Origin of the sequence: Daejeonella sp., assembly GCF_044348475.1 — a bacterium.
In the GTDB taxonomy this organism is placed as follows: Bacteria; Bacteroidota; Bacteroidia; order Sphingobacteriales; family Sphingobacteriaceae; genus Daejeonella.
Window position 1 is genome coordinate 1 of sequence record NZ_JBIKSU010000007.1, and the last position, 57,671, is coordinate 57,671.

Here is a 57,671-nt window from a genome sequence, read left to right on the forward strand (position 1 = left end):
TACTCAGCGCCCCACAAACTAGATCGATCATGCCGTCCATATTGGCAGCTATGCGGTGAATGGCTCCAATAAAAGCACCCTTTCCTCCACCTATCATCCCCATTCTTAGTTTTCTATTCATTTGTATCTAATAAAATGTGTTAAGCTCTGTATCATTTTCTATATCAGCTATTGGGATAAAAATATCTTTTCAAATACTTTAAACATGAAAAGAAGCCATCCTAATAACAGGCTCAATATAATAATTGAGTCCCGAAATTTAAATTCAATCCTATTTTTTTTTATTTCTTTATTGAAAATTTATAAATACTGCGGGTATTGTACAATATTCCCGGATTTAATACTGTACTCGGAAAATTAGGCTGATTCGGCGAATCCGGAAAATGTTGTGTTTCTAAACAGAACGCAGTTCTGAAATCGTCTTTTGATCCACCTTTGAATGTGTTTTTACTCTGCATGAAATTTCCACTGTAAAATTGAAGTCCAGGTTCTATCGTGAATACCTCCATAATGATCCCCGATTTATCGCCTTCAACGCTAGCTGCATGGAGCATTTGATTGCCATTTTGGTTATTTAAAACATAATTATGGTCATATCCCTTACCGTTCTTTAATTGTTCATGCTCATCTGTGATTCTTTTACCGATTGCTGAAAATTTCCTGAAGTCAAATGGAGTTTTGGTAACAGATTCATGCTTTCCTATTGGGATCAATGTTGAATCAACAGGAGTGTATAAATTTGAATTGATCTGAAGCTGGTGATTTAGAATTGTTCCTGAGCCTTCACCATTTAAATTAAAAAATGCATGATTTGTTAGATTCACAACAGTCTTTCTATCTGTCGTGGCTTCATAGCTAATTTTTAATTCATTCGAATCTGTTAGATTATAAATAACTTTTACCTTAAGATTGCCCGGATAGCCTTCCTCCATATCTTTTGACAAATAACTGAACGCGATTGATTGTTCATTTATTTGGTTGGTATCCCATACAACATCCTGAAATCCTTTCTTACCACCATGTAGCGAATTCACTCCATTGTTTATTGAAAGTGAATAGCTAGTTCCATCCAGAATGAATTTTCCTTTTGCAATTCGATTGCCATATCGTCCAATTGTTGATCCAAAATAGGGCTCAGTTGATTTTATGTATTGATCAACACTTGAAAATCCAACCACTACATCTGTTTGAACTCCATGTTGGTTGGGCACTTTCAGACTTATTATTCTTGCCCCATAATTGGTAAAGGCAGCTTCAACTCCATTTTTATTTTTTAGAATATACAGATCCGTATTTTTTCCATCAATGCTTTTTTGAAATTCTTTTTGAGATAAAACAGCTGATTTTGATATACTATCAATGCTAACTTGCGGGTTTTTTGTAGAGCTAGTAGTGCATGAAATCAGCATGCCCAGGCAAAGCATTGGCACAAGTAATTTGAAATGAAGTTTCATTACCTTATCTGGCTTTAATGTATGAGCAGTTGATCTGGTTTTAAGCGCCAAAGCAAAGCATTGATTTTAAAGTAATTTTGCTGGGATTAATTTTATGGTTCGCAGCAATGGCCTTTGTTTTATATTTTTTGGTTCAGAACTGATATAAACATACAGATTGTGTAATTTTTTGTCCATTACCTCCTTAACTGAAATTGAAGTGTTTTTCTGTAAATTTAAGCTTCCATTATCTGCATAATCACCTTTCCCGATCAATAAACCTTTTTCTGAATCCAGTCGAATTTCAATTGTATAATTTCCGGTTTGACCCTTTGAAATATTTTCAAGTTCAATATGGCTAATTCCAGATAGATCTATCTGATTTACTGAAAACCAACCATTGTTTTCTGGATAAATCAGGAATCCACTGGTTGTTGAGTCTTTTAATGCAATTCTTGTTCTTTCAGTAAGTTCACGGGCACTATATATATTGCTTCGTAAATTAACAGTAGAGGAGCTTGAAAGTGGTTTTAAACCAATTGCTCCTTGGTCGGTATAACTAGCATATAAACTAAAAATAGTATTTTCACTATCACTATTTGAGGGTGCAGGAATAATTTTCCCCTGAATTGGAAGTGTTGCTTTAGCTACCGTTTTGTTTTCTAATGATAAAACCCATTGGGCAATTTTTTTGGAATCCGAATCACTCATGGTTGGGTGGGCCGACATCGCTACTTCTCCCCAAACTCCAGCACCACCTTTAATGATCTTTGCAGCCAAATAGCTTACCGCATTTGCATCTTTCTGATATTTTGCAGAAACCTGAGTAAAGGATGGACCTATTGATTTTTTATCAACTTGATGACATGCCTGGCAATCTGATTTGAGCATTAGGGCTTGTCCTGCCTGAGTCTCGGAATAAGCCTGATGTCCAAGCGTTGAACCCGCAAGGTCTGTGCCTTTAATATAGTTATTTGCTATATAAACAGTGCTTTTATTAACTACAGCACCTTGGTCACTCACCATTACCTGATAATCAACTGGCCTTCCTGTAAAGTAGAAGCTACGATTCCCTTTCAACAGGATATCTACTTTAGGCCCTGAATTGCCTGCTGTAACTTCAATTGAACTGCTATTTGAGCTTGCCATCTGTTTATCAGTCAACTTAACGCTAATAGGATATTCACCAGCTTTTGTATACGTGTATTCAATGGATGGTTGTTTAGTAGTTTTCTTAATTCCATTGCCCAGATCCCAAACATAACTTAGTTCATCTCCATCCGGATCAACTGCGTCAACTTTAGCCACTAGTTTATAAGGCAGCAATCCACTGGTGTTTTTAATAATTAGCTTATTGATTTTTGGTGGTCGGTTACCGGCAATATAATCTATCCTGGAAATTCCAGCATCCGAATTTTTAGTGAACCATCCTTTACCATATTCCAATACATAGATTCGGCCATCAGGACCTATCTCCATATCAACCGGAGCCGCAAAAGATGTAGAAGGCATGAAATCTTCCATGCTATCATAATCGCCATTTGCTTTCATAGTAATAGGCTTGATCCAATTTCTGATCCACTCGTAAAAAAACAGTTTGTTATTGTAATAATCAGGATATCTGGTTTCTACAGGATATTGTTCATTATGATAAACCGGCCCTGCCATGGCAGTTCTTCCGCCAGTTCCAAGTTTTGGAAATTCTTGTGAAATAGCATATGGATACCAAATAAATGCTGGCTGTACTGCTGGAAGGTTTTTTAAGCCTGTATTGTTTGGAGAATTATTAATAGGTTTTTCTGGGTCAAAAGCTATACCAGCTGTCCCGGTTTTATAGTCATATGCTCTATAAGGGTAGTTTTTACCGACAAAGTATGGCCAGCCAAAAAAACCAGCATTTCTGGCCTGATTTAACTCATCATAGCCTCTTGTTCCGCGTTCCGGACTATCAGCACCTGCATCGGGCCCTACCTCTCCCCAGTAAAGATACCCGGTTTTGCTGTCAATAGATATACGATAAGGATTACGGTTGCCCATTACATAGATTTCAGGCCTTGTATTAGGTGTATTGGGTGGGAATAAATTACCTTGAGGTATTTCGTAGCTGCCATCATCCATGACCCTGATTCTCATGATTTTTCCACGAAGGTCATTGGTATTACCTGATGATCTGCCTGCATCATATTGCTCAAGTCCAGGTCTGTTGTCCATTGGACCATACCCTTTATTTACAAATTGCTGATTCGGAACATTAAATGGTGTTGTATTATCTCCTGTAGAGACATACAATAATCCATCAGGGCCGAAAGCAATAGACCCTCCTGTATGGCAACATATTTCTCGTTGAGAGGCTACATCTAAAATGACTTTTTCTGAAGAAATATCTATCTTATCATTAATGAACTTGAATCGTGAAAGGCGATTTACAGAGGGTCCTACCGGACTGTAAAAAATGTATACATAATTATTTACCTTGAAATTCGGATCTGCTGCAAGACCCAAAACTCCTTCTTCGACATTTGAGCCGTTAGTTGTAGTTATAAAATAGGTTTTTAATTCTCCAGCCTGACTAATACTTTTTGTACTTGCTTTATAAAGCATTATCTCTCCTCTACGTTGAACTAGAAGAATATCTAGATTAGGAAGAATTGCCATTTCTGTTGGTTCAAATAATGTTCCAACAGTAAGAACAGTTTTAACCAAGCGATTTTCTTCAGGTACTTTTGGTGTTGTAGCTTTTGAATAATTCAGAGGAATATTATTACCAATCGCATATTTAATGCCACCCAGAATGTGCTTCAGATATTGAGGGTCGGTATAAGATTCATTGGTATGCCCTAATCCTGTATAAAATGCTCTGCCGCCATCAAATTCATGAAACCAGGATATTGGATGATTTTCGCCATTTTTTCCACCCTGGTAACTTTTCTCATCTAAAGAAAGAAGTACTTTTACATTCGTGTTTAATTCTTTATAGTTATACCATTCATCTTTACGAATCCATTTTTCAGGAAGGTGCTTTGAAGCAATATGGGTTTTGTCAAGCACGTTTAATGTTGCTTCCTGAATTTGTGGATGACTCAGGAAATATCCGCCTGCCAATTTACCATACCATGGCCAGTCATATTCGGTATCTGCTGCAGCATGAATTCCTGCATAACCGCCTCCTGCTTGTATAAATCGCTCAAAACTTATCTGCTGAGGACTATTTAATACATTGCCAGTGGTGTTTAGGAAAATTACAGCAGCGTATTTTTTCAGTGAATCTTCAGTGAAGTAATTTTCATCCTCGGTGGTATCAACTAGGAACCCATTTTCTTTTCCTAGTTTTAGAAGTGCGAGTTTTCCAGCATTGATTGATTCATGACGATATCCTGCTGTTTTACTAAAAACAAGTATCCTGGGTTTAACAATCTGTTTCAAGTTATTGAAAGCAAATAAGGAAAGTAAGATGATAACTGCCGGTATTAGTTTTGTTTTATTTATCATTTTTATGAATTGATTGTCTTAAATCTTTTTTTAGTTTATTCCATTTAATATTTATCTCAAACAGGCAAGGTACATCCTTATAAAATAACGCTATAATGAGCTGTGTCCTGATTCTTTTTTTAACTTATCAATATTCACTAATGAAATATAAATGAGTATGAATATTAAAAATAAAAATATACATTTATTTAAACAAACTACTAGAAATTACGCGATTAAAAATCTGATTTCTCAGTTTGTTTTTTTGATGATCTATTATAAAAGATGCTTTGAATGGAATAAAAATCAATCTGATTAGTTTTATTCTAACTATTTTTTTTGCTTTTTTCCCTCTTTAAATTGAAAACAATAAATTAATGAAATGTGAATTTAGTTATGCCTGAAAAAAAATATAGATGCTTGCTGTGCATATAGCAGCTTAGTTCTATTTTTAATTAAATGAATCAAGGCAAAAAAACATGCAAATAGACAGGTAGAGTAGATCTATCACTACTAATTATGATAAATTTAAACAGAAATCGCAGGCAAGCTTTGAAAAATATTTTAACCGGAACTGCACTAATGGGTACAGCAGGTTCGCTTTCTTCTTTCAAAATGAATAATAACTTTCAAGCCTTAAAAGGAAATATCAATCATTCTGTTTGTCGTTGGTGCTTTAATTCGCTAAGTATTGATGAGCTGTGTAAATTGGCCAAGGAAATTGGCCTTCAGGGAATTGACCTAGTTGGGCCAAAAGACTGGCCGATTTTGCAAAAGCATGGTTTGCAATCTACAATGTGTAATGGAGCTGAAATAAATTTGGTGGATGGTTGGAACAATAAAATGAATCATGCAGTTCTTATAAAAAACTATCGGGAAATGATTCCTAAGGTTGCAAAGGCAGGGTATAAGAATTTAATCTGCTTTAGCGGGAACAGAAATGGCCTGGATGATGAAACTGGATTAAATAATTGTGCTGAAGGCTTAATGCAGATCATTTCTCTGGCTGAAGAGCATCATGTTACCCTGGTAATGGAATTATTGAATAGCAAAATTGATCACAAAGATTATCAATGTGATAAAACCAGTTGGGGAGTTAAACTCGCAAAAATGATAGACTCTGATAATTTCAAACTTTTGTATGATATTTATCATATGCAGATTGATGAGGGCGATGTGATTAGGACGATCAAAGAAAATCATCACTATATAGCACATTATCATACAGCTGGAGTGCCTGGTAGGAATGAGATCGATGATACCCAGGAATTAAATTATCCTGCAATTATGAAAGCTATTCAATCAACAGGTTTTAAAGGTTATGTAGCACAGGAGTTTATTCCGCTTCATGCTGATAAAGCGGGCTCGCTCAGGGCAGCTGTACAGATTTGTGATGTTTAAGATTTAAGAATGACTACAGAATAAAAAAAATATATGGCTGATAATATCTATGATGCAATAGTCATCGGTTCAGGAATTAGTGGAGGTTGGGCTGCTAAAGAGCTAACTGAAAAGGGACTGAAAACAATTATGCTTGAACGTGGAAGAAACATTGAGCATATTAAGGATTATGTAAGTGCTACGAAAAATCCTTGGGAGTTTCCTCATCGAGGCGGTCGTACCCAGGAGATGATTGGTAATTACCCGGTTCTAAAGAGAGACTACGCTCTAAATGAAAAAAACCTTGATTTTTGGGCTAATGAAAAAGATAGCCCCTATTCAGAGGTTAAACGTTTTGATTGGTACAGAGGCTACCAAGTTGGTGGGCGGTCATTAATGTGGGGGCGTCAGAGCTATCGATTAAGTGAAATGGATTTTGAGGCAAATGCTAAAGAGGGAATAGCCGTTGACTGGCCAATAAGGTATAAAGATCTTGAAAAATGGTATGGACACGTGGAGCGGTTTGCCGGAATAAGTGGATCTAGAAACGGGTTGCCGCAATTGCCTGATGGCGATTTTCTTCCGCCTATGGAAATGAACGTAGTTGAAAAAGCAGTTGCTGCTCGTATCAAAGATCATTATAAAGAAAGTAGACATATGCTCATCGGTCGGGCAGCGAATCTTACTAAAGCTATTCAAGGCCGAACAAATTGCCAGTTTCGTAGTAAATGCTGGTTGGGTTGTCCTTTTGGAGGGTATTTCAGTACTCAGTCTTCAACGCTTCCGGCAGCTGTTGCAACTGGGAATTTGACACTTCGTCCTTTCTCAATTGTGACAAAGATCCTTTATGATAAGGATACTAAAAAGGCTACTGGGGTAGAGGTTCTAGATGCAGAAACCAACCAAACTTATGAATATTTTGCTAAAGTTATTTTTCTAAATGCCTCTACTTTAAACTCAACATGGGTTTTGATGAACTCAGCAACTGATGTTTGGGAAGGTGGACTAGGGAGCAGTAGTGGTGAATTAGGCCATAACCTTATGGACCATCACTTCCGATTAGGGGCATCTGGAAGGATGGAAGGGTTTGACGATAAATATGTATACGGTCGTAGGCCGAATGGTATTTATATCCCTCGTTTCAGAAATCTGGGTAATGAAAAACGCGATTATCTTCGTGGGTTTGGTTATCAGGGTGGAGCAAGCAGAGAAGGTTGGGGTCGTAATGTTGCAGAGCTAAGTATTGGTGGCGACTTCAAAGATGCTTTATGCGAACCGGGAGGCTGGACAATGGGAATTACCGCTTTTGGTGAAACTCTTCCATACCACGAAAATAAAGTTACACTAGATAAAACTAAGAAAGATAAATGGGGGCTCAATATCCTTTCAATTGATGCAGAAATTAAGCAGAATGAAATCAATATGAGGAAGGATATGATGGCAGATGGACAAGAAATGCTGGAGATGGCTGGTTTAAAGGATGTGAAAACATTCGATACCGGTTATACTCTTGGTATGGGAATTCATGAAATGGGTACAGCACGAATGGGTCTAGATCCAAAAACCTCGGTACTTAATAAGTTTAATCAGGTTTGGGATGCGACCAATGTATACGTTACAGATGGATCAGCTATGACCTCGGCGGCATGTCAAAATCCATCATTAACCTATATGGCAATGACTGCCCGTGCTGTTGATCATGCCTTTACCGAGTTGAAAAAAGGAACTATTTAATTCATGATTTTATGAACAGAAGAGAAGCAATATCACAGGTTAGCTGGATACTGGGCGGTACCATTATCGGTTCAAGTATTTTTCTTGAGTATGGATGTAAATCAAGCCCTGAACAGAAATTATTATTTTTTGATCAAAAGACAATTGACCTACTCAATGAGATAGGCGAAACTATTTTGCCTCAAACTAGTACTCCTGGCGCTAAAGAAGCAAATGTTGGTCAATTCATGGATATGATGGTCAATGATTGCTATACCAAAGAACATCAGGAGATTTTTTTAGAGGGTATTAAAACCCTAGATAGGGATTGTAAAACTAAAACTGGTAACGTATTTATGGATAGTAGTGCTCAGGAGCGAACAAGCTTCCTGACAGCCCTTGATACTCAGCAAAAGGCTTATATGGACACGAAGAAGGCAGAAGAGCCACCGCATTATTTCAGAATGATGAAGGAACTTACCCTTTTGGGATTCTTTACTTCAGAAATAGGATCTACAAAAGCACTTCGATATGTGGAAACTCCGGGCAGCTTTGATGGTGATGTACCTTATAAAAAAGGTGATCGTGCCTGGGCAAATGCTTAAAAACTAATTGTTTATATTCAAAGAAAAACTTTTATGAAGGGAAAAACTAATTCAAGAAGAGATTTTGTTAAAACTGCTTCACTTGCAGCGGCTGGTTTTATGATTGTGCCGCGCCATGTGTTGGGAGGTAAAGGATTTATTGCACCCAGTGATCGCCTGATTGTTGCCGGAGTTGGTGCTGGTGGAAAGGGTGAAAGTGATCTTACAGGTTTTGTGAGTGGTGGCAAAGCTGATATCGGATTTTTATGCGATGTTGACGACAGGCGCGCTGCAAAATCAATACAACGATTCCCAAAAGCCAAATATTATAAAGATTGGCGCGAGATGTTTGATAAGGAGTCAAAAAACTTTGATGCGGTTTCTGTATCCACTCCAGATCATAACCATGCTATAGTTACTCTTTCGGCCATGCAGTTAAAAAAGCATGTATATGTTCAAAAACCTCTAACTCATGATATTTATGAGGCTCGAATTTTAACAGAAGCGGCGGTTAGATATAAAGTTGTAACCCAAATGGGAAACCAGGGTTCATCAAGTGATGGTTCACGTAAACTAATGGAATGGTATAATGCCGGAATAATCGGCGATGTGCATACCGTTTATTGCTGGACTGACAGGCCAGTATGGCCACAGGGTGTTCCATGGCCATCAACAAAAACTGATATACCAAAGGAATTAGACTGGGACTTGTGGTTGGGAACAGCACCACAAACAAATTATATTGATAAGCTCGTTCCATTTAATTGGCGCGGATGGTGGGATTATGGAACAGGTGCACTCGGCGATATGGGCTGTCACCTGGTTGATGCACCTTTCAGAGTCTTAGGGTTAAATTATCCTACAGATGTAGAATGCAGTGTTGGAAGTGTTTATGTAGATTCATTTAAACGGGGATATTTCCCTGAAAGTTGTCCTCCTTCTTCTCATGTTATTATGAATTTTAATTCATCAAAACAGAATAATGCACCAGTAAAAATGCATTGGATGGATGGTGGAATTCAACCGGAACGGCCGCAGGAACTTGGTCCAGATGAGATTTTTGGTGATGGAGGTAATGGAGTATTATTTATCGGCACAAAAGGAAAAATGCTGTGTGATACCTATGGTAAAAATCCAAGGTTATTGCCGCTTTCTAGAAATGCTGAAGTTAATGTTCCTTCCACTATTCCATTGGTGCCTGGTCAGGAAGCCGGACATTATACCCAATGGGTAGACGCTGCCATTGCAGGATATGGAAAAATGGAAGTGAGTTCTGATTTCTCGGTTGCAGGACCTCTAACTGAAGCCTTATTGATGGGAAATCTTGCTATCCGTGGTTTTGATATCAGAAAAGCTAATGCTGCTGGAAATGGATTTACTTATCCTGGCAGGTATAAAAAATTACTCTGGGATGGACCAAATATGCGAATTACTAATTTTGATGAAGCGAACCAGTTTGTGAAAAGACAGTACCGCTCTGGTTGGACATTAGGAATGTAGTTTTAATTGATAATTATCTCTGCGTTTTAATTGTAAAGCAGAAATCAGCTCAATAGACAGCTGATAATTATATTCATCCGATGATATATCTGGGTATACAGCCTGGCTATTCATCGGATGTTTAGTTTAAGCTTTATTGCTTTAAGAATACTTAGCTAAACAGTTTTATCTCCAGGTGCCTTTTCACTACTAAATCGGCCTTAAGCCATAATATTAGCTCTGCACCAATAAATTACATCCTCTGATATCGCTATTATCATATCTTCCCAAAATTTCAAAGCTGCCATCATGAAATGTTCGGCCAAGATCTTGAGTAGCCAAAAAAGAGCAGGAATTGATATTTGCTAGGTCAATAATATTGATGCCACCTGTTTGCTCATGAGCTAATAAGCTGAGCGGATCATTTGTATCCCGGGTAATGACCTTCATCCATGGCGGGCAGTGAAAAATGCCTCCGCCCTTTGAATAGGCTTGTGATAATAATTCGGTCATTCCATATTCAGAATGTATCACGGGTACCCCAAATCCTTTGCAGAGTATTTGATGGAGCTCAGTTCTAAGTATTTCCTTTCTTTTACCTTTCATTCCGCCAGTCTCCATAACAGTTAGTTCAGGAAATTCAATCGAATGGCTATCTACAAAATCAAGCAATGCATAGGTAACACCGATAAGAAGAGTAGGTATTTTACTTTCCTTGAGCTCAGTAAGTGTATCGTGTAATGATTGATGGTCGTACAAAAAATAGCCACTCTTTAACTGATTGCTAAGTCCAATAAAATCATTAACCATATAAATAAGCGAGGAACCCTCACGTTCCTGATAGGATGGGAGTAGAGCCAGAATAGCGTATTTGCCAATATCACCATAAAATAATTGAAATGCTTTTCTATAGCTTTCAATGTAAACTGAGATATCTTTTACCAGATGTTGACTTTGAGCCATTCCGCTTGTGCCTGAACTGCTGAAAATTTCATCAGCAACTGCTGAATCACAACTAATTGTCTGACTTTTGAAAAACTCAATGGGTAAATAGGGGATACTTTTATAGTCTTTTACCAGGTCTAGGTTAATGCCAAGATTGGCAACAAACCGGCCATAAACTTGGCAATGTTGTACCTGATAGTTAAAAACCTCAAGTGATATTGCTTCAAATTCCTGATCATTAGAAATAGAAAAAATACGATCGGTATCTATATAATCCACGATCAAAGATACGAATCCTTTTTTAGGCTGTTGGTTATAGGTTATTTGAAATTAAGATTATGGGAATATAGTATTGAACTCTACTATGAGATTATCGCTTTTGATAATACTTGATCTCTAATCAATACTAGTATAATTTCTTGATTCTTGTTATTCCTGTCATTGCATCCTTTGCATAGAATCCTGCTAGGGCAGAAAATCCAGAAGCAAGCCCTCCAATTATTCCAGTTAGCAATAAAACGATTATCCAGTTCATTGAACTATCAGGAAGATTTAACATGGTTCCAACACGGTTAGCTAAAATATTTTCATTTGGAATAGTATGAACTAAACCAGCCACAATCCACACTACAAAGATGGCAAAGAAGGCCGAACCAAAAGCATTCTTGCCAGAGCTTGCTTTCCACATTGCCAGCCCAAATGCAACCGGTGCAATGATCCACCAGGGTAAGAAGAGTTGTAAGATCAGGGAGATTACTGCAATAAGTAGGAATAACATGATTTTAAATATTAAGCGTTTAATTGTAATTTAAATTTCTTGTAGGGTATTGACCTAAATCTTAGTGATGAGTGAATTTCCAGGTAGATATAATCCGGTCAGATTTTTCATTTTTTGCTTTTAGGAAAACTAATTCGTTCAATTTACCTTCTGACCAGGTATCTACCATGTCATCGTAATAAAAACTTCCTGGATTCCCCGATTCTCCACCCGGGAAAACACCATAGGCTTTAACATTTTTGCCCAGGGCAACAATCATTCTCCATGAAGGGCCATTATTTTCGCTAACAGCATTCACTGAAGTTTTAGATCCGCCATTATTTAAGAATTTAGATCCGAATCCAGCTATTTTAGCGAGATGCGGAACATTGGTATGCTTTAAATTGCCCCATGCCCAATCTTTATTCATCGGTCCAAACTTACGGTTTAAACTATCGACGGCAAATTTAAACGCTGCATTGACAACATCCGAGCGGGTTTCTTTTTTAGCTGTTTTAACATTATCATACCATACGGCATCTGGTTCATTAATAAGCATCTCTACATTTCTGTCGCGAGAGGGGAATCTCATTGGAGTTTTTGGATCTCCAAAATCATCCTGCCATATTTGTATGGCCAAATTTTTATGCCATAGTTCAAAAATACTAGCACCAATTTCACCGGCATCGAAAAAATTATTCCATTTGCTAACGATATTAAAGGCTTCGCGTTGGCTCGCATTTAATTTCTCAGCATCTACCAGACTTTTTAATGTTGGCATAATATTCTCGGCAAGAATGCTGTAATTGTCATTTTGTAAATTCTGAATGCTGTCAATATTTGCCTGAGTCATTACAGAAAGTCGATTATTTATTCTGTGCGAGCGTTCATAGCCTGAATACTCCCAGTTGATGTAATAAGGGTAACTTGGGTCATTAGGAAATTGGTTTGCAGAACTTACAAAATTTCTTGAAGGATTCTTTATTGTAGGATTGTGTTCTGCCGGAATTCTTCCTTGCCAGTCATTTGCCGGATCTGTTCCATCAAGCAAGAATTTACCTTGGCCACGCCATTTAAGTGGCAGATAACCATTTGGAGTAATGGCAATATCATTTTCGGTGCTGGCAAATATGAAATTTTGTGCAGGTGCTGAGTAATAAGTTAGTGCCTTTCTGTAGTCAGTATAATTTTTTGCGCGATTAAGCATGAAAAATGTTCGGGTATCATTTGAGCCATCATGAGCAATCCACCTGAGCGCATGTCCGGTGGGAATGTTATTGATTTTGGAAAAATTATCCGGACGCTGTTGGCTGGTATATACTACCGGGCCATGATGAGTGTAAAATACGGTATCAGTTAGTGTGCTGCCTCCATTAACTTTGATTGTTTCTATTCTGAGTTTCACGGTATTCCATTTATTGTTATACCAGTACTCCTTTTTTGAAGCATCCTTAAATTTAATAGAATACCAGTCTAGAACATCTGCTCCAACATTGGTAACTCCCCAAGCTACATCCTGATTAAATCCAATGATAATACCCGGAGCACCAGGAATGGAAACTCCACAAGAATTCATGTCTTTAGAGGCTAATTGTATTTGATACCAAATAGAAGGTAGTGTGAGGTCAAGATGGGGGTCATTTGCCAGAATTGGGAAACCACTAGCAGATTTTTGGCCGCTAATTGCCCAATTATTGCTACCTATTCCTTCTTCTATTTCTTTTGTTTTTATATTAAATGCAGTTTTGTCTGTTAAGTTAGCTTTAGGAACTTCAGGAATTTTTATCGGGTCAAAGTTCCATTTGGTTCCAACAGGAATGATTGGGTCTTCTCTGAAAGGATAATCCGGAAACAGATTTTTAGTTATTTCAGGACCATACTTATTCAGAATATTATTCATGTAAAACTCATTAGATCCACCTGCAAGGGTAGCAGACATCAATTTTAACAGGAGTGCTGAATTTAGTGCTTGCCAATCTTCAGGTGCATAATCCAACAGTTTAAATTCAAATGGATAATCACCAGGCTTAAGTGAATGGATATACGCATTGATACCAGCAGTATATGCATCCATAGTTTCTTTGATCTCCGGATCATTACTCATGGCCTTTATCATATTCTCAGCACCAAAGGTCATTCCCATTCTGCGCTGATAACGGTCCAATTCAATTGCTTTAGGGCCAACAACCTCCGAAAGGCGTCCAGATGCAAAGCGGGTTTGAAAATCCATTTGCCATAATCTGTCTTTTGCAGTAATATAACCCTGGGCAAAATAGAGGTCATGGTTATTATCTGCAAAAATATGCGGGACCATTTGGTCATCGAACCGAATCTCAACAGTACCCTTCAAGCCCTTAATATTTAGTTCTTTTTCCGGATTTTGTTTTTTGCTTTCAGCATTTTTCCAGAATCCTTGAAAAGGGTCGAGGAATTTAGCCAGAGGAGGTATATCGCCAAATTTAGTATTCAATACAATGATCAATACAAGTGCAAAAAGTCCGGTCAAGACTGATTTAATTAGTTTCATAAAATTTAATAAAGCTTAAATATCCTAAAAAATAATGTGTTTTTCAAAATATTGTTTGTTAGTCGATATTTTAGTCAGGAGTAATTTTCTTGGTTTAGAGGTATTTAATGCCATAATTTTACTATGCATGCATAATTAAAATTAAAATCATCTTGTTTCAATTAAAATATTGCATTAGTTTTATTAATTATTTAAAAAATAACCAAAAATAAAACCGAGAATTATGAATAAAACATTTACTCGTTTAGCCTGTATTTTATTAGTACTTATTGGTACTATAAACATCGGATTTGCTCAGAATATAAGCATATCTGGAAAAGTAACCGATAAATTAACGAATGAAACATTGCCAGGCGTAGCCATCAAAGTGAAGGGCAAAACAATTGGAACATCTACAAATTCTGAAGGTAGATTCAATCTAAGTTTTTCAGAAAAAACACCATTAACAATTGTAATCACTTATATCGGTTACAAGACCATTGAACAAGAGATTGCCGGTTCAGTATCTAATTTAGAGATCAAAATGGAATCTCAGTCGATCCTTGGTCAGGAAGTGGTAGTAGCCGCTTCACGTACTCCAGAGCGAATATTGGAGTCGCCGGTATCAATTGAGCGTTTCGGACTTGCAGCAATTCGTGAAACAGCCGCTGTATCATTTTATGATGCACTCAATAATTTGAAGGGTGTTGAAATGAGTGCTCAAAGTTTGACATTCAAATCTATTAATACAAGAGGTTTCAATTCAAATGGTAATACCAGATTTAATCAATACATAGACGGTATGGATAATCAGGCACCAGGCTTGAACTTTTCTGTTGGAAACATTATTGGTATTTCAGAACTTGACCTTGATAATGTAGAGCTATTGCCAGGTGCTTCATCTGCTTTATATGGTGCGGGTGGTATTAACGGTACTATGCTGATGAGTTCAAAAGATCCTTTTACTACGCCAGGAGTTAGTTTCTCAATTAAAAATGGACTAAGTCATGTGAGTGATCCATTGCAACCAGCAGCTCCTTTTAAAGAAGCAGCAGTTAGGGTTGCAAAAGCATGGAATAAATTTGCCTTTAAAACTACACTCTCTTTTTTAGAAGCAGATGATTGGCAGGCAGCAAACTACTCTAATTTTGACCGCACTTCACGTACTGTGAAATCAGGTGATAGAAATTCTGATCCGAATTTTGATGGTGTAAACGTATATGGTGATGAAGTAAATTCAAATATGCGTAACATAGCTAACTCAGTTCAATCAGCAACCAATGCTGGAGTAGCAGCAGCTACAGGTGGAGCAATTCCGAATGTAATTGGAATGATCAATGCTTCTCTTCCTCCAAACGCCACACCCGCTCAGATAGGCGGATTTTTAGGTAATTTCCCAGCAGCTTTGAGGCCTACAATTCAAAATGTTTTGCCTTTTAACTTTGGTTTACGTGCTGGATTGATACCTGATCAATTAGTTTCTCGTACAGGTTATAATGAACAAAATTTAGTTGATTACAATGCCAAGTCTATAAAAACATCTACTTCATTGCATTATAAATTAAGTAATACCGTTCAGGCTGTTTTGCAAGCAAACTGGGGTACTGGTACCACCGTTTACACTGGTTCTGACCGTTATTCTATACGTAATTTTAGTATAGGGCAATATAAACTTGAAGTGAAGGGACAAGACTTCATGGTACGTGGTTACACTACTCAGGAGCGTTCAGGAGATTCATATATTTCTTCTATACTTGGTAGTTACATCAATGAAGCCTCCAAAGCAAGTACTGCCTGGTTCCCTCAATATGTTGGTAATTATGTAGGTGCTCGCGCTGCAGGTGCTCCTGATGCTCAGGCTCATTCATTGGCTCGTACAGCAGCAGATGTTGGTAGATTTTTGCCTGGAAGTCCTCAGTTTGAATCTGCGAAAAACACCATTATGAATACCAATATCAGTTCTGGTTTAGGTGCACGATTCAATGATAAATCAAACCTTTACCATTATGAAGGTATGTATAATCTAACTGGTGCTTTGAAAGAAGCCTTTGAACTTCAGGTTGGAGCTTCATATAGAAGATATGATTTGAATTCTGGAGGTACTATTTTCGATGACCTTAACCGTGAAATTGATATCGATGAATATGGTGCTTTTGTTCAAATGGGTAAAAAATTGTCTGATGCATTTAAGTTAAGTTTCTCTGGTCGTTATGATAAAAACGAGAATTTTGATGGTCGTTTTACTCCAAGACTTACAGGAGTTTACACAGTAGCGCCAAATAATAATATCAGATTATCTTATCAAACAGGTTATCGTAACCCAACAACACAGAATCAATTTATCGACCTTTCAGTTGGTGGTGGTTCAACACGTTTAATTGGTGGTTTGCCTTCAAGTTTGGTGAAATATAATTTATATGGAAACAAGCCATTTACTGATGTGAGTTACCGTAATTTCTTAGCTTCTGCATCAGCAGGTGCTGCAAATCCTGCTTTACTTAAAACGTATTCATTCACCGAAGGTGGAGTAAAGCCAGAGAGTGTAAAAGCTTACGAATTGGGTTATAAAGGTTTATTAGGAAGCAAAGTTTTGCTTGATGCTTACGGATATTATAATACCTACAGTGATTTCATTACATCTGTAGAGGTATTCCAGCAAAGTGGAACTACTTTTACAAAGTTTGGTGTTCCGGTTAATGCAGAGGGTAATGTAACTTCTTATGGTACTGCTCTTGGAATTGATTATTTGATGGGAAAGTATAACCTAAGCGGAAATATTTCTTACAATAATATCGGTGATATCCCTGTTACTTATGTGAATGATTTTAATACTCCAAAAGTTCGTTATAATTTAGGTATCAGCAATCGCAACGTTGTTAAGAATGTGGGTATGAACGTTTCTTACCGCTGGCAGGATTCATTCTACTGGAATTCATCATTTGCATCTGGCGCGGTTCCTTCATTCGGAACTGTTGATGCACAGGTTAACTTGAAAATTCCTTCTGTTAATGGAATGATCAAAATCGGTGCTTCAGATCTTCTGAATAAATACTATGTAACCTCTTATGGAAATCCTGAGATGGGTGGTATGTACTATGTTGGATTTACCTTTAACCAATAATTTTAAAAAAAAATCATCTTATTTGAGATAAAAAGCTGATTTTTTAAATGTGTACAAATCCCGCTCCGGTTTACGGAGCGGGATTTGTTGTTAATTAGCTATGGTATTTTCGCTACAATTTTATCCATCATCTTCATTACGATAAGCGCATCGGCACCTGAACATGGATTTGGCCCCTTATCCAGAAAATAATTAACTACTTGTTCAATCATAGGCTGCTGAACATGTTGTAAATGCTCAAATGTAATAGATTTAGTTTCTTTGTTCAGGCTAAGTTCACAGAAGTCGCTGAAAACACCAAATCGCAATATGCCTTTTGCTCCCTTAATTTCACAAAGGTCTTCTTCATTTTCTTTTTTTACATCAAAATTCCATAAACCTTTAAACAAAATATTGTTTTGGAATCCAATATCAGCACTGACATAATCGTCGGCATGATAATTTTTGCTTTTGTTGAGTGCCTGACCATATATGCTAGTGGGTTCTCCAAAAAAGTAAAGCATCAGGTCAAGCTGATGGGGTGCAAGATCATGGAAAAGACCACCGCCAGAAATGGCAGGGTTTACTCTCCATGTTTCTGCTAAACCAGGTGAAGGGCTCATTGCCATTTTCATGTCTACTGAGTTTATTTCGCCCAGTATTTTTTCATCAATGATTCGTTTAATTTCAATGAATCGAGGTTGTGCTCTGCGGTAATGGGCTACACTTAGTTTGCAATTAAATTTATCAGCTGCCTCCTGCATTCTTTGAGATTCGATTGAGTTTAATGCCATTGGCTTTTCCACGTAAACTGGCTTACCTGCCATGAATGCAGCCAGTGTATAGGCTTCATGAGAATCTGGAGGGGTAGCAATATAAATTGCATTGACTTCAGTGTCTTGTATCAATGATTCAGCATCTGAATACCATTTTTTAACATGATGTCTGTTGGCATAGTCTTCAGCCTTAAGTTTGTCGCGACGCATAACGGCTGCCAGGCTGGAGTTTGGAACTTTATTGAATGCTGGTCCGCTTTTTACTTCATTCACGTTACCGCAGCCAATGATTCCCCAGATTATTTTTTTCATTTTATGAATTTAACCTTTCTTATACATCCGAAAATAGAAATTATTATTCGTAAAAAAACCCTGTTCCGAAATTGAAACAGGGTTCAGGTAGCATAAAACTTTTTACGTATTATTTTTTAGTTTACTGTTCCGATATGCTGAACAAGGTCAATCAGTTTGTTCGAATAACCCCATTCGTTATCATACCAGGCTACAACTTTTACGAAATGATCATTCAAAGCAATACCTGCTTTAGCATCAAAAATAGACGTACGTGCATCACCCAAGAAATCGGTTGATACAACTTCATCTTCAGTATATCCTAAAATTCCTTTTAGTTCACCTTCTGATGCGTCTTTCATGGCTTTTTTAATGTCCTCATAGCTTGCTGCTTTTTCTAAACGTACAGTAAGATCAACTACTGAAACATCTGCAGTTGGAACACGGAAAGCCATTCCGGTAAGCTTTCCTTTTAATTGAGGTATAACAAGGGTAACAGCTTTGGCAGCGCCAGTTGATGAAGGGATAATGTTTTGGTAAGCACCTCTGCCACCTCTCCAGTCTTTTGCTGAAGGCCCATCAACTGTTTTTTGAGTGGCTGTTGCCGCATGAACAGTTGTCATTAATCCTTCTGCGATACCAAACTTGTCGTTTAATACTTTTGCAAGTGGAGCTAGGCAATTGGTAGTACATGATGCATTCGAAACAATTGTTTGATCTGCAGTCAGATCCTTATGATTTACGCCCATTACAAATGTTGGGGTATCATCTTTGGCCGGTGCAGATAGAACCACTTTTTTAGCTCCGGCCTGAATATGTTTTTGAGCATCAGCCTGAGTTAAAAATAGACCGGTTGATTCAATGATTACTTCAGCACCAACTTCGTTCCATTTAAGGTTTGCAGGATCTCTTTCTGCAGATACACGAATAGTTTTTCCATTGACAACTAAATTTCCATTTTCAACTTCAACAGTTCCTTTGAACTTGCCATGGGTTGAATCATATTTTAACATGTAAGCCATGTAATCTGGTTCAACAAGATCGTTAATACCAACTACTTCAACTCCGTCTCTTTCAATTGCTGCTCTGAAAGCTAAACGTCCTATGCGGCCAAAACCATTTATTCCAATTTTCATTTTTGTTAATTTTTGTTAGAGTAATATTTTAATAGATTATATATGGGCTCTCTAATAATAGAGCTTATTTCTAAATTATTATTATGCGCAACTTCGATCAAGTATTCCTTAAAACCCGCAGCCAACAAACCCAGCATATGGATCTGGCAATTGGGATTTTGCGTTTTTAATGGAATAATATAGGTTTTAAAATAAAGGTCAAAACCATCTATTACCAACTTTTTAATGAATGGATCAGTTTTATTTTCTATCAAAAAGTCTGAAAAAGAGCTCAAAAATAATGCCGGTTGGTCTTGCCTGTATACTTTGTCGAGAATCTGTGTTCTGTCGAGGTCGTATTTTTTCTTGAATTTTTCAGCAAATTCAGCTGGCATCAGATCATTCAAATAGGATTTTAGGAGTCGCCTGCCAAGCCAATTGCCTGAACCTTCATCCCCTAAAATGTATCCAAGCCCAAAGTTGTTTTCACAGATTTTTTTACTATCAAAATAGGCTGCATTGGAGCCACTTCCTAAAATGCCAATTATGCCCTTTTCGTCGCCACAAGCGGCAAGTGCAGCAGCTTTAAGGTCATGTTCTACAACTACCTTACTAAAGCGGAAGAAGCTCGCCAATGCCTTAGTTACTATTTCCTGGCGCTCTTTAGAAGATGCTCCTGCTCCGAAAAAGTATACCCAGTGAATTTTTTCTGCATTATTAATTAATTCTGCATTTTTATTCAGGAACTGGGTAATATGGCTTTCATCATTAAAAAAAGGATTTATTCCAGGAGTTTTAAACTCAGAAATTATTTTTCCTTTTTCTGCCAATTTCCAGTTAGCATTCCTTGATCCGCTATAAACTACCGCAATCATATATTAAATTGATAAAACACTCACCATCTCCATTAAATCATCCTCCAATTTAAAATGAGATGAATTTAATGCTTCTTCTAGGGGGGTTAATACAATTGAATTACCTCGAAGCCCGATCATTTGCCTGGTTTTGCCATTGAGTAATTCTTTTACAGCTGCAAATCCTAATCTGCTTGCCAGAACTCTGTCAAAGCTGCTTGGACTACCCCCTCGCTGTAAATGCCCTAATATAGTGACTTTGATGTCGTAAAAATTAAATTTTTCTTTGACTTGTTCTGCAAGTTGATAAGCTCCGCCACTTTTATCTCCTTCTGCAACAATCACGATGCTTGATGTTTTTTTATTTTTTGCATCTCCTGATAATTTGCTAATCAGCTCATCAACTCCAGTTGCTCGTTCTGGTAGAATTACAGCTTCAGCCCCGCCGGCAATTCCTGATCGTAAAGCAATACACCCAGAATCTCGTCCCATAACCTCGATAAAAAATAAGCGGTTATGTGATGCTGCAGTATCTCTGATTTTATCAATTGCGTCAATTACGGTGTTCGTAGCAGTATCGTACCCAATAGTAAAATCTGAACCGTTAAGATCATTATCTATTGTGCCTGGAATACAAATGGTTGGAATATTGAAACGCTTAGAGAGTCGGTCTGCACCTCGGGCCGTACCATCTCCTCCTATCGGAATAAGCGCATCGATACCATAATCTTTTAAATTAGTATACGCTTTTTTTGTGCCTTCATCAGTTTTGAATTCAAGGCATCTTGCTGTTTTTAGAATTGTTCCACCTAAATGGATAATATTTCCTACTGAACGTGCATCCATATCCCAGAAATCGCTTTCTAGCATTCCCTGATAGCCTCTGCGAATCCCTACTACTTCAATCCCGTAAAAAACAGCTGTTCTAACCACTGCCCTGATGCAGGCATTCATTCCTGGAGCATCTCCACCTGAAGTAAAAACTCCTATTTTTTTTATCACTGACAAACTTATTTTCAATAGTTTAACGCAAATATAGTGTGTATATTCTACACTAAGTAATTTTTAAATATTTTTTCACTCAGTCATGACTAAACCTCATATATTTAGTTTTTAATAAAAAAATTTTGGAAACGCTACTCCCTAAGTTTGACTCTGTTTTTTCAATTGATTGTGTAATTTTTGGCTTCGATAATGGAGAGTTAAAGATCCTTCTAATTGAACGTAATGAAGAGCCTTTTAAAGATTGGTGGGCATTGCCAGGATATATCGTTGAACAGGATGAAAGTATTGATCATGCTGCTGAGCGAATCCTGTATGAATTGACCGGTTTAAGAGATATTTACATGGATCAATTTTACACCTTTGGTGACGTAAACAGGCATCCACAGGGTAGGGTTATAACAGTAGCTTATTATGCTATGATTAGGTTGAATGGCATTAAAGAACTGAAGCCCGTTAGCAATTATGTTTCAAAAGCTGTTTGGACATCTGTTAACGATCTACCTCAATTAGCATTCGATCATGAAAAGATCTTTTCACGTGGTTTTGAAAAGATAAGAAACAAGATCAGTTATCAACCCATTGCTTTTGAATTACTCCCTGAGAAATTTACGCTTACCCAATTACAGCAATTGTATGAAGTGATTCTAAGTAAGAAGCTTGATAAAAGAAACTTCCGGAAAAAAATGTTGAATTATGGCATTTTGAAAGAGCTTGATGAAAAGCAAAAAGGCGTTTCTTACCGTGCCGCAAAATTGTATAAATTCGATAAAAGAAAATACTCCAAATTATTTCAAAAAGAGCTTACGTTTGGCAAATGATTGCCAATCATTATGCAAGGCTGTGTATCATACCGTATTACTGTGTATTCTTAATTCGAAAATTCATCAGTCTGAACCAAAGAGGTGGGATTAGAGCAGGTAATAACATACTTGCATATCCTCCAGGAAGTACCGGGCTTGCAGAATAGGAAACCAACTTATTAAATGGTTTTGCTGCATGAAAATGGTGGTCTGAATGACGACTCAAATCAATCAGGAAGAAGCGACTGATGAGTTTATTGCTTTGCCATGAATGCATCTCATTCACCCGTTCATTATCATTCCTGCTCAAGCCATAATGTTCAATATAATTTGTGTATTCAAGTAATAGATTGGCAAAAAATGCTTGAGCTATCAGTGCAATTGAAACCGTCCATCCAGCAAGTAAGCCTGCACAAATTATAACGGTGATATATCCTAATAAACAGCTTAACATATAATTGTTCATGCCCAAAGCTGATTTTCTCTTGGCAAGGCAACGTTGTTTTTCAAGTTGAAAGGATTGTTTGATTTGACCTGAAATAGATCGAATCAAAAAGTGATAGTAGTTTTCAGAAAATTTTGCAGTTACGGGATCGGAGTCTGTTCCCACATATTTATGATGAATTCTGAGATGATGGATATAAAAATAGGGGTTAAATACAGTAAAAAGCAGGAATCTTCCTGCGAAATTCCAAATTTTATTTTTTCTGTGAATGAGTTCATGGGCAACTACGATAGCTAAAGTGCCAGATGCAGCACCCGTAGATAGTGCTGCGGCTATGATCCAATACTCTTTTAGTGTGCCAGTGTATACCCCATAAATTAAGCTAAGTATGGATAGAATTTGTGCAAATACAGAAAGGAACATCAAAATTTCAGGGAGTTCATCGTCAACTACATCATCATTCGTTTGGTCTTCGGGAAGGATAATTTCTGCAATTCCCAATACAACAAAAGTGAAGATGAAATTTAATAAACTGAACCAGCCACCATTAATGTTTCCATAAATAACCAATAGTACTGGCATTAAATTGAGAAAATACTTATAGTTTCTGAATGATCTCTTTTTAGCTGTGATTGCTGAATTCATTATTTTGTTTCTGCTGTTCAATGTTTTTTTATTTTTTATTCTTTCCAGAAAAGAGGATCATGATAAGGCCTCCAGTAGCAATAAGTGCCCAACCCATCCATCGGTAATGAATAATCCTGCTTGCAGCCGCTGCAAGTTTTTTAAAGGGGATAAAACTGAAATAATTATCTACCTTGAAATAAACAGCAACAAAGGTGAAACCCAAAACCAGCAGTATAGACCATCCGCAGAAGCGTAAAAGACCTCTTTTATTGCTTGCTGATGCAATTAATGCCAGAGTAGCTAGGGTATAAATTATTGAGGCCAAAACTGTGTCTAGATCCCAATAATTCCAGTTTCCGATAATTGGAATATGAAGCATGGGCGATAAACCGCCGGCAATTACCAATAATGCACCAATTATTCCTGTATAATTTTTTAATGTCATAGCAATGTGAATTAGCCTTTAAGAGCAGATTGAGGATTATTTCCTTCTGTTAATTCCATTTTCTCTGCAAAATGAGCGCAATAGTCTCTAAGATCTTCAACAATCGCTTCTTCTCCTGTTGCACGAAGAAAACTGTCGCCCATGGTCTGCAAAGTCTCATAAAAGAATCTTTTCATTTCATCTACTGGCATGTCTTTGGTCCAAAGGTCAATACGTAAAGAGTTTTTGTAGTTATGATCCCAAAGTGCAAGCATCATCGATTTAACAGGAAGTGCTTCTTTTGTTTGTGAGTCGGTAGATTCCCATAAAATATTTTCAGGGACGTTTTGATCATCAAGTTCTATAGTGAGTTTTATTTCGGCTTTTTTCATTGGGATTGGAGTAATAAGTTGTAAGTTTTAGGTAATAGGTTATAAGTTATAGGTAATAAGTAATAGGTTATAAGTTATAGGTAATAGGTTATAAGTAATAGGTTATAAGTTATAAGTTATAAGTAATAAGTTATAGGTTATAAGTAATAAGTTATAGGTTTTTACTCGATAACTATGGGTTGTTAATTTAAAATAAACAAGTTGATTAGTGCAATTAATATAGCCACAAAGATGAGAAATAGAAATTCAATTAACCAAATGCGTTTTAGCTTTGGTATATACCTACGAAATACCTGATCTGTGATCAAACACAGAATTATCATAATAAATAGTGGGATTCTCCCCAATTCAGGCATCCCTTTTAAAACAGGGATAGTGGGCAGATAGATAGCACTGACAATTAATAGGGCAACAACGATATTAAGCGGGGTTAATCGCAGATTCATTTTTTCTTTTTATCTTTTTTATGAACAGCATCAAATTTGATACTTTTTTTTCTGCGGGCTGCACCGGGCTTATTATTTCTAACCTTGGCTTTCGGATCAGCTTTGACTTTTTTAACTCCTTTAGAATTTTTGGCCTTTTTTTCATGGAATGCACCTTTAAATTCAGGATCATCCCTTCTTTTCTGAAGATCAATCTCTCTGGCAATATCCTGACGTTCTTCGTATGGTGTATCATCAATAAATACATCTTCAGGTACTTCTGACAATGGAATTTTCTGTCTGATCAGTTTTTCAATCTTTTCAACATAATATTCTTCAGATGGGCTGCAGAACGTAATGGCATCGCCAGTTTGCAAAGCACGTCCGGTACGTCCAATGCGGTGAACATAATCCTCAATAATGATCGGTACATCAAAGTTGATCACATGACTAACATTAGTCACGTCTAATCCGCGTGATGCCACATCAGTAGCAACCAAAATACGTATTTGACCATCTTTAAATGCATTGATCGAATTGATTCTGGTATTTTGCCCTTTGTTAGCGTGTATTACTCGAACCTGTTCAGCGCCATATCTCCGTTCCAGAAAATGAAAAATATTATCAGCTACAGTTTTGGTTTTACAGAAAATGATAAGACGTGTAAAATCTTCCGTGTCTTTTAAAAGATGTTGAAGCAGGTTAAGTTTAGTTTTTAAATTGGGTACTTTATACAAAACCTGACTTACAGTATCTGCCGGTGTTGCTTGGGCTGCTACTTCAATTACAGTAGGATGTTTCAGAAAATCACCTGAGATTTTATGTACCAACTCGCTCATAGTGGCCGAAAACAAAAGATTTTGGCGTTTTCTTGGTACTACTTCAAGAATCCTATGTATGGAACCGATAAAGCCCATGTCCATCATCTTATCAGCCTCATCCATGACCAGGAATTTGAGAAATTGTGTATTTATATTTCCGTCCAAGTAAAGGTCTAGAAAGCGTCCGGGGGTTGAAATAATGATATCTACTCCTTTTTTTAACTCAGCAATCTGTGTCTTTGGTCCCAATCCTCCAAAAAGTACAACCGTACGCAGGTCGGTGTATTTGGCAAATGTTTTAACATTTTCCTCAATCTGCATAGCCAGTTCACGGGTAGGAGCAATAATCAAAGCTCTTGCATCATTACCCTGGGCAAATTTTAGCTTCATTAGTATTGGTAACACAAAGGCAGCAGTTTTACCTGTTCCAGTTTGCGCAATTCCCATAATATCCTGTCCGGATAAAATTGGCATAATCGCCTTTTCCTGAATGGGTGTAGGTAAAGTATAACCCGCATCCGCAACAGCATTCAGGATCTGTTTGTTCAGCTTAAAATCTTCAAAAGATATTGACATTTGGCAAAGATACGTGTTTGATTTTATGTGGTACCTCTTACCTTAAAGCTTTTATATTTTGACTCATTAAATTAATTAATGATATTTCTTTTGCCAGGTGTTTATTTTAGGTCTGAATCAATTTTAGCTAATCATATATAATTTCAGGCCATTTTAGAATGGTAATTGTTTAATAACTAAGAAAAAAAATTCCGAAATTGCAATGATTTTAGATTATACCTAATTCATTCAGCATGGCTTCAATTCTTATCAAATCAGCAACTATTGTTAATGAAGGCAAACAAGTTGTTGCAGATGTTTTTGTTAAAAACGGAATCATTGAGCAGATCGGTAAAAGCCTTGAACATCATGCCGATCAGGAAATCAATGCGGAGGGGCTTCACCTTTTTCCGGGATGTATTGATGATCAGGTTCATTTCAGAGAGCCGGGCTTAACGCATAAAGCCGACATATTTACGGAAAGTAGGGCAGCTATTGCTGGAGGGATAACTTCTTTCATGGAAATGCCAAATACAATCCCAAATGCCTTGACTCAAGAATTATTGGCTGATAAATATGCTATTGCAGCACGTACTTCAGCTGCCAATTATTCTTTTTTTATGGGGGCAGGAAATGATAATCTGGATGAAGTTTTGAAAACCGACCCCAATAATGTTTGCGGAATTAAGGTATTTATGGGCTCATCTACAGGAAATATGCTGGTAGATAATGAAAAGACTCTTGAAGGGATCTTTAGCCAGGCGCCCATACTTGTTGCCACTCATTGTGAGGATGAAGCCACCATACGTGCAAATGCTGAACGTTTTAGAGTGCAATATGGTGATGATTTAAGCCCAGAAATGCACCCCATGATACGCACTGCTGAAGCTTGCTATATTTCTTCTTCTTTTGCCGTTGGGCTTGCAAAAAAGTATGATACTCGATTACATATTCTTCATATTTCTACAGCCATTGAAACCGCATTATTCGATAATACTTTACCTCTGAATAAAAAGAGGATTACTGCTGAAGCTTGCATTCATCATTTATGGTTCTCTGATGCAGACTATGAAAAAAAAGGAAATTGGATTAAATGGAATCCTGCTATTAAGACTGCTGCAGATCGGGAGGCTATTTTTCAGGCGGTACTAGATGACCGGATTGACATTATTGCTACCGATCATGCTCCTCATACAATTGAAGAGAAATCACAGCCGTTCAGCAAAGCACCTTCTGGTGGCCCACTTGTTCAGCATGCATTAATTGCGATGATTGAATTTTATAAGCGAGGAAAAATCAGTCTGGAGAAAATAGCTGAAAAAATGGCACATAGTCCGGCAATCTGTTTTCAAGTAGATAAACGGGGTTTTATTCGGGAAGGTTATTGGGCTGATCTGGTGTTGGTCAACTTGAATAAACCTTATGTGGTTAGCAGGAAGAATGTTTTAGCAAAATGTGGCTGGAGCCCTTTTGAAGGAGAAGTATTTGGTTCAACCGTGATTAGTACCATTATCTCAGGTAATTTAGTTTATGAAGATGGGATAATTAAGGATGGGATTTTTGGAAAAAGATTGGCATTTAACCGTTAGATCTTCTATTTTATTTTGGCGAACAGAATGTTTCTTTTCATCGGCAAATAAAGTAATTGCGAAGATAAAACCTATATATCAGGCTGAAAGCCAATAAATTGTTTTTATTATTCAGTCATCTGAAGGCCTTTTTCTCTTAAAAATAGTATGAAATCACTTGCCGACTGATCAGTGTATCCTACATGCCTTAACATGGAGATCAGCTGGCCTCGGTGAAATGTTGAATGATTCATGCAATGGAGAATGATTTCTGCATTGTTTTGACTGAATTTTTTACCCTTCAGGTTTATATAATCGGTGCTTGAAGTGAAAAAAAAGTCATCTTGAGAACTTGCAAAATCAATAAAATCACTTGAATTTTTACGGACAAGACCACAAATACTATGTAGGTTTCCTCCAATGTCAAGGTTGTGCATGTGCGGAATATTTTGTCCGTTAAGTCTTGCTAGCCATGTCTGTTCACCATCAGCAATGTGCATGATTATCTTTTTAATAGTCAGGTATTCATTTTGTTTATTGACAGCTATCTCCCGTTCGTCAATTCCTACCAGATACTTACACATTTTTTCATTTGCCCATTGATTATATTCAAGGTAATTGATTAGTAATGATTTCATAGTCAGGCTAATTGATTTCTTTAAATTTACAATTTTTTGTGCTCATTTATCTGTCAAAAACTAATCAGATTGTAATAAAATCTCAAATTAGCTGGAATAGTTCTGTATTGAAACTAAACTCCCTACCTTTGCAACTTGTTGAAATTGTTTATGGCTAAAGTATCTATTAATATTGCAACCGGATCTATACAGAAAGAGGAGTTAATTGTTGGGATAGATCTGGGTACAACCAATAGTCTGGTCGCATTTATTAACCCCGAGGGTATTCCGCAGGTTATTAATGACACAGGTAAGGGATTACTAGTGCCTTCTGTTATTCATTTTCAGCCTGATGGAAGCGTGGTTGTTGGAAATGAAGCAAAAGAATTTCTAATTTCAGATCCAAAAAACACCATTTTTTCTGTCAAACGTCTTTTAGGCCGGTCTTATCAAGATATTGAAGCACATAGCAGTTTGTTTTCATACAAAATTATTGACGACGATAGCGAAAGTTTGGTTAAGATCAATGTTGCTGATAAATACTATTCGCCAATTGAGCTTTCTGGAATGATTCTTAAAGAGCTCAAAGAAAGGGCAGAGCATGCACTCAAAACAGTAGTTAATAGAGCTGTTATTACTGTTCCAGCCTATTTTAATGATAGCCAGCGTCAGGCAACACGCGATGCCGGAAAACTTGCCGGATTGGATGTTCTTAGAATTGTGAATGAACCAACAGCAGCCAGTTTAGCCTATGGGATAGGACTTGATCCTGAACAGGAAAAAGTTATTGCTGTTTATGATCTTGGTGGAGGTACATTTGACGTTTCAATTTTAAAGATACAGAATGGAATTTTTGAAGTGCTCTCAACTAATGGTGATACATTTTTAGGAGGTGATGATTTTGATCAGGCAATAGTAAATTATTGGATAGAGCAAAATCAGCTTCAGGATTCTATAAGCGATTCTTCCTTGAATCAAGCTTTACGCCTCAAGGCAGAAGAAGCTAAAAAAGCGCTGACCACACAAAATATTTTCAACGGATTTGTTGCCGACATTCCATGTGCGATTACTAAATTGAAGTTTGAAGAACTCATATCTTCAAAAGTTGAACAAACCATACAATGCTGCAAAAATGCCTTAAAGGATGCCGGATTGGGTATTACTGATATTCAAGAAGTGGTAATGGTTGGTGGATCAACACGAACTCCTCTGGTAAAATTACAGGTGTCCCAATTTTTTCAAAGAGAAGTGCATGATCAGATTAATCCAGACGAGGTTGTTGCCTTAGGTGCTGCAATTCAATCTGATATTTTAGCCGGAAACAGAAAAGATATTTTATTGCTCGATGTTACTCCACTTTCTTTAGGAATAGAAACCATGGGTGGACTCATGGATGTGATTATCCCCAGAAATGCAAAGGTGCCATCAAAAGCAGGGCGGCAATATACTACATCAATCGATGGACAGGTTAATATGAAAATTTCTGTATATCAGGGTGAGCGCGACCTGGTAAACGAAAACCGTAAGCTGGCAGAATTTGACCTCAAAGGAATTCCGGCTATGCCCGCAGGTTTTCCGAAGGTGGATATTAACTTTAAGCTAAACGCTGATGGTATACTAACAGTTGAAGCCGTAGAATTACGATCTGGCGTAAAGCAAGAAGTTGAAGTAAAACCAAGCTATGGCTTAACGGATGAGCAAGTTGAGAAAATGCTGATTGATAGTGTTGAGAATGCAAAAGAGGATGTCAGCAAAAGAATGCTGATAGAAGCCCGCACAGAAGGTGAGCAAATGGTTTATACTGTTGAACGTTTTTTAGCTAAAAACACAGAACAAGTCTCTGAAACTGAAATTGCCGATACTCAAATTTTGATTCAATCTCTCAAAAATGCTTTAGGCTCTGGCGATAAAGATCTAATTCTAAAAAGTATCGACGAGTTAAACGAATTTACTCGCCCATTTGCAGAAAGGCTAATGAACACTGCTATTTCAACTGCAATGAAGGGGAAGGCGATTGAGTAGAAGGAGGTTGTCTGTTATCGGTTGTCTGTTATCAGTTGTCTGTTATCAGTTGTCTGTTATCAGTTATCAGTTATCAGTTATCAGTTATCAGTTGTCAGTTGGTTAGGTGGTTAGTTGGTTAGACGGTATTAATATTTACTAAACAAAATTTCGCTTTTTACTTTCAGCTTTTAGCTTTCAGCTTTTGCCTTTTATCAGTTGTCTGTTATCAGTTATCAGTTATCAGTTGTCAGTTGGTTAGGTGGTTAGTTGGTTAGACGGTATTAATATTTACTAAACAAAATTTCGCTTTTTACTTTTAGCTTTTAGCTTTCAGCTTTTGCCTTTTATCAGTTGTCTGTTATCTGTTGTCTGTTGTCAGTTGGTTAGGTGGTTAGACGGTATTAATATTTACTAAACAAAATTTCGCTTTTTACTTTCGGCTTTCAGCTTTTGCCTTTTATCAGTTGTCAGTTGGTTAGGTGGTTAGTTAGTTAGGCAGTATTAGTATTTATTAAACAAAATTTCGCTTTTTACTTTCAGCTTTCTGCTTTTAGCTTTCTGCTTTCAGCTTTCTGCTTTTAGCTTTCAGCTTTTAGCTTTCAGCTTTTGCCTTTTATCAGTTATCAGTTGTCAGTTGGTTAGGTGGTTAGTTGGTTAGACGGTATTAATATTTACTAAACAAAATTTCGCTTTTTACTTTCAGCTTTCTGCTTTTAGCTTTCTGCTTTCTGCTTTCTGCTTTCAGCTTTCTGCTTTCAGCTTTCTGCTTTCAGCTTTTAGCTTTCAGCTTTTGCCTTTTATCAGTTGTCTGAGGTCTGAAGTCTGAAGTCTGAGGTGAAGCAGAATCTATCTCTATACGCTATACTCAATACTCAAAAAGTGCTATGAAATCTACTGCTTCATTAAACGTGCAACATACTTTCCAATAATATCAAATTCAAGATTTACGGTATCGCCCTTTTTTATTTGCTGCATATTGGTATGCTCATAAGTATAGGGGATGATGGCTACCGAAAAGGAATTTTCTATTGAGTTTACTACGGTCAGGCTGATTCCGTTAACACAAATTGACCCTTTTTCAACGGTGACATTACCTTCTGAAGGGTCATATCTGAATGTATATTCCCAGCTTCCTAACCTATCATTTACTTCGGTACAGCTTCCTGTCTGATCTACATGCCCTTGTACGATATGCCCATCGAGTCGTCCATTCATTTGCATGCATCGTTCAAGATTAACCAAATCGCCCTCTTTAAGTTTTCCAAGATTTGACTTGTTTAGAGTTTCTGCAATAGCAGTAACTGTATGGGTTCCATCTGCCATTGCTACGACTGTTAAACACACACCGTTATGAGCAACAGACTGATCGATTTTAAGGTCATTTGAGATATCCGATTGGATAATAAGATGTAAATTATCTTGATCTTTTTTTAATTCTATTACACGACCGATAGTCTCAATTATACCTGTAAACATATTTTCTAAATGTTAATATTCTTTTCTATTCTTTTTCCATTGAGATTGAATCCCAATATTTTGATCAAGGGTTACTGATTCGATGTGTGAATTCATGAAATTTGAACCTATTAGTGCGGCTATCATAGCTTCGTCTTCATCTTCCTGTATCAATAAGTGTTCAGGAATAAAATAGTTGCTTACAAAATGAGTGTCAAAATTTCCGGATATAAAAGCCTCATGCTGCATCACGAATTTTCCGAAGGCTAAGGTAGTTTGTATTCCGATGATTTGGTATTCATCTATTGCACGAATCATGCGTTCTATGGCTTCTGTACGATCTTTTCCATAACTAACAAGTTTGGCAATCATGGGGTCGTAATAGATTGGAATATCCATTCCTTGCTCAAACCCATCATCTACCCGAATGCCAGGGCCTTTCGGGGTAATATAGGTTTGTAAATTACCGATATCAGGAAGAAAATTGTTTGCCGGATCTTCAGCATATACTCTTAATTCTATGGCATGTCCTTTTATTTTGAGATCGGCCTGCGTAAAACTTAAAGGCTCTCCACGTGCAACACGTATTTGTTCCTTTACCAGATCTATACCGGTGATCATTTCCGTTACCGGATGTTCCACTTGCAGGCGTGTGTTCATCTCGAGAAAGAAAAAATCAAGATTTTCATCCAGAATGAACTCAACCGTTCCTGCACCTGTGTAATTACATGAACGGGCTGCATTAACTGCACTTTCACCCATTTTTTGCCTTAACTCCTCACTAAGAACCGATGAGGGTGCTTCTTCTATTACTTTTTGATGCCTTCTTTGTACTGAGCAATCTCGTTCAAAAAGGTGTATAATATTACCATAATTATCTCCTAGAACTTGAATTTCGATATGTCTTGGCGAAGAAACATAACGTTCAATAAAAACAGAGCCATCTCCAAATGCCGATGTGGCTTCAGAAACAGCAAGGTCCATTTGTTCAATAAAATCAGAGGCCTTTTCAACTATTCTCATTCCTTTGCCACCGCCACCGGCAGCTGCTTTGATAAGAATTGGAAAGCCAATTTCTATTGCTCTGTTCTGAGCCACACTAATGTCTGTAACCGCTTCTTCTGTTCCAGGAACCATTGGTATATTATAAGTTAATGCTGCAGCTTTTGCAGATAATTTATTACCCATGATTTCCATTGCTTCAGGCGATGGTCCGATAAGAATGAGTCCTGCTGCTTTGACCTGTCTAGCAAATGCGGCATTCTCTGATAAAAATCCGTAGCCGGGATGAATACCTTGTGCACCAGTTTTCAGGCAGGCATCTATGATCTTTTCTCCTAACAAATAAGATTGTGCCGATGGGGCGGGCCCTATGCAAACAGCCTCGTCTGCATATCTTACATGCAGTGCATTACGATCAGCCTCAGAGAATACTGCAACAGTTTTGATGCCCATTTCGCGTGCAGATCGCATCACCCGAAGGGCTATTTCTCCTCTGTTAGCTATCAGGATTTTTTCCATTTATGCTTTAAGTTTTAGATCGATTGCAATAAAGGTAAATTCTGCATGATTAGTATGCTGATAATGTCATTTTAGCTATTGTAATCAATTAAGAATGAATTTTCTTTAAGGTTTGCACCGTATGATCAATCATTGCATCACTTATATCTAGGTGGGTAACAAAACGGATCATTTGTTTGCCAAAGGTATTACACTTGATTCCATAATGACTTAACTTCTCAACGAATTCTTCTGAATCATGCTTATTATGCAGCTCAAATATCACAATATTGGTATCAGCCGGCATGCAGCTTTTTACATAAGGCATATTCGTCAAAGCATTTGCAAGGATTTTTGCGTTTTTATGATCATCTTTCAACCTGTTAATATGGTGGTCAAGGGCATATATTCCTGCTGCAGCAAGAAATCCTGCCTGACGCCAACCACCTCCAAATACTTTTCGGATGCGTTTCGCTTTTTGGATCGTTTCTTTACTTCCCAAAAGGACTGAACCTACCGGTGCTCCAAGGCCTTTTGATAAACAAACAGAAATTCCGTCGAACATCCTACCGTATTCTTTTGGATCATCTCCTGTTTCTACCAGTGCATTGAAAATTCTTGCTCCATCAAGATGCAGGCTCATATTTTTTACTCGGCATAGATGATAGATCGGCTCAATTTGATCAAGGGTATAAAAGCTTCCTCCACCTCGATTTACTGTATTTTCAAGTACAACAAGACTGCTTTTTGGGTAGTGAACATTATCGGGATTGACATGGGGCTCAATGAGGTCGGCATTCAAACGACCCCTGTCGCCATACAATAAACGAACAGACGCAGATGAGTTAAAGGCAATTCCTCCACCTTCATAGCGGTAAACATGTGCTGTTTCATCACAAATAACCTCGTCCATCGGATTGGTAAAGCATTTAATTCCAATCTGGTTGGTCATGGTTCCTGATGGGCAAAACAATGCATCTTCCATTCCAAATAGGTCTGATAGCTTATTTTGTAGTGCATTAACAGTTTCATCTTCCCCAAATACATCATCCCCAACTTTTGCGCTATACATGGCTTCCAGCATTCCGGTAGTTGGACGCGTAACTGTATCGCTGCGCAGGTCTACAATCATTTTAGTATCATTCATGCCTAAAAATAGATTTTATCCTCGTTATCTGGAATTTTTTGTTGGAATAAGCATTGCCTGCTTAAATTTCAAACTTGTTTTTTTTTAATAAATCCGTATAAATTATGGTTGATAATGCAATGAAAACGTTATTTACTCATTTATTACCAAATCAATTAGCTGAATATTGCATAGTGTTCTATTGACAATAAGTATTAATTCTTACCTTTAACCTTTTATAATAAAAATAATTATGATCATAATTGCTGACGGCGGATCTACTAAAACCAATTGGTGTTTATTGAATGAATCTGGTCAAAAGATTTATTTTAACACAGAAGGTTATAATCCATACTTTGTAAGTTCAGACTACATTGTAAAATCTCTTTTAAAGGATCTTCCATCTGACCTTGATCTGAATAAAGTAACTGAGCTTAACTATTATGGAGCTGGTTGTTCAACAGAAGATAAGTTGAAAATCGTTTCAGATGCAATGGCAACGGTATTTACCAATGCCAGTATTTATATCGGTCACGATCTGCTTGCGGCTGCCCGCGCATTACTTGGATTAGAAACTGGCTTTGCAGCAATTTTAGGAACAGGCACGAATACCGGATTATATAACGGAAAAGATATTTCATTAAACATTGATTCAGCTGCCTATATTTTAGGTGATGAGGGCAGTGGTTGTTACATTGGAAAAAAATTACTGACTGATTACATTCGAGGATATATGCCTGAAGTTGTTAGAGAACGTTTTTGGGAGACTTATAAATTAACACCTGATGAAGTTACTGATGAGGTTTATACCAAACCATTAGCCAATCGTTTTTGTGCAAGTTTCAGCAAGTTCGTGTATGATAACAATGTGCATGCAGAGTATTCCAGAAAAATTGTGAAAACATCTTTTGTTGACTTTTTTGAAAATTTAGTGAGCCATTATCCCAATTATAAAGAGTACACATTTAATTGCATTGGCTCTGTTGGGTATAATTTCAGAAATGTACTCGAAGAAACGGCTACAGATTATGGTATGAAAGTTGGAAAGATCATTCGTTCGCCTATAGACGACCTTGTTCGTTATCATGTTGAATTAGCACCGAGGTAAGGCCATTCGGGGCAAGCCCGCATTGCGATTAGGGGTTAAGCTCGCATTCATACTTCAATGGCTATTCTTGATTTACATAAGTATATTTCAGCTCTTTTTGATAAGATACTTGAGTTTTGCCTTAAAATTCATGCATTAAGGTTGATTGTCCTGATCTAGTTATTCTTGTTTCATGTTCAAGTAGCCATTTCTTTCGCCATAATCCAGCAGCAAATCCAATAAGTTCTCCATTGCTACCTATTACCCGATGGCAGGGTACAGCGATCAACAGCTTGTTCTTCCCATTAGCAGAGGCAATTGCCCGAATGGCTAATGGGTTTTTCATTCGTTTAGCCAGAGCTGCATAGGTAATGGGTTTGCCAGCCTCAATTCTTCGCAGTTCATTCCAAACATTTTTTTGAAAATCTGTACCTATTTGAAGTATTGGGAAATTAAAATTAGTCCTCTTTCCTTCAAAATATTCGATGAATTGTGCTTTAGCTTGTTCAGTGATCTTATTCGGATTCTGTTCTGATAATTGATCCGAAAAGTTGATCGAAAATACTTCGTGATCATTTGCTTTAATGACCAATAGCCCAATCGGACTTTCAATTGAAGAAGAAAACATCTTTACAAATTACAAAGAAATATCCGAATTGGCTACAGAATACCTGAAACTGAAATGCAAAGTATATATTTGCTTTGATGGATTTATTCAACCAGGTAAAGTTTCTGATCCGTAAAGAGGTCATGCTTGAGTGGCGTTCAAAATACGCCTTGAATGGTATACTATTGTATGTAGTATCCACTGTGTTTGTGTGCTATCTGGCCTTTCGGGAGATTAGCAGTGCCCCAACATGGAATGCCTTATTCTGGATCATCATGCTTTTTGCTTCAGTAAATGCAATTACAAAAAGTTTTATTCAAGAAAGCAGGGCAAGACAGCTCTATTATTATACGATTACTAGTCCGCAGGCAATTATCATCTCCAAGATAGTTTACAATATAATGCTGATGCTCTTGCTTTCAGTCATTGCTTTGGGATTTTATACCCTTGTTTTTAAAAACCCTCTGGGCGATCCATTATTCTACATGCTTTCTGTATTGCTTGGCAGTATAAGTTTTGCTTCAGTATTTACTATGATATCTGGGATTGCATCTAAAGCAAGTAATGGAGGAGGCTTGATGGCTATTTTAAGTTTCCCGGTGATCATACCTTTGCTTGTTGTGCTGATCAAATTGTCTAAAAATGCGATGGATGGTTTAGACAGATCAGTTTCTTACGATGAGATTGGAGTTCTGTTGGCTATAAATGTTATCGTAGTTACTACTTCTTTATTGTTATTTCCTTACCTTTGGCGTGATTAAAATGCAACATTATGAATAAAATCTGGTGGAAAATTTTGGCAATAGTTCTTGTACTATTCTCCATTGTCGCAGGTTTTTTATTTCATGTTCCAGCCAAGCCAATACTTAACGAAACTATCCGGAACATTCATTTTCATGTTCCTATGTGGTTTTCCATGATTGTGATGCTAACCGTTTCTTTTATTTATAGCATTCGCTTCCTTAACTCATCCAATGAAAATGACGACTTGATGGCAGTTGAAAGTGCCAATGTGGGTATTGTATTTGGAGTGCTTGGCTTAGTTACCGGTGCAGTTTGGGCTAAATTTACCTGGGGAGAGGCCTGGAGTAATGACCCTAAACAAAATAGTGCTGCAATAGCTTTGCTGGTTTATCTGGCTTATTTGGTTCTTAGAAATTCACTTGAAGAAGAACAAAAAAGAGGAAGGATCTCAGCAGTTTATAATATTTTTGCTTTCCCAATCATGGTAGTATTATTATTTATATTACCCCGTATGACCGATTCACTTCATCCCGGAAACGGTGGAAATCCAGGCTTTAATACCAAAGATATGGCTCCTGAATTACGGCCAGTATTTTACCCTGCAGTTATCGGATGGATATTAATGAGTACATGGATTACCAACATCAGGTATCGTATTCGGAAAATTGAGAATAAACAGCATGAAAATAATTAATTCTTAAAAAGAGATTAGAAATAGTTTTGATAACCAATCCATTAAAATATAAATTCGAGCATCATGAAAAGTTTTATCCTAACAATCTGTTTAATGTTATCCTTTTCTTTGATCACTTTAGCTCAGAATTCCACTGGCGTTGATATGGCCACCGAACTAAGAGAGTCAGGTAAGATCTATGTTGTTGTAATGGTTGTTGCTGTAATATTTATCGGATTGGCAATTTATCTGTTCTCAATCGATAATCGATTAAAAAAAATCGAAAAGCAAAAATAGCCTGAAATCAAGGTTTAAATTCTTTTAGTGTGCTTTTTCCTGTGTTTGATTAAAATGTACTTGATACACTAAGTAATTTTCATTTTTAGTATCAGTTTTTTTCTAACAACTTTGCAGTACAAAACCAATTATTCAAAATTATAAATTTATTTTATGGCTAAGTCTATAGACGCAGCGCACTCAGAAACTTCGTTTTTTGGTGACGTTTGCCAGTTTTTTGATCATGCAGCACAATTTACTTCCCATCCTGAAGGATTGCTTGACCAGATCAGATCATGTAATAGTGTTTATCGTTTTCGTTTCCCAATTCGTAGGGGAAATGGTTTCGAAGTAATTGATGCATGGAGAGTAGAGCATTCGCATCATAAATCACCTACAAAAGGGGGGATCCGATACAGCGAAATGGTAAATGAAGATGAGGTAATGGCACTTGCCGCACTCATGACTTATAAATGCGCGATTGTAAATGTTCCATTTGGTGGGGCTAAGGGAGGTATAAAGATCAATCCAAAGGAATACACCTTGGCTGAACTTGAAACGATCACGCGCAGGTATACGGTTGAATTGATTAAAAAGAATTTCATTGGCCCAGGAATTGATGTGCCTGCGCCAGATTATGGTTCTGGTGAGCGTGAAATGAGTTGGATAGCTGATACTTATCAAACAATGAATCCCGGACAGCTCGATGCTCTTGGATGTGTTACTGGAAAACCTCTTGCTTTGCATGGCATTGCAGGAAGGAAAGAAGCAACTGGACGCGGTGTGGCTATTGCTATTCGTGAGTGCGTAGATGTTGCTGAAGACATGAAGAAATTAGGTCTATCTGCAGGTATTTCAGGAAAGCGAGTGATCGTGCAAGGCCTAGGTAATGTAGGATATCATACCATCAAATATCTTCTTGAATTTGGTGCTACTATTGTCGGGATCTGTGAGTTTGAAGGAGCAATATATAATGCATCAGGTTTAAATCTGGACGAAGTATTTGCTCATCGTAAATTAACAGGCTCAATTCTTGCATTTGCTGGATCTCAGAAAGAGTTTAAAAACTCTGCCGAAGGATTAGAGCAAGATTGTGATATTCTTGTGCCTGCAGCCCTTGAAAATCAAATTACAATCGCAAATGTTGCGCATATCAAGGCTAAGATAATTGCAGAAGCAGCCAATGGGCCAACAACTCCTGATGCAGCAGAAATATTAATCAAAAAGGGATGTATTATCATTCCTGATATGTATTGCAATGCAGGTGGTGTGACAGTGTCTTATTTTGAGTGGCTTAAAAATCTATCTCATGTTGCTTTTGGAAGAATGGATAAGCGTTACGAAGAAAACGCCAATCTTAATTTGGTGAATATGGTTGAAAAAACTACGGGTGTATCTCTTGATGCAGCCCAGAGAAGCATGATCATCAAAGGTGCTTCAGAGCTTGAATTAGTTAATTCAGGATTGGAAGATACCATGATCAGATCATATCATGAGATCAGAGAGGTTCAGCACAGTAACTCTAAAATTGACGGACTCAGAACTGCGGCTTTTGTTAGTTCAATCGATAAGGTGGCGGTATCGTATATGAATATGGGTATCTGGCCTTAATTAATTGGTCTTTTTAACTATTTTGGAGTGGATTTTAACTAGTCCACTCCAATTTATTTAGAATGATTCTAATATAGAAACATTCTTGTTATCTTTACTCCATGAGTTTTCTATTTCGTACTTTTGTACTTGCATTTAATTCTTATATTTAAAGCAAAGCCATGAAAAAAAGTTCTATAGCCGGAATTATTATAATTGCATTAGCGATTGGTATAATTATCAGTACTTATGCAGATTCAAGTACTTATGGCTCATTTACTGATGCTAAAAAATCTGAATCTGAACTGCATGTTGTGGGTCAGCTAAATAAAGAGAAAGAACTTTTTTATAATCCTCAACAAGATGCTAATTACTTTGCCTTTTATATGAGAGATAATCAGGGTCTAGAAAGTAAAGTGGTATTCAATGGTTCAAAACCTCAGGATTTTGAGCGGTCAGAACAAATAGTTTTAACTGGTAAAATGATTGGGAATGAATTCCATGCCTCGAAAATTTTAATGAAGTGCCCTTCTAAATACACTAAAGACGAGGTAGAAGTTACTGAGGTATCTGCTTCTACAGCAAAAATTTAACGATTAAATGGAAATACAATACATTGGAGAAAACCTTCTTCCAGGGAAGATAGGTCAATTCTTCATCATTTTATCTTTTTGTGCAGCGCTGCTGGCAACCATCTCTTATTATTTTGCAACTACCACTAATCTTTCAAAAGATTCTCTTATCAGAGCAAGTTCTGATGGATGGAAACGAATTGCAAGAATTGCCTTCTTAATCAATATTGCTGCAGTACTTGGTATTGGCTCTTCTTTATATTTTATTATATACAATCATTTATTTGAGTACCACTATGCTTGGGCTCATTCATCTAAAATACTCCCGGTTTATTATATTATTTCCTCTTTTTGGGAAGGACAAGAGGGTAGTTTTTGGTTATGGATGTTCTGGCAGGCTGTTTTAGGTTTTGTAATTCTTAGAAAAGGTAAAAGTTGGGAAAACTCAGTAATGACCACTATTATGCTTTCACAGGCCTTTATAGCTTCTATGCTTGTTGGAGTTGAGGTTTTTGGATTTAGGATAGGAAGTTCTCCTTTCATATTACTTAGAGATGCGGTTCCCGGACCGATCTTTCAGCGAGGCGATTATTTAAGCCTAATTACAGATGGAAATGGATTGAATCCATTACTTCAAAACTACTGGATGGTGATCCATCCGCCAACATTGTTTTTAGGCTTTGCATCCATGATCGTTCCATTTGCCTACGCCATTGGTGGCCTATGGGAAAAAAGATATACTGATTGGGTTAAGCCCGCATTGCCATGGACATTGTTTGCAGTTATGATCTTGGGAACGGGTATTATAATGGGTTCATTCTGGGCTTATGAGGCTTTGAATTTTGGTGGTTTCTGGGCTTGGGATCCGGTTGAAAATGCCTCAATTATTCCTTGGATGACTTTAATTGCAGCCGTACACGTTCTGATAGCCTATAAAAATTCAGGCCATTCCTATTTTACTGCTACGTTCTTGGTGCTTATTAGCTTTGTTTTGGTATTGTATGCATCTTTCTTAACCAGAAGCGGTATTCTTGGCGAGACATCCGTTCATGCCTTCACCGATCTTGGAATGTTCTGGCATCTGGTCTTATACGTATTGACCTTTTTATTCCTGTCAGTAATTTTTCTGGTTATTCGTTGGAAAGAACTTCCGATTACTAAAAAGGATGAGGAAACATACTCTAGAGAGTTCTGGCTTTTTATTGGTGCTTTAGTTATTTCAATTGCCTGCCTTCAAATTTTGGCAACGACTTCGGTTCCGGTATTTAATGCCATTTTTGGAACTGAGATAGCTCCTCCTGCGAATGTAATTGCTCATTATAATAAATGGCAGGTCCCCTTTGCGGTAGTTATTGCGTTTATTTCAGCATTCTCCCAATTCCTAAAATATAAGAAAACAGATCCTAAGAAATTTTTCGTAAGTATTTCTGTATCCCTACTATTCTCGTTATTTATTACTGCTGGTGCGGTTTACATCATGAATATCTATACTAATGTGATGTATATTATTCTTACCTATGCTTCAGTATTTTCAATTATTGCAAATGCAAGAATACTTGGAGATGCACTTAAAGGTAAATGGAGATTGGCAGGATCTGCGGTAGCTCATATTGGTTTTGCCATGTTATTGGTTGGTGCATTAGTTGCAGCTGCAACCAATAAGGTAGTTTCAATCAATAATACAGGTATTGGCTTTGGTGATGAATTTGCAAAGAATAACAATCCCCGTGAAAATATAATACTTTATAAAGATGAGCCAGTTAAAATGGACAGGTATACAGTTACCTATCTTGGCGATTCTGTTGAAGGAGTAAATACGTATTACCGAATCAATTACAAGGTTATTAACGAAGAAACCGGTAAGACAAAAGAAAACTTCACCTTATATCCAAACGCTCAGCAAAATGCTAAGATGAGGCAGATCATCGCATCACCAGATACAAAGCACTATTTATTTCATGACATATATACGCATGTGAGCAGTGTACCATTAAAAGAAGAAGATCATGAAGATCATGATGGTCATTCTGATGATGAAAGTTATGAAAAGCCGCTTACTTATGAAATTAATGTTGGCGATACTGTTAGATTTAGAGAGGGTTATATTCTTGTTAAAGGGATTAATCGCGACGCCCAGATTCAAAATATCCCTGTAGGTGAAAGGGATATTGCTATTGGCTTGCAGTTAGAAGTGAATTCTGATGGTAAAATATACCCATCTGAACCAATTTATTTACTTAAAGACGGTTCAAAATTTGATTTTGGTAAAAAAGTTGATGAAAAAGGGTTGAAATTTCGTTTTACTAACGTCTTTCCTGACCGAAATAAGTTAGAGCTAATGGTTTACCAAAAGCCTAAGCCTGAAAAAACATGGGTGGTGTTAAAAGCAATTGAGTTCCCTTACATTAATTTATTCTGGGGCGGTACCATTATTATGGTTATCGGATTTTTATTATCCATTTTCAGAAGAAATAAGGAAATTACGCAAGCCTGATGAATATAGTATTAATAGGTAGTGGCAATGTAGCTACTCAATTGGGTCGGGCATTTAAAATGGCAGGTCAGAACATTGTTCAGGTCTGGAGCCGAAATATTGATCATGCTCGTGAATTAGCAGATACCTTAGCTTCAGAACCTATTTCTGATTTGTTTGATCTGGATATTAATGCAGATCTCTATATAATCGCTGTTAAAGATGAAGCCATAAAGCAACTGGCTCATGAATTAAAGGTTAACGACAAGCTGATCGTTCATACTTCTGGAACTACTGGCATTGATGCTTTGGAGGGTTCATCGTCTAAAATTGGTGTTTTTTATCCTTTACAAACCTTCTCAAAGGTCAAATCAATTGATCTCAGACAAATTCCAATTGCCATTGAAGGTAATACTCCTGAGGTAGCATCAATTATTCATGCTATTGCGGATAGATTATCTGAAAAAGTTTTTGAATTAAGGTCTGATCAGAGGAAAGTGCTGCACGTTGCTGCTGTTTTTGCATGTAATTTTACTAATCATCTTTTTTCATTGTCTCAAGAATTACTGAAAGGCCAAAACCTTGATTTTGATCTTTTGCGGCCGTTGATTAATGAAACTGCCAATAAAGTTCAGTTGAACGATCCAATTACAATGCAAACTGGCCCTGCAATTCGTGGCGATCAGTCAACAATCAATATTCATCTTGATTTGCTGGCTGGAAAACCGGAGCTGAAAGAGCTCTATCAAAAATTAAGTCAAAGCATAGTCAATTTACAAGAGCGATCTCAAGGCTGAATTTAAAATGCTATTTTTGCAACAATGAACATTTTTAAGTTAACAATCAATTTTGAGGAAACTGCAAAGTCATCTTTGGAGTTACCCATCGCTGAAGGAGAATCGGTATTGGATGTCTGTCTGGATAATGGGATAGAATTACAGCATAATTGTGGTGGAGTTTGCGGATGTAGTACTTGCCAGGTTTATGTCAATTCAGGGATGGATTTTCTTCAAGAGATATCAGATAAAGAAGAAGATTTTATTGATCGGGCTATAAATCCGCGTATAAATTCACGTTTAGGTTGTCAATGCGTGGTTATTGACGGTAATATTGAAGTAACACTTCCTGATCAACATCAATTTTTAGGACATTAATAAAGTTTAAAAATGGCAAACGACAAATTTGAATTACCAATTCACTGGAAAGATCACGAAGATATTGCTATGGGACTATATGAAAAGTTCGGAGATGATTTTGGTGAATCCCAGATATATAGAATCCGATTTACGGATCTTTTGGAGTGGATATTAAGCCTGCCAAATTTTGAAGGTACTCGCGAAGAAAGTAATGAAGGTCATTTGGAACAGATCCAGTCTGCGTGGGTTTACGAATGGCGCGATAATCAGTAGGAGGAAGGAAGTCGGAAGTCGGAGGTCTGAAGTCTGAAGTCGGAAATCCTCAGTCCTCATACCTCATGCCTCAGTCCTCCTACCTCAGACAAAGAAAATGGAACCAAGAACAAGGAACCAGGAGCAAAGCCAAAAGGAGAAAGCTGAAAGCTAGAACTTGAAAAACAGAATCAAGAACCAGGAGCAAAGACAGCTTAGTGCTAATTCAGATTTTTGGTTTTTTCAGACCTCAGACTTCAGACCTCCTACCTCAGATAACAGACAACAGATAAAAGGCGAAAGCTAAAAGGTAAAAGTTATAAGTAATAAGTTATAAGTAATAAGTTATAAGCAGAGAACAGCAAACATTTGAAATGATTAGCCCAAGGCAATTTTAACTAACTACTAACCAACTAACTACTAACCAACTGATAACTGACAACAGATAACAGACAACAGATAACAGACAACAGATAACAGACAACAGACCCCAGACCCCCATGTTCCTCGAAAAACTCAAGCATATTAAAGCAATTATTCTGGATGTTGATGGAGTACTTACCAATGGTATTTTGCTCTTGACTGAATCTGGAGAGCAGCTCAGACAATTTAATATTAAGGATGGCTATGCATTGCAGCTAGCAGTAAAGAAGGGAATTAAGGTAGCAGTTCTTTCAGGTGCTCGTTCAAAAGGCGTTGAGCATCGTTTAAGGGGGCTAGGAATCCAAGATATTTTTTTGGGACTTAACTCAAAACTTGAAGTTTATTCTAATTACTTAATTCAAAATAACCTTAAACCTGATCAGGTATTATTCATGGGCGACGACATTCCTGATCTAGAGGTTATGAAACTTGCTGGTCTTGCTGTTTGCCCGCTAGATGCCGCAGAAGAAATAAAAGCCATTTCACAGTATATTTCTCCAAAAAATGGAGGAGAAGGATGTGTAAGAGATATCGTTGAGAAAGTTTTGAAGATCCAGAATTTATGGACCGATGTAGATTCTTCTGCCACTGATGGCTCTAAAGCAGTTTAATTTTTTTAGCAGTAAACTTTTTATTTATTTTTGGACTCTTTCTTAGTTTCACAACTAATGTAAGTGCTCAGGGTAGAATGCAAATGGGAACACCTGAACAAAGACCAACACGTTAGCTTTTTCAACTTGAATCATTAAAACTTGCCCAGGATCAAAAAGTAAAATTTGCTTCAGTATTACTGTGGTCAGCAATTCAGATTGATAGTATTGCAAAAACTCTTAATGGTGATTTTAGTGCAATGTGTTCATAACTAAGATTCATAAATTAAAAAGCGGCTTCTGGCCGCTTTTCTTATTTTTGCTGAAATTTAAATACGATGATTAAAAAATTTCCTCCTATTATATTGGCTTCTAAGTCGCCACGCAGACAAGAATTGCTACAACTGATGGGAATTGATTTCACTGTTGTACTAAAGGATGTTGATGAAAGCTATCCTTCCAATTTATCACCTTCAGAGATAGCTGTTTATATTTCAGAAAAAAAAGTCAGTGCATTTGATCAAGTGATAAATGATGAGATTGTAATCACAGCCGATACCATTGTTTCGCTTGACGGAAAAATTTTGGGTAAACCTGAAAATGAAGATCATGCTTTTGAAATTCTTTCAGATTTATCGGGAAAGAGGCATGAAGTTATTACTGCAGTAAGTTTGCTTAAAAATCATCAGATTAAAAGTTTTTTTGAAGTATCTGAAGTATTCTTTAAACCCATTAATTCTGAGCAGATTCGATATTATATTTCAAATTATCACCCTATGGATAAGGCAGGTGCTTATGGAATTCAAGAATGGATCGGACTTGTTGCTGTTGATAAGATTATTGGTTCTCACAGTAATATTATGGGACTGCCAACTCAACGTTTATATCAAGAATTATGCAAGCTTGTTGATTGATCTTATCAGGTTCAATAAATCATATCATTTCAAATAATATTCCTTCTTTCATAGAATAAGTTGAAAGTTTTAGAGTCTTGAACTCATGTAGATTAAGTACATAACTAGTTAATAGAGTTGCCACAACAATCATATCCACTCTTACGGCTGGAATACCAGCAGTGACGGCACGTTCTTCATGATTACTTCTAATGATGAATTTTGATATTTTTTCGAATTTGTCAAGATCAATATTGAATTCCGGTTTTTCGAACCCGCTTTTGAAGTCTGGGTTGAGCATACTTGCAAATGTTTCAAATGCACCTGCCGAACCTATTAGTTGTTTGGGTTTGTAATTATCCAATTGCGTTTTCAGATCAATAAGTACTACATTCAGATAGGAATGAAGTTCGCTTATATTCGATTCTGAAATGGGGTCTGATTTGTGGAATTGATCCATAAGCCTAGCCGCACCTATGTCAAAGCTTTTTTTCCAGAATATTTGATCTTGATCGCAAATGATAAATTCAACACTTCCACCGCCAATGTCGATGATCAAACTGCTTTGATTTTTCATATTGATTGCCGCGCGAACTCCAGAAAAGATCAATTCTGCCTCTCTGTTTCCATCAATTATCTCGATCTTTATTCCGGTTTCTTTGACTATTTTTTCGGTAAAAATTTTGCTATTGGATGCAGATCGTAAAGCAGAAGTTGCAAAAGCTTTAATCTGAAATACTCCATGATGATCAATTGAAGTCTTAAACTGCCTGATGGCAGAAACTCCACGATCAAACGCCAAATCAGTGATCATACCATCTCTCATACCACCTTCGCCAAGTTTCACTGCAATACTTTCCTGAAAAATAACCTTCGGCCTATTTTCATTGATTTCAGCAATCAGCAAATGAAAGGTATTGGTACCCAGATCGATGATGGCAATGGAGCTCATTGGTGTGTTTAAGTTATAGGTTATAAGTTATAAGTAATAAGTTATAGGTTATAAGTAATAAGTTATAGGTTATAAGTTATAGGTGGATTTTGCTTTCAGCTTTTAACTTTCAGCTTTCAGCTTTTTGCTTTTTGCTTTCCCCTTTCAGCTTTCCCCTTTCAGCTTTGAGCTTTTAACTTTCAGCTTTTAACTTTCAGCTTTCAGCTTTCCGCTTTCAGCTTTTAACTTTCAGCTTTCAGCTTTTCGCTTTCAGCTTTTAACTTTCAGCTTTGAGCTTTCCCCTTTCAGCTTTCCCCTTTCAGCTTTTTGCTTTCCCCTCTCAGCTTCCCCCCTCAAATCCTACTCCTTATACATAAACCATTTACCCAACTCCTTAAAACTCACCTTCTTTCCATACATCAGAATACCTACCCGGTAAATACGAGATGCTACCCATGTAGTAAATATAAATCCGCCAATCAATAAAAAAATGGATAGTGCGAGCTCCCAATTTGGTACTCCGAATGGAAGTCTAACCATCATGGCAATAGGTGAAGTAAAAGGAATGATACTAAGCCAGAATGATAAACTGCTATCTGGATTGTTTACTATAAAACTAAATGACATGATATAGGTAAATAGTAGGGGCAAAGTAATGGGCAGCATAAATTGCTGTGTTTCTGTATCACTTTCAACCGCCGACCCAACTGCTGCAAAAAGAGCTGAATAAAGCATGTAACCGCCAAAGAAAAATACAATGAAAACAGGTAGTATATAAGTCCATTGAACAGTTTGAACTGCCTTAACAATATCCATACCCGGCCCATTAGTTGAAACGGCCTCCACCTGCTTATTCATAGGCATTTCGGATGTTACCTGCTCAACTTTGTCTTTAAATAGTATGGTGGTGGCAACAGTCATTAAGCTCGCTGAAAGTACAATCCACAACATGAATTGAGTTAAGCCAACACAGCCAATCCCAATAATCTTACCCATCATTAGCTGGAATGGTTTTACAGATGAAATTATTACCTCCACAATTCTACTAGTCTTTTCTTCAATAATGCCGCGCATTACTTGTATGCCATAAATAAATAGTGACATATAGATCAATATTGCAGCAGCAAAGCCTACTGCCATAGCAGCACCTGAACTACTGTCTTTCTCACCTTCAATGGTTAGTTCTTTAGAAACAACAGATAAACTAGGCTTAATTTTATCAAGGGTTTCTGAATCAATTCCGGCATCTTTCAATAGTTTGATACGCATTTGGTCGTTTAATTGCCTTTCAATAGAGCTGATAACAGATAAACCGGCTTTTTTCTGTGCAAACATCTCAATACTTCCTTCGTTACTGATATCTTTTGGGATATAAAGCACGAATGCATCTTCGTTATTTATCACCTTCTTTTTTGCTTCAGTTAAGCTTAATTCGGAGATCTCAAAATTTACAGACTTATTATTATCAAATGCCTTTTCAAATATTCCGCTTTCATCTATTACCTCTACGGTTGGAATGTTGTCTCCGCCATTCATTGATAAGGCAAATATCAGAGCATACATTCCAATGATAAGCATCGGAACAAGGAAGGTCATGATCAGGAACGACTTCTTTTTAACTCTGCTGAAATATTCTCTTTTTATGATGAGTAATGTTTTGTTCATGATGTTGAGTTAATTTTTTACGTTCTGAATAAAGATGTCGTTCATGCTAGGGATGATCTCTGAAAGTTCAGTGATTTGCACTTGAGGAATTAAAAAATTAAGCAGATCATTTACCGAATAATTTGGATTGATTTGAATAGTTTGATGCGTAGTGCCATCTTCAATTTTTTCATTATGGATGCTGCAGATTTGATTTGCTGGAGTAGTGATACTTCCGCTAAATGCAATGCGGTAGCTATTATTTCGATATAAATTCCGGATATCTTTAACTTTTCCATCCAGTATTTTTTTTGATTTATGTATCAATGCAATACTGTCACATAGCTGTTCAACAGACTCCATTCTGTGTGTAGAAAAGATGATGGTAGCCCCCTTTCTATTCAATTCAAGTATTTCATTGGTAATAAGCTGAGCATTTACCGGATCAAATCCAGAGAAGGGCTCATCTAGGATGATAAGCTCAGGATCATGAACAACAGTGGCAATGAATTGCACTTTTTGCTGCATTCCTTTACTCAGATCTTCCACTTTCTTATTCCACCAGCTCTGAATTTCCATTTTTTCAAACCAAAATTTAATTCTGGCTGTAGCATCTGATTTTGAAAGTCCTTTTAGCTGTGCCAAATAAAGCATTTGCTCACCTATTTCCATTTTTTTATACAATCCACGCTCTTCTGGCAGATAGCCAATAGTGGATATATGTGATGGATTTAGTTTCTCGCCATTTAGAAATATTTCACCATGATCGGGTGCAGTGATTTGATTGATGATACGAATAAGTGAGGTTTTGCCAGCGCCATTCGGACCTAAGAGCCCGAATATAGACCCTTTTTCTACCTCAATAGAAACATTATCTAAAGCACGATGATTAGCATATTGCTTAACTATATTCCGAATACTCAGCATTTTTTTTTTGATAGATTTTTAATTGATTTTTAGATAGTAGTTTTGATGATTTGTTACATTTTTTTGTTTAAAAATACGTCAATCAAACCAATAAGGTCAGTCATTTTAATTTTGTTGATCAGAATGGACCACATTACGAGTTTTGAGTAATGCTTGCTTAAACTTGTCAGGGTTTTTCATTCTAATTTTGTTCCTATTATGTTTCGAATCGATTTTGCTTTTGTAGTAATTGCCTATTTTTTTTTTTCGAGTTTCAACTCAGCAGCGTCATATTCTAAACAGGAATTTATATCTTTAAAATAACTATTATACTATGAAGCTGTTCTATTCAAAAAAACTCATAATTATAGCTTCGCTACTTATTATTGTAGCGCTGTTATATAAATTAGCAATTCCTGCTCCTGAGGTCGATTATAATACTCAGGTAAAACCTATTATCAATAAAAAGTGTATTTCATGCCATGGTGGAGTGAAACAGGAGGCAGGATTCAGCATGTTGTTTCAGGAAGAAGCACTCGGGAAAACTGAATCTGGAAAGCCTGCAATACTTCCAGGAAATCCAGATGAAAGCGAACTTATCAAACGAATAACACATGCTGATCCAAATGAAAGAATGCCTTATAAGCATGAAGCACTTTCAAAGGACGAAATAAATATTTTACGTCAATGGATTAAGGAAGGGGCTAAATGGGGCGAGCACTGGGCTTATATCCCCGTTAAAAAACAGGATGTTCCTGATTATAATAATAAGTGGATTAAAAATGATGTAGACCAGTTTGTTTATCAAAAATTGGAGGAAGAAAAGTTAAAGCCTTCAAATGAAGCTGATAAAGCAACTTTGCTCCGTAGACTTAGCCTAGATCTTATAGGCATGCCTGCTTCCGAACAAATTGCTTCAAAATATCTCAAAGACAATTCTGACAAAGCCTATGAAAATCTTGTTAATGATCTTTTGGCATCGTCACGCTATGGCGAAAGGTGGACCAGCCTGTGGCTAGATCTTGCCCGTTTTGCGGATACAAGGGGCTATGAAGCAGATCGAGCCCGAAATATTTGGAAATACCGCGATTGGCTTATCAATGCCTTTAATACAGATAAACCATATAACGATTTTTTAATTGAACAGCTTGCAGGTGATTTGATGCCAGACCCTGATGATGCTAAATATATTGCTACTGCTTTTCATCGTAATACCATGACCAACGATGAAGGAGGTACAGATAATGAAGAATTCAGGACTGCTGCTGTAATGGATAGGGTGAATACCACCTGGACCGCAGTAATGGGTACTAGTTTTAACTGTGTTCAATGCCATAGTCACCCTTATGATCCTTTTAAAAGCGATGAATATTATAAATTCCTTGCTTTTTTCAACAATAGTCGTGATGAAGATACTCAGTCTGAATATCCGGTGCTGCGCCAATATAATACTGCAGATAGTATAAAGTTCACCCAATTGATCGGATGGTTAAAAAATAATGTTTCGGAGGGGGCAGCAAAAAAATATCAGGTCTTTCTCAAAACATGGCAGCCAACAATAAATTCTCTGCAATGTGATCAATTTGTAAATGGAGCTCTGATCAGTAGTTGGTATGCTGGCTTACGTAATAAAGGTACCTGTCGGCTAAAAAATGTGGTTTTGGAGAATAAAAACCAGCTCATGTTTCGATATAACAGTAAAATTGAAGCTGGAAAATGGTTTATTTATCTGGATAGCTTAAATGGACAATTGCTAAAAACAATTCCATTGTCTAATACGAATGGCGAATGGAAGGTAGTAAGTACTGCCTTTCCTAATGTAAAGGGTAAACATAATCTGTATTTTAAATATTATAGCCCCGCTCTAAAAACCGCTGATGAAACTGGTGTTCAGTTTGAATGGTTTCAATTTGACCAGACTTTTCCTGGAAAAGGCAAGCCAGGATATGACATTGCCTACAAGGACTTTAATTATTTGATGCAGGCCAAAGTAGATGCTACTCCAATCATGTTTGAAAATAATAAGGAACAATATAGAGCCACCCATGTTTTTGTAAGAGGAAACTGGATGGTTAAAGGCAAGGCAGTTCAAGCTGATGTGCCAGATATAATGAATCCACTGCCACCCAATGTGCCTAGAAATAGGTTGGGAATGGCCTTATGGTTAACAGATAAGAAAAATCCTTTAGTTGCCCGAACAATGGTGAACCGTTTATGGGAACAGCTTTTTGGATATGGATTAGCTGAAACACTAGAAGACCTTGGAACACAGGGAATTTCACCAACTCATAAAGAATTGCTCGACCATCTTTCATGGAAATTCATGAATGAATATAACTGGAGTATCAAGCGATTATTGAAAGATATCGTTTCATCTGCCACATACAGACAAGATTCTAAAGTGAATGAGGAGCTGATTAAAAAAGATCCGAACAATAAATTTTATGCAAGAGGATCGAGAATAAGGTTATCAGCTGAGCAGTTGAGAGATCAAGGGCTTGAGGTTAGTAACTTGCTGAGTGAAAAAATGTATGGTAAAAGTGTCATGCCTTTTCAGCCGGCAGGAATTTGGCGTTCTCCATACAATGGCGATGTTTGGAAGATGAGTGAAAAGGAGGATCAGTTTAGAAGAGCACTTTACACTTATTTAAAAAGAACAGCACCTTATCCATCCATGATGACATTTGATGGCGGTGCTAGAGAAGTCTGTATCCCACGTAGAATAAGAACCAATACACCTTTACAGGCCTTAACTTCATTAAATGATTCTACATCTCATGTTATTGCAAGAAACCTGGCTTTCCGTATGCAGAAAATAGGAGGTAATGAAGCGGGTAAGCAGATTCAGAAAGGCTATGAAATGATGATGTATAAACCTATTTCACCGATTAGGCAAAAAGCACTTGTTGATTTGTATACTACAGCATTGAATAAATTTAAAAAGGATAAGAGGGCTAGGCAAGCAATTGTTGGTCTGAAAGAACTAGAAAAAGGCAGCAATGCCGAAACAGCAGCAATGGTAATAGTTGCAGGAGCTATGTTGAACATGGACGAGTGGCTAAATAAAAATTAGATTTAAACGTTTTCCTTTTTTCAGGCTAAAAAGCAGGATTAAAGAATGATGTAGCTATTGATATAATGTTATTTTTAGATGACGCGCAAAAATTTCGATAATGAAGAATGAAATACGTATTCAACGATTGTTAAAGGAGGCAGAACATACTGCACTGCAGCAACATACAAGACGACACTTCCTCAAGGAAAGCGCCATGGGATTTGGTGCCTTGGCATTGGGCTCATTGCTGGGTAGCTGCGGAACCCAATCGTCAGATGCTTCTGGCAGTTTGTTTGATGCTTCCAACCCATTGGCACCGCGCTCGCCAATGTTTCCTGGTAAAGCAAAATCTGTCATTTATTTACACATGGCAGGCGCACCTTCGCAGCTTGAGCTATTTAGTTTTAAGCCTGAGCTTGCCAAGCTAGATGGTCAGGATTGCCCGCAATCATTGCTGGAGGGCAAAAAATTTGCATTCATTCGTGGTGTTCCTAAAATGCTTGGCCCCCAAGCAAAATTTAAGCAATATGGTCAGAGCGGCTTATGGTTATCTGATAACTTACCGCATCTTTCTACAGTAGCAGATGATATAGCGATGCTTAATGCAGTTACAACTGATCAGTTTAATCATGCACCAGCTCAGTTATTAATGCAAACGGGTTCAGCAAGATTAGGTAGGCCAAGCATCGGATCATGGGTTACTTATGGTATGGGATCTGAAAATAAAAATTTGCCGGGTTTTGTTGTTTTAACTTCAGGTGGTAATAACCCTGATGCTGGAAAAAGTGTTTGGGGAAGTGGATTTTTACCTAGTGTGTATCAGGGTGTGCAGTGTAGGGGAGAAGGCGATCCGGTTTTATTCATTAAGGATCCTGATGGGATGGATAGAGATTTGCGTAAAGCTTCAATCGATGCCATCAATAAAATAAATCATGACCAGTACGAAGAATATCAGGATCCTGAAATACTTTCACGTATTGCGCAATATGAAATGGCCTATAAGATGCAAATATCAGTGCCTGAGGTTATGAATATCAATGATGAGCCAGCCTATATTCATGAGATGTACGGAACAGAACCAGGTAAAACCAGTTTCGCAAACAACGTATTGCTAGCAAGAAAACTCGTTGAAAAGGGAGTACGTTATATTCAGCTTTTTGATTGGGGTTGGGACACTCATGGAAATTCTGCTAGTGGCTCAGTGGATATTGGTTTGGTCAATAAATGCCGTAGCGTAGATAAGCCGATAACGGCATTAATTCTGGATTTGAAACAAAGAGGATTATTAGATGAAACGCTAATTGTATGGGGTGCCGAATTTGGCAGAACACCCATGCAGGAAAACCGCGAAGGTAAAGATATGCCTTATAAAGGCAGAGATCACCATGCTGGGGCCTTCAATATGTGGATGGCAGGTGGTGGAATTAAAGGTGGTACTTCTTATGGTGAAACTGATGAGATTGGTTATGACATCGTTAGCGGAAAAACAGAAGCATTTGATATTCAGGCCACTATATTAAATCAATTGGGCTTTGATCATGAAAAATTAACCTATGAATCACAGGGTCGTCCATTCCGATTAACCGATGTAGGAGGAAAAGTGATAACCGATATAATTTCTTAAAAATTCAGCTCAGCCCGATACAATTGTATGAAACAAGATAGACGAGAATTCATAAAAAACTCTGCGGCCGGCTCAGCTGCTTTATTATTATCATCAATGGAATCATTTGCTAATCAGCCTTTACCCATTCCCGAAACCAATAAAAATTATGCATTAAAGATCCTAGCTACCAGCTGGGGTTTCCAAGGAACGATGGATGAATTTTGTGCCAAAGTGAAAAAGGAAGGTTATGATGGTATAGAGTTGTGGTGGCCAACAAATAATAAAAAGGCTCAGGATGATATATTTGCCGCATTGAAAAAATATGATCTTGAAATTGGGTTCTTATGTGGCGGATCTCAGTCAAATCCACAGGAACATCTTGCATTTTTCAAGAATATGATTGATGCGGCAGCCAAGCAAAACATCCAGAGGCCACTGTATATTAACAACCATTCAGGGAGGGATCATTTTAGTTTTGATGATAACAAAAAGTTCATAGAGCATACTCAGGCACTTGCAAAAGAAACTGGAATCCTGATCTGTCATGAAACTCATCGAGGCAGAATGCTATTTGCGGCTCATATTACAAGAAAGTTTATTGAGAGCTTCCCTGAATTGCGGTTAACTTTAGATATATCTCATTGGTGTAATGTTCATGAAAGCTTATTGGCTGATCAACAAGAAACGGTTGAAATGGCATTGAGCAGAACTGATCATATTCATGCAAGAATTGGACACCCGGAAGGGCCGCAGGTAAATGACCCGCGCGCGCCAGAATGGGAGCCTGTAGTTAAGCAGCATTTTGAATGGTGGGATAAGATTGTAGAAAGAAAGAAGAAAAATGGCGAGCTAGTAACCATACTAACTGAATTTGGACCTCCTGATTATATGCCCACCTTGCCGTATACCAAACAGCCTTTAGGCAATCAATGGGAAATAAATGTGCACATGATGCAGGTGCTCAGAAAAAGATATTCCTAATTCTTTATTTCAATTAAATGATTATTAGCGCTGTTATTTTAGAGAATATTATTGAATTTATTGGAAGGTTTCATCCTGTTTTGGTGCACTTACCTATTGGTGTGCTATTGCTGGCTGCACTTTTTCAATGGCTATCCCGAAAGGAGAAGTATCAATCTTTATCGTCTGCAGTGAGTATTGCCTTATTCTGGGGAATGATCAGTGCAATATTATCTTGCATCAGTGGATATCTGTTGTCAAATTCAGGAGATTATGATGCAGATCTTATTTCAAATCACCAGTGGTTTGGAATTGCAGTGGCCAGTATTTCGATTCTTGCCTATGGGTTAAACAGAAGGAATAAAGATAATATTTGGGTCAGCGGTTTAATGGTATTGCTGATCATTATTACTGGGCACTTAGGCGGATCAATCACCCATGGTTCAGATTATCTAGTTCAAGCGTTTTCAACTGAGGGCAATGACGCGATTACGGCAAAAAGAGCACCAATACCTGATATTAATCAAGCTCTTGCCTATAATGATGTCATCAGGCCAATATTGACAGCTAAGTGTTATAAATGCCATGGTCCGGATAAGCAAAAAGGCAAATTGAGATTGGATATGCCTGATCTTATCCTAAAAGGCGGAAAAGGCGGGCTCGTTCTTGTTGGTGGTAAGGTTGATGATAGTGAACTGATTAAAAGGATCCTTTTGGCAAAAGATAACGAAGATCATATGCCTCCAATAGAGCAACCACAACTAACAAAATCAGAGCTGGAGCTGTTGCATTGGTGGGTAAGTAGTGGAGCAGATTTTAATAAGAAGGTGAATGCACTTGTTCAAACAGATAAGATCAAACCTGTATTATTAGCATTGCAATCTGAAGAGGTAAAAGAAGAACTTAAGATTTCAGATGTGCCTGCAGAATCTGTTGATATTGCAGATCAGGGTTCATTCAAAAAAATACAGGAAAGAGGTATTGCTTTAACGGCAGTTGCTCAAAACAGTAATTATTTAGCTGCAAATTTTGTGGCAGTTGAAACTTTAACTGAAAAAGATTTACAACTATTGAATCCAATAGCAAAACAATTAATCTGGCTTAAATTAGGAGATTCACAACTGAATGATAAGATGCTTGCACGTATTTCAGATTTATCATCACTTACCCGCCTTTCGCTAGAGCGCACCGCAATAAGTGATTTTGGAATTGTTCAATTAAAAAATCTGGATAAACTTCAATATCTTAATTTGATTGGAACAAAGGTAAGTGTAAAGGGCTTAGAGCAGTTAAAAGGCTTAAATGAGCTCAAACAAATTTTCCTATTCCAAACGTTAGTTCAGCCTTCAGAAGTAGATCAGCTTAAAAAGTTATTTCCTAAAGCTAAGATTGATTTAGGTGGATATAAATTACAATTCCTAGAGGGTGATACCACCGAATTAAAAGATCCGAAACTGAAATAAGAATACAATTTTGTTTTTAATTATTTAATGTGAATTAAACATGAATAACATTTTAAATTCTGAGTTTTACGTCAATATTTAAGATTTTCTAGGCTTCTTCAAATTATGGAAAAAAATTTCAAAGATCAATCAAGGCGATTATTTATCAGGCAGATATCATTGGCTTCGGCCTTGCTTCTTAGTGGAAAGATTACAGAGGTATCTGCAGAGGAAGTGTACGGTTTAAAGTCAAAGGTAAAACTTAGGTTTGTTGTTGCTTCCGATTTTCATTATGGGCAGCCCGACACCGCTTTTGATGAAATGACTAGTAAAGTTATTAGCCAGATCAATTTGTTTAATAAAACCAATAAATTGAATTTTTGTGTAATCAACGGCGATATCATTCATAATGAAAAGTCTTTTTTGCCATTGGTCAAAAAGAAAATAGATCAGCTTGATGTACCTTATTTTGTAACCAGGGGCAATCATGACATGGTTAGTAGTGAATTCTGGAATGAAGTTTGGAAAATGCCTTTGAATCATAGTTTTGAAACAAAGGATGCAGCATTTATTTTGGCCGATACTTCTAATGAACAGGGAACTTATGTTTCTCCTGATTTGGTTTGGTTAGAGTCAAAGCTAGAGCAGTATAAAAATAAAAAGAATGTGTTTCTGATACTCCATATCCCACAGGCAAAATGGACTAAGCATGCTATTGATACGCCTGATTTTTTCACATTAATTAAAAAGTATCCAAATATCCGGGCAGGTTTACATGGTCATGAGCATGATCAGGATGGTGTGAAAATGGTTGATAATATACCTTTCCTGTTTGATTCACATGTAGGAGGTAATTGGGGTACTCCTTACAAAGGTTTTAGAGTTCTTGAGTTGCTGAGCGATGGCACCTTGCTCACATACATGATGAATCCTACCGAAAAATTAGCTGAGTTAAGCTTTTAATATAGATACATCTGATGAGTAATTCATCAGATGTATCTATATTCTATAAAGTAAGTTTCATTCCTGCAAAGAAATTTCGCGGAGCAGCAGCATTGAAAAATCTGCCACCAAAGGCATTCAGATCATTTCCCAAACTATAGGTTTGATCTAAGAGGTTATCTATTCCTGCAAAAACATCAAGTACAGGTTTGCCTGGTTTACTGGTTCTCCATCCAGCTTTAAAATGAACCAGGTCAAATGATTTTGAAAAAACACTATTTGCATCATTCAATGCAATTTTTGAAGTGTAATTATGCTGTGCGAAGAGGTAAAAATTCTGTTGGAACCGGAAGTCTAATCCGCTGATCACTACTGCCCTCGGTGTACCTGTAAGACGGTTTCCTGAATAATCAATGGCTCCGTTAACATAATTCTGAAAGAAATACTTACTTAAAGTATAGCTATTTTGTAATTGAAGCCCGCTAAGTAATCCTTTTGAACCCGGTTCAATAAGCCAGTAACTTGCCTGAGTTTCAATACCATTTTGACGAGTACCACCAGCATTTAAATAATATTCAGTATCATTTGAATTAACCCTACGAACGATGGCATTCTCAAGTTTGTATTGGAAAATAGAGGCATCTAGCCATAACCTGTCATTGTTGTTACGTAATCTTAATCCAGCTTCATAGTTCCAGCCTGTT

General features: G+C 37.2%; 47 protein-coding genes and 1 pseudogene (1 of these 48 running past the window's edge). 25 read left to right on the forward strand and 23 right to left on the reverse strand.

Annotation, left to right across the window (positions count from 1 at the left end; translation table 11 throughout):
- From ACIQZ6_RS03365 to ACIQZ6_RS03375, 3 genes and pseudogenes are all read right to left on the reverse strand, one after another.
- Nucleotides 1-121 (reverse strand): annotated as a pseudogene (locus ACIQZ6_RS03365) (gfo/Idh/MocA family oxidoreductase); the annotation flags it as partial.
- A 160-nt stretch (nt 122-281) separates the two neighbouring features.
- Nucleotides 282-1,454, reverse strand: coding sequence for an aldose epimerase family protein (locus ACIQZ6_RS03370; protein ID WP_395808199.1), 1,173 nt, complete (start codon nt 1,452-1,454; stop codon nt 282-284).
- Between the two features lie 66 nt (nt 1,455-1,520).
- Complete coding sequence (locus ACIQZ6_RS03375; protein ID WP_395808201.1) at nt 1,521-4,922, reverse strand: ThuA domain-containing protein; 3,402 nt, start codon at nt 4,920-4,922, stop codon at nt 1,521-1,523.
- Between the two features lie 498 nt (nt 4,923-5,420).
- On the opposite strand from ACIQZ6_RS03375, the gene ACIQZ6_RS03380 reads away from it, so the two are divergent.
- From ACIQZ6_RS03380 to ACIQZ6_RS03395, 4 genes are read left to right on the forward strand one after another with little or no spacing between them, the layout of a single operon-like run.
- A complete protein-coding gene (locus tag ACIQZ6_RS03380) occupies nt 5,421-6,302 on the forward strand; it encodes a hydroxypyruvate isomerase family protein (RefSeq protein ID WP_395808203.1) in 882 nt (293 codons plus the stop codon).
- Between the two features lie 33 nt (nt 6,303-6,335).
- Complete coding sequence (locus tag ACIQZ6_RS03385; protein ID WP_395808205.1) at nt 6,336-8,015, forward strand: GMC oxidoreductase; 1,680 nt, start codon at nt 6,336-6,338, stop codon at nt 8,013-8,015.
- A gap of 11 nt (nt 8,016-8,026) precedes the next feature.
- On the forward strand, nt 8,027-8,599 hold the full coding sequence (locus ACIQZ6_RS03390) for a gluconate 2-dehydrogenase subunit 3 family protein (protein WP_395808207.1): 573 nt from the start codon (nt 8,027-8,029) through the stop codon (nt 8,597-8,599).
- 33 nt (nt 8,600-8,632) lie between these two features.
- Nucleotides 8,633-10,078, forward strand: a complete 1,446-nt coding sequence (locus ACIQZ6_RS03395) for a Gfo/Idh/MocA family protein (protein ID WP_395808209.1) — start codon at nt 8,633-8,635, stop codon at nt 10,076-10,078.
- A 213-nt stretch (nt 10,079-10,291) separates the two neighbouring features.
- On the opposite strand, the gene ACIQZ6_RS03400 is transcribed toward ACIQZ6_RS03395, so the two are convergent.
- The 3 genes from ACIQZ6_RS03400 to ACIQZ6_RS03410 all read right to left on the reverse strand — a co-directional run bounded on the left by ACIQZ6_RS03400 (nt 10,292) and on the right by ACIQZ6_RS03410 (nt 14,286).
- On the reverse strand, nt 10,292-11,272 hold the full coding sequence (locus ACIQZ6_RS03400; RefSeq protein WP_395808308.1) for an acyl transferase: 981 nt from the start codon (nt 11,270-11,272) through the stop codon (nt 10,292-10,294).
- A gap of 136 nt (nt 11,273-11,408) precedes the next feature.
- A complete protein-coding gene (locus ACIQZ6_RS03405) occupies nt 11,409-11,780 on the reverse strand; it encodes a hypothetical protein (protein WP_395808211.1) in 372 nt (123 codons plus the stop codon).
- A 61-nt stretch (nt 11,781-11,841) separates the two neighbouring features.
- A complete protein-coding gene (locus ACIQZ6_RS03410) occupies nt 11,842-14,286 on the reverse strand; it encodes a penicillin acylase family protein (protein ID WP_395808213.1) in 2,445 nt (814 codons plus the stop codon).
- 223 nt (nt 14,287-14,509) lie between these two features.
- Here ACIQZ6_RS03410 and ACIQZ6_RS03415 point away from each other — a divergent pair, with 223 nt between their 5' ends.
- The gene (locus ACIQZ6_RS03415) at nt 14,510-17,386 is read left to right on the forward strand and encodes a TonB-dependent receptor (RefSeq protein ID WP_395808215.1); all 2,877 of its coding nucleotides are present in this window, start codon (nt 14,510-14,512) and stop codon (nt 17,384-17,386) included.
- 98 nt (nt 17,387-17,484) lie between these two features.
- On the opposite strand, the gene ACIQZ6_RS03420 is transcribed toward ACIQZ6_RS03415, so the two are convergent.
- The 4 genes from ACIQZ6_RS03420 to pfkA all read right to left on the reverse strand — a co-directional run bounded on the left by ACIQZ6_RS03420 (nt 17,485) and on the right by pfkA (nt 21,409).
- On the reverse strand, nt 17,485-18,453 hold the full coding sequence (locus tag ACIQZ6_RS03420) for a Gfo/Idh/MocA family protein (RefSeq protein WP_395808217.1): 969 nt from the start codon (nt 18,451-18,453) through the stop codon (nt 17,485-17,487).
- Nucleotides 18,454-18,569: 116 nt separating this feature from the next.
- Nucleotides 18,570-19,568 (reverse strand): type I glyceraldehyde-3-phosphate dehydrogenase, encoded by a 999-nt coding sequence (gene gap / locus ACIQZ6_RS03425; protein WP_395808219.1) that lies wholly within the window; start codon nt 19,566-19,568, stop codon nt 18,570-18,572.
- 5 nt (nt 19,569-19,573) lie between these two features.
- Complete coding sequence (locus tag ACIQZ6_RS03430; RefSeq protein WP_395808221.1) at nt 19,574-20,422, reverse strand: hypothetical protein; 849 nt, start codon at nt 20,420-20,422, stop codon at nt 19,574-19,576.
- 3 nt (nt 20,423-20,425) lie between these two features.
- On the reverse strand, nt 20,426-21,409 hold the full coding sequence (gene pfkA / locus ACIQZ6_RS03435; protein ID WP_395808223.1) for a 6-phosphofructokinase: 984 nt from the start codon (nt 21,407-21,409) through the stop codon (nt 20,426-20,428).
- A 119-nt stretch (nt 21,410-21,528) separates the two neighbouring features.
- On the opposite strand from pfkA, the gene ACIQZ6_RS03440 reads away from it, so the two are divergent.
- The gene (locus tag ACIQZ6_RS03440) at nt 21,529-22,224 is read left to right on the forward strand and encodes an NUDIX hydrolase (protein WP_395808225.1); all 696 of its coding nucleotides are present in this window, start codon (nt 21,529-21,531) and stop codon (nt 22,222-22,224) included.
- Nucleotides 22,225-22,261: 37 nt separating this feature from the next.
- Here the strand turns inward: ACIQZ6_RS03440 and ACIQZ6_RS03445 are convergent, their stop codons facing one another.
- The 4 genes from ACIQZ6_RS03445 to ACIQZ6_RS03460 all read right to left on the reverse strand — a co-directional run bounded on the left by ACIQZ6_RS03445 (nt 22,262) and on the right by ACIQZ6_RS03460 (nt 25,916).
- Nucleotides 22,262-23,296, reverse strand: a complete 1,035-nt coding sequence (locus ACIQZ6_RS03445; RefSeq protein ID WP_395808227.1) for an alkane 1-monooxygenase — start codon at nt 23,294-23,296, stop codon at nt 22,262-22,264.
- A gap of 28 nt (nt 23,297-23,324) precedes the next feature.
- A complete protein-coding gene (locus ACIQZ6_RS03450) occupies nt 23,325-23,723 on the reverse strand; it encodes a hypothetical protein (RefSeq protein ID WP_395808229.1) in 399 nt (132 codons plus the stop codon).
- Nucleotides 23,724-23,734: 11 nt separating this feature from the next.
- Nucleotides 23,735-24,094, reverse strand: a complete 360-nt coding sequence (gene gldC, locus ACIQZ6_RS03455) for a gliding motility protein GldC (RefSeq protein ID WP_395808231.1) — start codon at nt 24,092-24,094, stop codon at nt 23,735-23,737.
- Nucleotides 24,095-24,536: 442 nt separating this feature from the next.
- Entirely contained in the window at nt 24,537-25,916 is a 1,380-nt protein-coding gene (locus ACIQZ6_RS03460; protein ID WP_395808233.1) for a DEAD/DEAH box helicase, read from the reverse strand.
- 233 nt (nt 25,917-26,149) lie between these two features.
- Here ACIQZ6_RS03460 and ACIQZ6_RS03465 point away from each other — a divergent pair, with 233 nt between their 5' ends.
- Nucleotides 26,150-27,484 carry a dihydroorotase gene (locus tag ACIQZ6_RS03465; protein ID WP_395808235.1) on the forward strand — a complete coding sequence of 445 codons (1,335 nt, stop codon included), beginning with the start codon at nt 26,150-26,152 and terminating at the stop codon, nt 27,482-27,484.
- Between the two features lie 107 nt (nt 27,485-27,591).
- Here ACIQZ6_RS03465 and ACIQZ6_RS03470 read toward each other — a convergent pair whose 3' ends face one another.
- Nucleotides 27,592-28,101, reverse strand: coding sequence for a DinB family protein (locus ACIQZ6_RS03470; RefSeq protein ID WP_395808237.1), 510 nt, complete (start codon nt 28,099-28,101; stop codon nt 27,592-27,594).
- Between the two features lie 150 nt (nt 28,102-28,251).
- Here ACIQZ6_RS03470 and hscA point away from each other — a divergent pair, with 150 nt between their 5' ends.
- On the forward strand, nt 28,252-30,102 hold the full coding sequence (hscA, locus tag ACIQZ6_RS03475; RefSeq protein WP_395808239.1) for a Fe-S protein assembly chaperone HscA: 1,851 nt from the start codon (nt 28,252-28,254) through the stop codon (nt 30,100-30,102).
- Between the two features lie 873 nt (nt 30,103-30,975).
- Here hscA and ACIQZ6_RS03480 read toward each other — a convergent pair.
- The 3 genes from ACIQZ6_RS03480 to ACIQZ6_RS03490 form a co-directional block, all read right to left on the reverse strand.
- Nucleotides 30,976-31,560: a riboflavin synthase gene (locus ACIQZ6_RS03480; protein ID WP_395808240.1), complete on the reverse strand. Its 585-nt coding sequence runs from the start codon at nt 31,558-31,560 to the stop codon at nt 30,976-30,978.
- Between the two features lie 12 nt (nt 31,561-31,572).
- On the reverse strand, nt 31,573-33,060 hold the full coding sequence (accC, locus tag ACIQZ6_RS03485) for an acetyl-CoA carboxylase biotin carboxylase subunit (protein WP_395808242.1): 1,488 nt from the start codon (nt 33,058-33,060) through the stop codon (nt 31,573-31,575).
- Between the two features lie 88 nt (nt 33,061-33,148).
- Nucleotides 33,149-34,186: a threonine aldolase family protein gene (locus ACIQZ6_RS03490; protein WP_395808244.1), complete on the reverse strand. Its 1,038-nt coding sequence runs from the start codon at nt 34,184-34,186 to the stop codon at nt 33,149-33,151.
- A 232-nt stretch (nt 34,187-34,418) separates the two neighbouring features.
- On the opposite strand from ACIQZ6_RS03490, the gene ACIQZ6_RS03495 reads away from it, so the two are divergent.
- Nucleotides 34,419-35,273: an N-acetylglucosamine kinase gene (locus tag ACIQZ6_RS03495; RefSeq protein WP_395808246.1), complete on the forward strand. Its 855-nt coding sequence runs from the start codon at nt 34,419-34,421 to the stop codon at nt 35,271-35,273.
- Nucleotides 35,274-35,394: 121 nt separating this feature from the next.
- On the opposite strand, the gene ACIQZ6_RS03500 is transcribed toward ACIQZ6_RS03495, so the two are convergent.
- A complete protein-coding gene (locus ACIQZ6_RS03500; RefSeq protein WP_395808248.1) occupies nt 35,395-35,880 on the reverse strand; it encodes a methylated-DNA--[protein]-cysteine S-methyltransferase in 486 nt (161 codons plus the stop codon).
- Between the two features lie 77 nt (nt 35,881-35,957).
- On the opposite strand from ACIQZ6_RS03500, the gene ACIQZ6_RS03505 reads away from it, so the two are divergent.
- The 11 genes from ACIQZ6_RS03505 (at nt 35,958) to ACIQZ6_RS03555 (ending at nt 45,502) form a co-directional block, all read left to right on the forward strand.
- Nucleotides 35,958-36,620: a heme exporter protein CcmB gene (locus tag ACIQZ6_RS03505; RefSeq protein ID WP_395808250.1), complete on the forward strand. Its 663-nt coding sequence runs from the start codon at nt 35,958-35,960 to the stop codon at nt 36,618-36,620.
- An 11-nt stretch (nt 36,621-36,631) separates the two neighbouring features.
- Nucleotides 36,632-37,297: a cytochrome c biogenesis protein CcsA gene (gene ccsA / locus ACIQZ6_RS03510; RefSeq protein ID WP_395808252.1), complete on the forward strand. Its 666-nt coding sequence runs from the start codon at nt 36,632-36,634 to the stop codon at nt 37,295-37,297.
- A 63-nt stretch (nt 37,298-37,360) separates the two neighbouring features.
- Nucleotides 37,361-37,573 (forward strand): CcmD family protein, encoded by a 213-nt coding sequence (locus ACIQZ6_RS03515; RefSeq protein WP_395808254.1) that lies wholly within the window; start codon nt 37,361-37,363, stop codon nt 37,571-37,573.
- A 153-nt stretch (nt 37,574-37,726) separates the two neighbouring features.
- Nucleotides 37,727-39,163, forward strand: coding sequence for a Glu/Leu/Phe/Val dehydrogenase (locus tag ACIQZ6_RS03520; RefSeq protein WP_395808256.1), 1,437 nt, complete (start codon nt 37,727-37,729; stop codon nt 39,161-39,163).
- Between the two features lie 161 nt (nt 39,164-39,324).
- Nucleotides 39,325-39,735: a cytochrome c maturation protein CcmE gene (locus ACIQZ6_RS03525; RefSeq protein WP_395808258.1), complete on the forward strand. Its 411-nt coding sequence runs from the start codon at nt 39,325-39,327 to the stop codon at nt 39,733-39,735.
- 7 nt (nt 39,736-39,742) lie between these two features.
- Nucleotides 39,743-42,208, forward strand: coding sequence for a heme lyase CcmF/NrfE family subunit (locus tag ACIQZ6_RS03530; RefSeq protein ID WP_395808260.1), 2,466 nt, complete (start codon nt 39,743-39,745; stop codon nt 42,206-42,208).
- Nucleotides 42,208-42,984, forward strand: a complete 777-nt coding sequence (locus tag ACIQZ6_RS03535) for a Rossmann-like and DUF2520 domain-containing protein (RefSeq protein WP_395808262.1) — start codon at nt 42,208-42,210, stop codon at nt 42,982-42,984. The genes ACIQZ6_RS03530 and ACIQZ6_RS03535 overlap by 1 nt, the downstream gene beginning before the upstream one ends.
- 24 nt (nt 42,985-43,008) lie before the next feature.
- Nucleotides 43,009-43,341 (forward strand): 2Fe-2S iron-sulfur cluster-binding protein, encoded by a 333-nt coding sequence (locus ACIQZ6_RS03540; protein WP_306551052.1) that lies wholly within the window; start codon nt 43,009-43,011, stop codon nt 43,339-43,341.
- Nucleotides 43,342-43,353: 12 nt separating this feature from the next.
- Nucleotides 43,354-43,596 carry a Fe-S cluster assembly protein IscX gene (gene iscX, locus ACIQZ6_RS03545; RefSeq protein ID WP_306551053.1) on the forward strand — a complete coding sequence of 81 codons (243 nt, stop codon included), beginning with the start codon at nt 43,354-43,356 and terminating at the stop codon, nt 43,594-43,596.
- Nucleotides 43,597-44,075: 479 nt separating this feature from the next.
- Complete coding sequence (locus ACIQZ6_RS03550; RefSeq protein ID WP_395808265.1) at nt 44,076-44,609, forward strand: KdsC family phosphatase; 534 nt, start codon at nt 44,076-44,078, stop codon at nt 44,607-44,609.
- A 317-nt stretch (nt 44,610-44,926) separates the two neighbouring features.
- Entirely contained in the window at nt 44,927-45,502 is a 576-nt protein-coding gene (locus ACIQZ6_RS03555; protein WP_395808267.1) for a Maf family nucleotide pyrophosphatase, read from the forward strand.
- 19 nt (nt 45,503-45,521) lie between these two features.
- On the opposite strand, the gene ACIQZ6_RS03560 is transcribed toward ACIQZ6_RS03555, so the two are convergent.
- The 3 genes from ACIQZ6_RS03560 to ACIQZ6_RS03570 form a co-directional block, all read right to left on the reverse strand.
- Nucleotides 45,522-46,433, reverse strand: coding sequence for an exopolyphosphatase (locus ACIQZ6_RS03560; protein WP_395808269.1), 912 nt, complete (start codon nt 46,431-46,433; stop codon nt 45,522-45,524).
- A 339-nt stretch (nt 46,434-46,772) separates the two neighbouring features.
- A complete protein-coding gene (locus tag ACIQZ6_RS03565; protein ID WP_395808271.1) occupies nt 46,773-48,077 on the reverse strand; it encodes an ABC transporter permease in 1,305 nt (434 codons plus the stop codon).
- A gap of 9 nt (nt 48,078-48,086) precedes the next feature.
- Nucleotides 48,087-48,983: an ABC transporter ATP-binding protein gene (locus ACIQZ6_RS03570; RefSeq protein ID WP_395808273.1), complete on the reverse strand. Its 897-nt coding sequence runs from the start codon at nt 48,981-48,983 to the stop codon at nt 48,087-48,089.
- A 313-nt stretch (nt 48,984-49,296) separates the two neighbouring features.
- On the opposite strand from ACIQZ6_RS03570, the gene ACIQZ6_RS03575 reads away from it, so the two are divergent.
- The 5 genes from ACIQZ6_RS03575 (at nt 49,297) to ACIQZ6_RS03595 (ending at nt 56,988) form a co-directional block, all read left to right on the forward strand.
- A complete protein-coding gene (locus ACIQZ6_RS03575; RefSeq protein ID WP_395808275.1) occupies nt 49,297-52,035 on the forward strand; it encodes a DUF1553 domain-containing protein in 2,739 nt (912 codons plus the stop codon).
- 100 nt (nt 52,036-52,135) lie between these two features.
- Nucleotides 52,136-53,641, forward strand: a complete 1,506-nt coding sequence (locus tag ACIQZ6_RS03580) for a DUF1501 domain-containing protein (RefSeq protein ID WP_395808277.1) — start codon at nt 52,136-52,138, stop codon at nt 53,639-53,641.
- 27 nt (nt 53,642-53,668) lie between these two features.
- Complete coding sequence (locus ACIQZ6_RS03585; protein WP_395808279.1) at nt 53,669-54,604, forward strand: sugar phosphate isomerase/epimerase family protein; 936 nt, start codon at nt 53,669-53,671, stop codon at nt 54,602-54,604.
- Between the two features lie 17 nt (nt 54,605-54,621).
- Nucleotides 54,622-56,046: a c-type cytochrome domain-containing protein gene (locus ACIQZ6_RS03590; protein ID WP_395808281.1), complete on the forward strand. Its 1,425-nt coding sequence runs from the start codon at nt 54,622-54,624 to the stop codon at nt 56,044-56,046.
- Between the two features lie 105 nt (nt 56,047-56,151).
- Nucleotides 56,152-56,988, forward strand: a complete 837-nt coding sequence (locus ACIQZ6_RS03595) for a metallophosphoesterase family protein (protein WP_395808283.1) — start codon at nt 56,152-56,154, stop codon at nt 56,986-56,988.
- Between the two features lie 43 nt (nt 56,989-57,031).
- Here the strand turns inward: ACIQZ6_RS03595 and ACIQZ6_RS03600 are convergent, their stop codons facing one another.
- A protein-coding gene (locus tag ACIQZ6_RS03600; RefSeq protein WP_395808285.1) for a TonB-dependent receptor crosses the window boundary here: on the reverse strand, nt 57,032-57,671 show its end. 1,448 nt of this gene lie beyond the right edge of the window; only the last 640 of its 2,088 coding nucleotides appear in the window; the start codon falls outside the window, past its right edge — the gene reads right to left on this strand; the stop codon is at nt 57,032-57,034.

Bases quoted from the DNA above. Each gene is read 5' to 3' on its own strand.
- ACIQZ6_RS03405 (WP_395808211.1), bottom strand. From the start codon at position 11,780: ATGTTATTCCTACTTATTGCAGTAATCTCCCTGATCTTACAACTCTTC.
- ACIQZ6_RS03520 (WP_395808256.1), top strand. From the start codon at position 37,727: ATGGCTAAGTCTATAGACGCAGCGCACTCAGAAACTTCGTTTTTTGGT.
- ACIQZ6_RS03480 (WP_395808240.1), bottom strand. From the start codon at position 31,560: ATGTTTACAGGTATAATTGAGACTATCGGTCGTGTAATAGAATTAAAA.
- ACIQZ6_RS03535 (WP_395808262.1), top strand. From the start codon at position 42,208: ATGAATATAGTATTAATAGGTAGTGGCAATGTAGCTACTCAATTGGGT.
- ACIQZ6_RS03390 (WP_395808207.1), top strand. From the start codon at position 8,027: ATGAACAGAAGAGAAGCAATATCACAGGTTAGCTGGATACTGGGCGGT.
- ACIQZ6_RS03565 (WP_395808271.1), bottom strand. From the start codon at position 48,077: ATGAACAAAACATTACTCATCATAAAAAGAGAATATTTCAGCAGAGTT.
- ACIQZ6_RS03415 (WP_395808215.1), top strand. From the start codon at position 14,510: ATGAATAAAACATTTACTCGTTTAGCCTGTATTTTATTAGTACTTATT.
- ACIQZ6_RS03430 (WP_395808221.1), bottom strand. From the start codon at position 20,422: ATGATTGCGGTAGTTTATAGCGGATCAAGGAATGCTAACTGGAAATTG.
- ACIQZ6_RS03460 (WP_395808233.1), bottom strand. From the start codon at position 25,916: ATGTCAATATCTTTTGAAGATTTTAAGCTGAACAAACAGATCCTGAAT.
- ACIQZ6_RS03420 (WP_395808217.1), bottom strand. From the start codon at position 18,453: ATGAAAAAAATAATCTGGGGAATCATTGGCTGCGGTAACGTGAATGAA.
- ACIQZ6_RS03590 (WP_395808281.1), top strand. From the start codon at position 54,622: ATGATTATTAGCGCTGTTATTTTAGAGAATATTATTGAATTTATTGGA.
- gldC (WP_395808231.1), bottom strand. From the start codon at position 24,094: ATGAAAAAAGCCGAAATAAAACTCACTATAGAACTTGATGATCAAAAC.
- ACIQZ6_RS03465 (WP_395808235.1), top strand. From the start codon at position 26,150: ATGGCTTCAATTCTTATCAAATCAGCAACTATTGTTAATGAAGGCAAA.
- ACIQZ6_RS03500 (WP_395808248.1), bottom strand. From the start codon at position 35,880: ATGTTTTCTTCTTCAATTGAAAGTCCGATTGGGCTATTGGTCATTAAA.
- iscX (WP_306551053.1), top strand. From the start codon at position 43,354: ATGGCAAACGACAAATTTGAATTACCAATTCACTGGAAAGATCACGAA.
- ACIQZ6_RS03560 (WP_395808269.1), bottom strand. From the start codon at position 46,433: ATGAGCTCCATTGCCATCATCGATCTGGGTACCAATACCTTTCATTTG.
- accC (WP_395808242.1), bottom strand. From the start codon at position 33,060: ATGGAAAAAATCCTGATAGCTAACAGAGGAGAAATAGCCCTTCGGGTG.
- ACIQZ6_RS03410 (WP_395808213.1), bottom strand. From the start codon at position 14,286: ATGAAACTAATTAAATCAGTCTTGACCGGACTTTTTGCACTTGTATTG.
- ACIQZ6_RS03445 (WP_395808227.1), bottom strand. From the start codon at position 23,296: ATGAATTCAGCAATCACAGCTAAAAAGAGATCATTCAGAAACTATAAG.
- ACIQZ6_RS03385 (WP_395808205.1), top strand. From the start codon at position 6,336: ATGGCTGATAATATCTATGATGCAATAGTCATCGGTTCAGGAATTAGT.
- hscA (WP_395808239.1), top strand. From the start codon at position 28,252: ATGGCTAAAGTATCTATTAATATTGCAACCGGATCTATACAGAAAGAG.
- ACIQZ6_RS03450 (WP_395808229.1), bottom strand. From the start codon at position 23,723: ATGACATTAAAAAATTATACAGGAATAATTGGTGCATTATTGGTAATT.
- ACIQZ6_RS03585 (WP_395808279.1), top strand. From the start codon at position 53,669: ATGAAACAAGATAGACGAGAATTCATAAAAAACTCTGCGGCCGGCTCA.
- ACIQZ6_RS03380 (WP_395808203.1), top strand. From the start codon at position 5,421: ATGATAAATTTAAACAGAAATCGCAGGCAAGCTTTGAAAAATATTTTA.
- ACIQZ6_RS03595 (WP_395808283.1), top strand. From the start codon at position 56,152: ATGGAAAAAAATTTCAAAGATCAATCAAGGCGATTATTTATCAGGCAG.
- ACIQZ6_RS03395 (WP_395808209.1), top strand. From the start codon at position 8,633: ATGAAGGGAAAAACTAATTCAAGAAGAGATTTTGTTAAAACTGCTTCA.
- ACIQZ6_RS03525 (WP_395808258.1), top strand. From the start codon at position 39,325: ATGAAAAAAAGTTCTATAGCCGGAATTATTATAATTGCATTAGCGATT.
- ACIQZ6_RS03505 (WP_395808250.1), top strand. From the start codon at position 35,958: ATGGATTTATTCAACCAGGTAAAGTTTCTGATCCGTAAAGAGGTCATG.
- ACIQZ6_RS03515 (WP_395808254.1), top strand. From the start codon at position 37,361: ATGAAAAGTTTTATCCTAACAATCTGTTTAATGTTATCCTTTTCTTTG.
- ACIQZ6_RS03555 (WP_395808267.1), top strand. From the start codon at position 44,927: ATGATTAAAAAATTTCCTCCTATTATATTGGCTTCTAAGTCGCCACGC.
- ACIQZ6_RS03375 (WP_395808201.1), bottom strand. From the start codon at position 4,922: ATGATAAATAAAACAAAACTAATACCGGCAGTTATCATCTTACTTTCC.
- gap (WP_395808219.1), bottom strand. From the start codon at position 19,568: ATGAAAATTGGAATAAATGGTTTTGGCCGCATAGGACGTTTAGCTTTC.
- ACIQZ6_RS03570 (WP_395808273.1), bottom strand. From the start codon at position 48,983: ATGCTGAGTATTCGGAATATAGTTAAGCAATATGCTAATCATCGTGCT.
- ACIQZ6_RS03495 (WP_395808246.1), top strand. From the start codon at position 34,419: ATGATCATAATTGCTGACGGCGGATCTACTAAAACCAATTGGTGTTTA.
- ACIQZ6_RS03575 (WP_395808275.1), top strand. From the start codon at position 49,297: ATGAAGCTGTTCTATTCAAAAAAACTCATAATTATAGCTTCGCTACTT.
- ccsA (WP_395808252.1), top strand. From the start codon at position 36,632: ATGAATAAAATCTGGTGGAAAATTTTGGCAATAGTTCTTGTACTATTC.
- ACIQZ6_RS03550 (WP_395808265.1), top strand. From the start codon at position 44,076: ATGTTCCTCGAAAAACTCAAGCATATTAAAGCAATTATTCTGGATGTT.
- ACIQZ6_RS03540 (WP_306551052.1), top strand. From the start codon at position 43,009: ATGAACATTTTTAAGTTAACAATCAATTTTGAGGAAACTGCAAAGTCA.
- ACIQZ6_RS03530 (WP_395808260.1), top strand. From the start codon at position 39,743: ATGGAAATACAATACATTGGAGAAAACCTTCTTCCAGGGAAGATAGGT.
- ACIQZ6_RS03470 (WP_395808237.1), bottom strand. From the start codon at position 28,101: ATGAAATCATTACTAATCAATTACCTTGAATATAATCAATGGGCAAAT.
- ACIQZ6_RS03580 (WP_395808277.1), top strand. From the start codon at position 52,136: ATGAAGAATGAAATACGTATTCAACGATTGTTAAAGGAGGCAGAACAT.
- ACIQZ6_RS03370 (WP_395808199.1), bottom strand. From the start codon at position 1,454: ATGAAACTTCATTTCAAATTACTTGTGCCAATGCTTTGCCTGGGCATG.
- ACIQZ6_RS03490 (WP_395808244.1), bottom strand. From the start codon at position 34,186: ATGAATGATACTAAAATGATTGTAGACCTGCGCAGCGATACAGTTACG.